Annotated in this window: 50 protein-coding genes and 1 riboswitch (2 of these 51 running past the window's edge); of the genes, 35 read left to right on the top strand and 15 right to left on the bottom strand. The window is 39.9% G+C overall.

The genetic code is table 11. The annotated features are described in order from the left end of the window. The 11 genes from QE450_RS15935 to cyoD form a co-directional block, all read left to right on the top strand. Window positions 1-16, top strand: partial view of a sensor histidine kinase gene (locus tag QE450_RS15935; RefSeq protein WP_273613620.1) — the end only. It extends 1,790 nt beyond the left edge of the window; 16 of the gene's 1,806 nt are visible here — the last part of the coding sequence; its start codon lies off the left edge, out of view; it ends in the stop codon at window positions 14-16. After that, window positions 16-1,551 carry a response regulator transcription factor gene (locus QE450_RS15930; protein ID WP_307300516.1) on the top strand — a complete coding sequence of 512 codons (1,536 nt, stop codon included), beginning with the start codon at window positions 16-18 and terminating at the stop codon, window positions 1,549-1,551. The genes QE450_RS15935 and QE450_RS15930 overlap by 1 nt, the downstream gene beginning before the upstream one ends. Before the next feature lie 255 nt (window positions 1,552-1,806). Next, window positions 1,807-2,787, top strand: coding sequence for an ABC transporter permease (locus QE450_RS15925; RefSeq protein ID WP_273613618.1), 981 nt, complete (start codon window positions 1,807-1,809; stop codon window positions 2,785-2,787). Window positions 2,788-2,818: 31 nt separating this feature from the next. Next, window positions 2,819-3,721, top strand: a complete 903-nt coding sequence (locus QE450_RS15920; RefSeq protein WP_273613617.1) for a carbohydrate ABC transporter permease — start codon at window positions 2,819-2,821, stop codon at window positions 3,719-3,721. Between the two features lie 99 nt (window positions 3,722-3,820). Continuing rightward, window positions 3,821-5,512: an ABC transporter substrate-binding protein gene (locus tag QE450_RS15915; protein WP_273613616.1), complete on the top strand. Its 1,692-nt coding sequence runs from the start codon at window positions 3,821-3,823 to the stop codon at window positions 5,510-5,512. Window positions 5,513-5,613: 101 nt separating this feature from the next. Beyond that, window positions 5,614-8,031, top strand: coding sequence for a glycoside hydrolase family 95 protein (locus QE450_RS15910; protein WP_307300507.1), 2,418 nt, complete (start codon window positions 5,614-5,616; stop codon window positions 8,029-8,031). 364 nt (window positions 8,032-8,395) lie between these two features. Further along, window positions 8,396-8,665, top strand: a complete 270-nt coding sequence (locus QE450_RS15905) for a hypothetical protein (protein WP_273613614.1) — start codon at window positions 8,396-8,398, stop codon at window positions 8,663-8,665. 286 nt (window positions 8,666-8,951) lie between these two features. After that, window positions 8,952-9,983: a cytochrome aa3 quinol oxidase subunit II gene (qoxA, locus tag QE450_RS15900; protein ID WP_273613613.1), complete on the top strand. Its 1,032-nt coding sequence runs from the start codon at window positions 8,952-8,954 to the stop codon at window positions 9,981-9,983. Between the two features lie 68 nt (window positions 9,984-10,051). After that, window positions 10,052-12,028 (top strand): cbb3-type cytochrome c oxidase subunit I, encoded by a 1,977-nt coding sequence (locus QE450_RS15895; RefSeq protein WP_273613612.1) that lies wholly within the window; start codon window positions 10,052-10,054, stop codon window positions 12,026-12,028. Then, complete coding sequence (gene cyoC / locus QE450_RS15890; RefSeq protein ID WP_273613611.1) at window positions 12,028-12,648, top strand: cytochrome o ubiquinol oxidase subunit III; 621 nt, start codon at window positions 12,028-12,030, stop codon at window positions 12,646-12,648. The genes QE450_RS15895 and cyoC overlap by 1 nt, the downstream gene beginning before the upstream one ends. 1 nt (window position 12,649) lies before the next feature. After that, complete coding sequence (gene cyoD, locus QE450_RS15885; protein WP_069325649.1) at window positions 12,650-12,991, top strand: cytochrome o ubiquinol oxidase subunit IV; 342 nt, start codon at window positions 12,650-12,652, stop codon at window positions 12,989-12,991. A 369-nt stretch (window positions 12,992-13,360) separates the two neighbouring features. Here cyoD and galU read toward each other — a convergent pair whose 3' ends face one another. From galU to QE450_RS15855, 6 genes are all read right to left on the bottom strand, one after another. Further along, on the bottom strand, window positions 13,361-14,254 hold the full coding sequence (galU, locus tag QE450_RS15880) for a UTP--glucose-1-phosphate uridylyltransferase GalU (RefSeq protein ID WP_307300495.1): 894 nt from the start codon (window positions 14,252-14,254) through the stop codon (window positions 13,361-13,363). 66 nt (window positions 14,255-14,320) lie between these two features. Continuing rightward, entirely contained in the window at window positions 14,321-14,698 is a 378-nt protein-coding gene (locus tag QE450_RS15875) for a GtrA family protein (RefSeq protein WP_307300493.1), read from the bottom strand. Further along, on the bottom strand, window positions 14,685-15,689 hold the full coding sequence (locus QE450_RS15870) for a glycosyltransferase family 2 protein (RefSeq protein WP_307300491.1): 1,005 nt from the start codon (window positions 15,687-15,689) through the stop codon (window positions 14,685-14,687). Before QE450_RS15870 ends, QE450_RS15875 begins: the two co-directional genes overlap by 14 nt. A 48-nt stretch (window positions 15,690-15,737) precedes the next feature. Then, entirely contained in the window at window positions 15,738-17,819 is a 2,082-nt protein-coding gene (locus QE450_RS15865; RefSeq protein ID WP_307300488.1) for an ArnT family glycosyltransferase, read from the bottom strand. A gap of 244 nt (window positions 17,820-18,063) precedes the next feature. After that, window positions 18,064-19,587: a sensor histidine kinase gene (locus QE450_RS15860; protein ID WP_273613606.1), complete on the bottom strand. Its 1,524-nt coding sequence runs from the start codon at window positions 19,585-19,587 to the stop codon at window positions 18,064-18,066. A gap of 2 nt (window positions 19,588-19,589) precedes the next feature. Continuing rightward, window positions 19,590-20,261, bottom strand: coding sequence for a response regulator transcription factor (locus QE450_RS15855; protein WP_273613605.1), 672 nt, complete (start codon window positions 20,259-20,261; stop codon window positions 19,590-19,592). 263 nt (window positions 20,262-20,524) lie between these two features. Between QE450_RS15855 and kduI the strand changes: the two genes are divergently transcribed. The 7 genes from kduI (at window position 20,525) to QE450_RS15820 (ending at window position 26,435) form a co-directional block, all read left to right on the top strand. Then, window positions 20,525-21,355: a 5-dehydro-4-deoxy-D-glucuronate isomerase gene (kduI, locus tag QE450_RS15850; protein WP_307300484.1), complete on the top strand. Its 831-nt coding sequence runs from the start codon at window positions 20,525-20,527 to the stop codon at window positions 21,353-21,355. Window positions 21,356-21,399: 44 nt separating this feature from the next. Continuing rightward, a complete protein-coding gene (locus QE450_RS15845) occupies window positions 21,400-22,161 on the top strand; it encodes a DeoR/GlpR family DNA-binding transcription regulator (RefSeq protein WP_301263692.1) in 762 nt (253 codons plus the stop codon). Between the two features lie 17 nt (window positions 22,162-22,178). Beyond that, on the top strand, window positions 22,179-22,931 hold the full coding sequence (gene kduD / locus QE450_RS15840) for a 2-dehydro-3-deoxy-D-gluconate 5-dehydrogenase KduD (protein WP_274171871.1): 753 nt from the start codon (window positions 22,179-22,181) through the stop codon (window positions 22,929-22,931). A 70-nt stretch (window positions 22,932-23,001) separates the two neighbouring features. Next, window positions 23,002-23,850 carry a sugar phosphate isomerase/epimerase family protein gene (locus tag QE450_RS15835; protein ID WP_307300481.1) on the top strand — a complete coding sequence of 283 codons (849 nt, stop codon included), beginning with the start codon at window positions 23,002-23,004 and terminating at the stop codon, window positions 23,848-23,850. Window positions 23,851-24,050: 200 nt separating this feature from the next. Then, window positions 24,051-24,881 carry an SDR family NAD(P)-dependent oxidoreductase gene (locus tag QE450_RS15830; protein WP_273613601.1) on the top strand — a complete coding sequence of 277 codons (831 nt, stop codon included), beginning with the start codon at window positions 24,051-24,053 and terminating at the stop codon, window positions 24,879-24,881. Between the two features lie 269 nt (window positions 24,882-25,150). Next, window positions 25,151-26,095 carry a thioredoxin-disulfide reductase gene (trxB, locus tag QE450_RS15825; protein ID WP_307300478.1) on the top strand — a complete coding sequence of 315 codons (945 nt, stop codon included), beginning with the start codon at window positions 25,151-25,153 and terminating at the stop codon, window positions 26,093-26,095. A gap of 106 nt (window positions 26,096-26,201) precedes the next feature. Continuing rightward, a complete protein-coding gene (locus QE450_RS15820; RefSeq protein ID WP_069325635.1) occupies window positions 26,202-26,435 on the top strand; it encodes a glutaredoxin family protein in 234 nt (77 codons plus the stop codon). A gap of 522 nt (window positions 26,436-26,957) precedes the next feature. On the opposite strand, the gene QE450_RS15815 is transcribed toward QE450_RS15820, so the two are convergent. After that, a complete protein-coding gene (locus QE450_RS15815; RefSeq protein ID WP_274171873.1) occupies window positions 26,958-28,121 on the bottom strand; it encodes an ROK family protein in 1,164 nt (387 codons plus the stop codon). 234 nt (window positions 28,122-28,355) lie between these two features. On the opposite strand from QE450_RS15815, the gene xylA reads away from it, so the two are divergent. Continuing rightward, on the top strand, window positions 28,356-29,672 hold the full coding sequence (gene xylA, locus QE450_RS15810; RefSeq protein WP_069325632.1) for a xylose isomerase: 1,317 nt from the start codon (window positions 28,356-28,358) through the stop codon (window positions 29,670-29,672). Window positions 29,673-30,293: 621 nt separating this feature from the next. After that, window positions 30,294-31,790 carry a xylulokinase gene (gene xylB, locus QE450_RS15805; protein WP_307300471.1) on the top strand — a complete coding sequence of 499 codons (1,497 nt, stop codon included), beginning with the start codon at window positions 30,294-30,296 and terminating at the stop codon, window positions 31,788-31,790. Window positions 31,791-31,913: 123 nt separating this feature from the next. Here xylB and QE450_RS15800 read toward each other — a convergent pair whose 3' ends face one another. Next, the gene (locus tag QE450_RS15800; protein ID WP_307300468.1) at window positions 31,914-32,453 is read right to left on the bottom strand and encodes a GrpB family protein; all 540 of its coding nucleotides are present in this window, start codon (window positions 32,451-32,453) and stop codon (window positions 31,914-31,916) included. 74 nt (window positions 32,454-32,527) lie between these two features. Between QE450_RS15800 and QE450_RS15795 the strand changes: the two genes are divergently transcribed. From QE450_RS15795 to abnA, 5 genes are all read left to right on the top strand, one after another. Beyond that, entirely contained in the window at window positions 32,528-32,794 is a 267-nt protein-coding gene (locus QE450_RS15795) for a hypothetical protein (protein ID WP_273613596.1), read from the top strand. A gap of 16 nt (window positions 32,795-32,810) precedes the next feature. Next, window positions 32,811-33,140: a DUF3139 domain-containing protein gene (locus tag QE450_RS15790; protein ID WP_273613595.1), complete on the top strand. Its 330-nt coding sequence runs from the start codon at window positions 32,811-32,813 to the stop codon at window positions 33,138-33,140. A gap of 254 nt (window positions 33,141-33,394) precedes the next feature. Next, entirely contained in the window at window positions 33,395-34,492 is a 1,098-nt protein-coding gene (locus tag QE450_RS15785) for an alpha/beta hydrolase (protein ID WP_307300463.1), read from the top strand. A 241-nt stretch (window positions 34,493-34,733) separates the two neighbouring features. Further along, a complete protein-coding gene (locus QE450_RS15780; RefSeq protein ID WP_273613593.1) occupies window positions 34,734-35,855 on the top strand; it encodes a transglutaminase domain-containing protein in 1,122 nt (373 codons plus the stop codon). Between the two features lie 525 nt (window positions 35,856-36,380). Next, the gene (gene abnA, locus QE450_RS15775) at window positions 36,381-37,313 is read left to right on the top strand and encodes an arabinan endo-1,5-alpha-L-arabinosidase AbnA (RefSeq protein ID WP_307302735.1); all 933 of its coding nucleotides are present in this window, start codon (window positions 36,381-36,383) and stop codon (window positions 37,311-37,313) included. 190 nt (window positions 37,314-37,503) lie between these two features. Here the strand turns inward: abnA and QE450_RS15770 are convergent, their stop codons facing one another. The 7 genes from QE450_RS15770 to QE450_RS15740 all read right to left on the bottom strand — a co-directional run bounded on the left by QE450_RS15770 (window position 37,504) and on the right by QE450_RS15740 (window position 44,783). Beyond that, window positions 37,504-38,982 carry an amino acid permease gene (locus QE450_RS15770; RefSeq protein WP_307300459.1) on the bottom strand — a complete coding sequence of 493 codons (1,479 nt, stop codon included), beginning with the start codon at window positions 38,980-38,982 and terminating at the stop codon, window positions 37,504-37,506. 147 nt (window positions 38,983-39,129) lie between these two features. Next, a riboswitch (Lysine riboswitch) is annotated at window positions 39,130-39,327 on the bottom strand. A 136-nt stretch (window positions 39,328-39,463) separates the two neighbouring features. Then, complete coding sequence (locus QE450_RS15765; protein WP_307300456.1) at window positions 39,464-40,609, bottom strand: virulence factor; 1,146 nt, start codon at window positions 40,607-40,609, stop codon at window positions 39,464-39,466. 123 nt (window positions 40,610-40,732) lie between these two features. Next, entirely contained in the window at window positions 40,733-41,494 is a 762-nt protein-coding gene (locus QE450_RS15760) for a DUF4253 domain-containing protein (protein ID WP_307300452.1), read from the bottom strand. A gap of 158 nt (window positions 41,495-41,652) precedes the next feature. Further along, window positions 41,653-41,988: a heme oxygenase gene (isdG, locus tag QE450_RS15755; protein ID WP_273613589.1), complete on the bottom strand. Its 336-nt coding sequence runs from the start codon at window positions 41,986-41,988 to the stop codon at window positions 41,653-41,655. After that, window positions 41,985-42,815: an ABC transporter ATP-binding protein gene (locus QE450_RS15750; RefSeq protein WP_301263685.1), complete on the bottom strand. Its 831-nt coding sequence runs from the start codon at window positions 42,813-42,815 to the stop codon at window positions 41,985-41,987. Before QE450_RS15750 ends, isdG begins: the two co-directional genes overlap by 4 nt. Then, window positions 42,812-43,816: a FecCD family ABC transporter permease gene (locus QE450_RS15745; protein WP_307300447.1), complete on the bottom strand. Its 1,005-nt coding sequence runs from the start codon at window positions 43,814-43,816 to the stop codon at window positions 42,812-42,814. Before QE450_RS15745 ends, QE450_RS15750 begins: the two co-directional genes overlap by 4 nt. Window position 43,817: 1 nt before the next feature. Next, entirely contained in the window at window positions 43,818-44,783 is a 966-nt protein-coding gene (locus QE450_RS15740) for an ABC transporter substrate-binding protein (protein WP_307300444.1), read from the bottom strand. Between the two features lie 393 nt (window positions 44,784-45,176). On the opposite strand from QE450_RS15740, the gene isdC reads away from it, so the two are divergent. From isdC to QE450_RS15690, 10 genes are all read left to right on the top strand, one after another. After that, a complete protein-coding gene (gene isdC, locus QE450_RS15735; protein ID WP_273613585.1) occupies window positions 45,177-45,653 on the top strand; it encodes a heme uptake protein IsdC in 477 nt (158 codons plus the stop codon). 28 nt (window positions 45,654-45,681) lie between these two features. Beyond that, window positions 45,682-46,164 carry an NEAT domain-containing protein gene (locus QE450_RS15730; protein ID WP_273613584.1) on the top strand — a complete coding sequence of 161 codons (483 nt, stop codon included), beginning with the start codon at window positions 45,682-45,684 and terminating at the stop codon, window positions 46,162-46,164. A gap of 122 nt (window positions 46,165-46,286) precedes the next feature. After that, a complete protein-coding gene (locus QE450_RS15725) occupies window positions 46,287-46,778 on the top strand; it encodes an NEAT domain-containing protein (protein ID WP_307300440.1) in 492 nt (163 codons plus the stop codon). A 102-nt stretch (window positions 46,779-46,880) separates the two neighbouring features. After that, window positions 46,881-50,891, top strand: coding sequence for an NEAT domain-containing protein (locus tag QE450_RS15720; RefSeq protein WP_307300438.1), 4,011 nt, complete (start codon window positions 46,881-46,883; stop codon window positions 50,889-50,891). A gap of 96 nt (window positions 50,892-50,987) precedes the next feature. Further along, entirely contained in the window at window positions 50,988-51,884 is an 897-nt protein-coding gene (gene isdE / locus QE450_RS15715) for a heme ABC transporter substrate-binding protein IsdE (RefSeq protein WP_307300436.1), read from the top strand. Window positions 51,885-51,908: 24 nt separating this feature from the next. Next, window positions 51,909-52,973 carry a FecCD family ABC transporter permease gene (locus tag QE450_RS15710; protein WP_307300433.1) on the top strand — a complete coding sequence of 355 codons (1,065 nt, stop codon included), beginning with the start codon at window positions 51,909-51,911 and terminating at the stop codon, window positions 52,971-52,973. Next, the gene (locus tag QE450_RS15705) at window positions 52,963-53,739 is read left to right on the top strand and encodes an ABC transporter ATP-binding protein (protein ID WP_307300430.1); all 777 of its coding nucleotides are present in this window, start codon (window positions 52,963-52,965) and stop codon (window positions 53,737-53,739) included. The genes QE450_RS15710 and QE450_RS15705 overlap by 11 nt, the downstream gene beginning before the upstream one ends. Window positions 53,740-53,866: 127 nt before the next feature. After that, a complete protein-coding gene (locus QE450_RS15700; protein WP_273613578.1) occupies window positions 53,867-54,871 on the top strand; it encodes an MBL fold metallo-hydrolase in 1,005 nt (334 codons plus the stop codon). Between the two features lie 323 nt (window positions 54,872-55,194). Continuing rightward, window positions 55,195-56,820, top strand: a complete 1,626-nt coding sequence (locus tag QE450_RS15695; protein ID WP_204827114.1) for an ABC-F family ATP-binding cassette domain-containing protein — start codon at window positions 55,195-55,197, stop codon at window positions 56,818-56,820. A 348-nt stretch (window positions 56,821-57,168) separates the two neighbouring features. Beyond that, a protein-coding gene (locus QE450_RS15690) for a cation diffusion facilitator family transporter (RefSeq protein ID WP_273613577.1) crosses the window boundary here: on the top strand, window positions 57,169-57,671 show its 5' portion. Its footprint extends 373 nt past the window's final position; only the first 503 of its 876 coding nucleotides appear in the window; its start codon is at window positions 57,169-57,171; its stop codon lies off the right edge, out of view.

The following is a 57,671-nucleotide window of genomic DNA, read 5'->3' as shown; positions in this document are numbered from 1 at the left end:
AGGGGGCAATAAATAATGTTTAAAGTGATGATCGTAGATGATGAACCCGCGATTCGTGAAGGACTAAAAACGATTATTAATTGGAATGAGATTGGATTTGAAGTTGTTGATGCTGCGGTAAATGGAAGAGATGCAATTCAAAAGTTTGAGCGCTGGAAACCGGATCTAACGATTATGGATATTCGTATGCCGGGAATGAGTGGACTGGAAGTGATTGAACACATTCGTGAGCAACACCAGCAAGCGCATTTTTTAATTTTAAGCGGACATGCTGATTTTGAATATGCACGCAAAGCATTAGGATTTGGAGTTGATGGATATTTACTCAAACCTGTAGATGAAGATGAAATGCAAGATGAACTTCGTCGTGTACATGGATCTCTTCATCGAGAGCAACAAGATATGATTATCCATATTCCAGAGACTCCATTATCTGAAAAAGTCGAACAATTATTAGTATCTTCATCATCACAACATCAAAGTGCAACTTCGCTTCAGTTATATTGGGAACGTTACCAATTGATTTTGATCGAATGTAGTCATGTGCAAGGCGATGAAAAAGTAAACTTTTTTGCTCAAATGCAAAAGTTGGCTGAATACTCGAATGACGCTTATCATCGTATTGTATTTCGTGCAGGTCCATATATCGGTTTGCTGACAGAGCAAGCGTATATGCAACATCATGAATTAATACAATTGAAAGAACATATCTGGTCATGGTTACATGATGAACCTGAAATGTATCTGGCTGCAAGTCATGTAGTAACAGACCTTGAAGATCTTCGCTTGATCTATGAAGAAGCATCCACATTGATTGCACAACGCTTCTGGTGTGATGATCATGGTGTGATGTCGACAGAACTTGCTGTAGATCGAGCTACCACTGAGCCACTTGCTGACGTTCCTTTGGCAGGAGAATGGTCAGACCGTCTGTATTATGCTGTCGATATTCGTAATGTGGCTGCCGCTGAGCGAGTGCTGGAAGAATTATGTGATATTTCATGGAAAGCTGGATTATCTGAACGTGAAGTGAAAAGTCTTTGTTCGCATGTGTTATCACTGGCTCTTAGCCGCTTGCCAGCAAGTGTACCGGGTTCTGGGGCTGCTGTGCAACAATGCCTGTCTCTAATCCCTGAATTGTACGCTGTATCGACTACCAGACAGATGATTACATTAGTAGTAAGCCGATTAGTACAATTGTTACAGTCGATCAATCATGGCACGCATGAATCGGTAATGAAGCAGATGACCGATTTTATTCAGCGCAATTATAGCGATAACCTCAAGCTTGAATTATTAGCGGAAATATTTAATTACAATAGTGCGTATCTTGGCAAAATGTTCAAAACACACACAGGCGAATCCTTTAACCATTTTCTAGATCAGGTACGGTTAGAGCAAGCCAAATCGTTGTTGGCACAAGGAATGAAAGTACACAAAGTTGCTTCTCAAGTTGGGTATGCGAATGTAGATTATTTTCATAGCAAATTCAAAAAATATACAGGAATTTCGCCGTCTGCCTACCGGGATCAACAAAATGATGATGTATAAATCAGTAGAAAAAGTACAATGAGTTGCGTGGACTATTACCGCTTATAATCCCACAATCAGGTAAAAATTTGACTTTGAAGAACCAAATGTAAGCGATATCTAATTTTTATATGATTTTATGTATAATTTAGAAGGTATAAATAGAAAGCGCTTTCTTTTATAATCGGTATATACCCCTAAGTCGTATGACAATAGGGATGAAGAAGCGGAACCCGAAAGGGATGAGTGATCGATTATAGGAGGGTGGACTGTATTATGGACACAACAACCAAGCGTGCTTCTTCTAATAAAGGAGAGCGAGTATCCAAAACAACGATCAAAAGAGGCGGTGGCTTCTGGAAAGTATTTAAACAGCAGCGCTATCTTTATCTAATGTCACTACCGTTTGTAATCTGGGCTTTCATTTTTAGTTATGTTCCTTTGTGGGGCTGGACAATGGCATTCCAGAATTTTAAACCAGCCAAATCTTTTTTTGATCAGAAGTGGGTTGGATTCGATCAATTTACAGCCTTATTCGCAGATCAACAATTTTACTTAGCTCTGCGTAATACGCTGGCAATGAGTTTTATGGGTCTGATTTTTGGATTTGTTGTTCCTGTTATTTTTGCTATTTTGCTGAATGAAGTCAAAGGCATGTTTTTCAAAAGAACGGTACAGACCGTTTCGTATCTTCCTCACTTTGTATCATGGGTTGTTGTAGCAGGTATTGTAACGAAATCGTTATCGACTGATGGTGGTATAGTCAACGAACTATTAGTATCGATGCATATTATCGATCAGCCGATTCAATTTATGGCTCAAGGGAAATGGTTCTGGGGAATTGTAACCGCTTCAGATATTTGGAAAGAGATGGGTTGGAACACCATTATCTATCTGGCAGCGATCACAGGTATTGACCAGGAACAGTATGAAGCTTCTCGTGTAGACGGTGCTGGACGTTTTCGCCAAATGTGGCATATTACACTTCCAGGTATGCGTACCACGATTACCGTGCTGTTGATTATGTCGATCGGACATTTGGTGAGTATCGGTTTTGAGAAGCAATTCTTGCTCGGTAACAATTTGGTGCAAGATTATTCACAAGTGCTTGATTTGTACGCGTTGAAATATGGATTGGAAATGAACCGTTATTCGTACGGTACGGCTATTAGTATTTTCAACTCGGTGATTAGTATTATCTTGTTGTTTACAGCTAATGGAATTTTCAAGAAAACAACTAAAGAAAGCATTATGTAAATAATCTGTATTCAAAAGGAGGCGGGCGACCATGGCAGCAAACAAAGCTTTTAATGCGACCAGAGGCGATAAAATATTTGATATTTGTAATACGATCGTGATGTTAATGGTACTTGTAGTAACGTTATATCCTTTCTTGAATGTACTTGCGATTTCACTTAACCAATCGACAGATACAGTTCGAGGCGGTATTCATATTTTTCCAAGAGCATTTACATTAGAGAACTATGCCACTATTTTTCAATATCAAGGACTGTTAACTGGAGCATGGATTTCAGTATTAAGAACAGTAATTGGGACAGTACTTGGACTGCTTAGTGCTTCAATGCTAGCCTTCACATTGAGTAGAGTCGATTTTCAAGCTCGTAAATTTATTTCAACATTCTTAGCATTAACCATGTATGTTACTGCTGGATTGGTTCCAACGTTCTTGCTAATGAGAGATTTACACTTGATCGGAACATTCTGGGTCTACGTTTTACCAGGAATCGTGAGTGCATTTAACGTCTTTATTATCCGTTCCTTTATCGATGGATTGCCGTATGCTTTGCAAGAATCAGCGAAGCTCGATGGAGCGAATGATTTCACGATTTATTGGAAAGTTATTTTGCCACTCTGTAAGCCGGTACTTGCAACGATTGCTTTGTTCTTAGCAGTTGGACAATGGAACTCTTGGTTTGATACGTATCTGTATAACGCCAGCAGTCCTGAATGGACAACACTACAGTATGAGTTGATGAAAGTATTGCAACAAAGTACACAGCAAAGTGGTGCTGTGAATGCGAACGATATGGCGAAGCAGATGGCAAGTATTTCTCCTGAATCGATTCGAATGGCGATTACGATTGTCGTTACATTACCAATTCTTATCGTATATCCGTTTTTGCAAAAGTATTTTGTCAGCGGTATGACGCTAGGTGCAGTGAAAGCTTAATATAGCTATCGGGTGGTGTGTCACCACCTTAGCATATACTTATTTCGACCCTGTTCTATGATTGAAGGACTATCTATATTCAAAAGGGAGGCAATTTTAATGCCGAGAAAATTATTCAGATATGCTTTGGCACCGATGTTAGTGGTAGCACTAGCAAGTGTAACTGCATGTGGAAGTTCAGATCCAGTAGAAACAGAAACTTCTGATGTGTCCACACCGATCACGATTTCCTTTTTTGGTTCTGATGCGAATCCAACGTGGAATAATATGCAGGATGATGTTGGTAAAGCAATCACCAAAGCAACGAATGTAACGCTCAATGCTGAATATGATGTAAGTGGTGGGGGTACACAGAAGATTGCTTTGATGACAGCTTCTGGTGACTATCCTGATATGATTACTCCTAAAGGTTCCATTAGTAAATTAGTAGAAGCTGGCGCATTGATCGATTTGACTGATCTTATTAATAAATATGGTCCTAATATCAAAAAAGTATATGGAGACGATTTGGCTCGCCTACAATACAGTAAAGAAGATCCTTCTATCTATGTATTGCCAACCAATGCAGGCGTAGGGCAAACAAGCTTTGACGCAGGTGGCGGCTTTGAAGTGCAAAATGCTGTAATGAAAGAACTAGGCTATCCTAAAATCGAAACAGTTAAAGATTTCGAAAAAGTATTAAAAGAGTACAAAGAAAAAAATCCGACAATCAATGGACAACCAACAATTCCATTATCTCTTAATGCAGATGATTGGAAAATTCAGATTACAGTTACCAACCCAGCATTCTTATCAACAGGTGCACCGGATGATGGCGAATTCTACATCGACCCTGAGACCTATGAAGCACAACTTCATTACAAACGTCCTGAAGAAAAAGAATATTTCCGCTGGTTAAATCATATGTATAACGAAGGTTTGTTAGATCCTGAGACATTCACACAAAAAACAGACCAATATAACTCTAAAATTGCAAGTGGACGTGTTCTTGGTCTAATCGATCAAGATTGGGATTACCAACAAGCTGAAAATGCTCTAAAATCTTCAGGTATGAATGAACGTGCATACGGACATTATCCTGTTCAATTAACAACAGAAACAAAAGATCGTTCATTCCAGGATATCGGTGCACCAGTAGGTTATGGTATAGGGATTACTACTTCTGCGAAAGATCCGATCCGTATTATTAAATTCTTAGATTGGATGTCTTCAGATGAAGCTCAAGTCTTGAATCAATGGGGTATCGAAGGTAAGCAGTACAATATGAAAGATGGCAAACGTGTTATTCCTGCGGATGTCCAAGACATGAAAACAAATGATAATACGAACTTTGTTAAAACAACAGGTGTAAGTGGATATACTATATTTGGTGTTCATTATGGTGATGGAGTAAAAGATCCATCAGGTAACTATTACACTACGAATTTCCCTGAACAAATTATTGCAGGTTACACAGCTTCCGAAAAAGAAACATTAAAAGCTTATGGTGCTACAACATGGAAAGACTTATTCCCGCAAAAAGATGAGTTCCCGGTTAAACCTTGGGGTGCAGCATATAATTTACCAGCACCGGATGATCAAGAATACACAGTAAACTTCCAAAAAGGACAAGATATTGTTCGTAAACGTATTCCAGAAGCGATTTTAGCTTCTCCAGAAGAATTTGATGGCATTTACGATGAAATGGTTGCTGAGTTAAGTACAGAACCAATGAAAAAAATGGAAGCATCGTATACACAAATGATCAAAGATACCGTTGAATTGTGGAGCAAACCTGTCACTGCAAAATAAACATCTTAGATAATTGCAAAAGCTGTGATACAGCGCAAAGAGGGGCTTCGGATTAACGAAGCCCCTTTATGTATGAATTTCAATCAGGAGGTCATATACCGATGGATCAAAATAAGCAGTCGTTATGGAAACTATGGTACAACCAACCTGCACAACTCTGGGAAGAAGCGTTACCGATAGGGAATGGTCGTCTAGGAGGCATGGTATTTGGTGGTATACAGCAGGATCGTATTCAATTGAATGAAGATACATTATGGTCAGGGAAACCACGTGAGACAGTCAATCCTAGCAGTCTAGCTGAGTTATCTCATGTTCGAGAACTTATTTTTGATAACCAATTAGAAGAAGCACAATCGATTATTAACACCAGCATGTTAGGGCACGATACCGAAGGTTATCAACCTGTAGGCGACCTGTGGGTCGATATACAATACCCTGCGACTGAACCTGTAATTACAGATTATCATCGTGAGTTACTGGTAGATCAAGCGCTCACCCGTACATCATGGCAAGCAGATGGACATCGTATTGAAAAAGAAGTATTTGTAAGTCATCCGCATCAAGTGATGGTCTATCGGTTACGTAGTGATGGTCAGCAACCTCTGAATATTCGTGTACGGCTAGATAGTGTACAACCGCATCAACAGTATGCTCAAGATCATGAATTATCGTTAGCTGGCTATTGCTTGCCAAGTATCGAAGACTATCGCCAGATAGAACCACCTTACGCGTATGATGCACAATCAGAGCAAGGTATTCAATTTCATGTAGGCGTCAAAGTGTATGTAGATCAAGGATATATTCAAGCAGAAGATCAGCACTTATCTATTCAAGAAGCACATGAAATTATGATTGTATTATCAGTCGTTACTAATTTTGAAGGATACGATCAAGTCCCGGGAAGTAGCGGACGTGTATTAGCAGAAGAATGTGTAGCTATTCTCAATCAAGCGGGAAGTATCAGATACCAGTCATTGTTAGAACAACATCTAGCAGATTATAGTAGTCTGTTTAATCGGGTAGAGCTTCAATTAGAAGATGAACAACAGCTGTTAGCATCCGATAAAAGTATAAATGACCAAGAATTACCAACCGATCAGCGACTGCAACAATATCAACAGCATCGTCATGATCCAGATTTAGAAGCGTTATATTTTCATTATGGAAGATATTTGTTAATCTCCTCGTCCAGACCTGGAAGTGAGCCAGCTAATCTACAAGGGATATGGAATGAACATGTACAAGCTCCGTGGAATAGTGATTACACCACGAATATCAATACACAGATGAATTACTGGCCTGCTGAAGTGTGTCAGCTTTCTGAATGTCATCAACCGTTATTTCGTATGATAGAAGATCTGAGTGTAAGTGGTCAGGAAGCGGCGAAAGTTCATTATGGAGCCAAAGGGTGGACGACCCATCATAATAGTGATCTCTGGCGCTTGGCTGTTCCGACTCAAGGTGATGCAAGCTGGGCATTCTGGCCTCTCGGTGGAATCTGGTTATGTGCGCATCTGTGGGAGCATTATGAATATCATCGTGATCTAGACTTTTTACGGGAAACGGCTTATCCGATTTTGAAAGAAGCTGCTAGGTTTGCACTGGATTGGTTGGTTGAAGATCGTGAAGGCTATTTGGTTACTGTTCCTTCGACTTCACCTGAAAATAAATTTCTAACCGCTTCTGGAGAAGTATGTAGTACATCAGCAGCATCTACGATGGATATGACATTGATCCGCGAATTATTAGATCACTGTATCACCAGCACAACATTGCTTGAAGTCGATCAAGATTGGGCAACTGAGCTACAAGACACTTATAAGCGCTTATATCCTTTTCATATTGGTCGTCATGGTCAATTACAAGAATGGTACCGGGATTATGAAGAGCATGAACCAGGGCATCGTCATGTGTCTCATTTGTATGGTCTGTATCCCGGGCATGAGATTAATCGTTATCAGACACCTGAGCTAGTAGAAGCTGCTCGTATCTCACTAGAACGACGTATTCAGCATGGCGGAGGACATACCGGATGGAGCTGTGCTTGGCTTATTAATCTGTATGCTCGTTTGTTGGATGGAGAGACTGCACATGAATTTGTAACTACGTTATTATCGCGTTCTACATATCCGAATCTGTTTGATGCTCATCCTCCATTTCAGATTGATGGTAATTTTGGTGGAACCGCAGGTATTGCTGAAATGTTGCTTCAAAGCCATTTACAAGAACTACATCTACTGCCTGCGTTGCCAGAAGTATGGAATAAAGGATTTGTGAAAGGGCTACGGGCACGTGGTGGATATACAGTAGATATGCACTGGCAACAAGCACAACTGGTAGAAGTGACAGTAGAATCGCAGTTTCATGGAACCTGTCGCTTAGTGAGTTCTATTGCTCTGCAATTGGAAGATCCATTAACAGCTTCTACATTGACTGAACCTGATGAGCAACAAACTGATTTTGTGCTGGAGTTTACTGCGGAAGCGGGAAGAAGTTATACATTACATGCAAAGGTCTAAAATTCGGATCTAATCATACAGTTAATCTACGAATATTTTGACGAGAAGTAATGAAAAAATATTTTTTCTTCTATATATAAATATATTCTTATCAAATATGTAACTATGAATATATTAATAGGGAGATGAACAAAGGCGATATTTTCTGTATTATACAGAGAATGTCGCCTTTTTGACCATGAAATACATACCATTTGACAATAATTTGTAATAAATAATATAGAAATAAGAAGAATATAATTAAATAACGAATCAAAAGGGGCAAATTGTGGTAATAGAGACTATAACAATAGAAACGTAATTTTTAAAGTGCTCCTAGTTTGGAGTAGCAATGGATACTAACATAAGAGGGGAGTGCTTAATTATGGCGACAAATACAAAAGGCCGTTCAAATTCACCCGGAAAAAATGCACGCGGATTAACTCGTTTGCTAACAATTATAGGTTGGATTGCTTTTGTTGTTGGTGTAGTAACGATTATTTTGAATATCCAACCATTTAATGATAACAACGCTGGATTGATGATGGGTATCGGATGTGTAGTAGGAAGTGTATTTATTTACTTTATTGGTAAATCGATCGGTTCTATGCAAGTTCGTAATGAAGAAGGAAAAGAAAGTATCAATGATGATTAAAAAATGAGATTTACGATAAAATAAATCCTTTTTAATTAAATACATGCTCCTTTAAGAATTAATTCTTAAAGGGGCTTTTTTACGGAATCACAATATGATAATATATAAATAATGTGAAAAGATTCACGATAACCTGTTAATAAATTGACAGATTTGTTAACAAGTCAAAAAAATGTGGAATTTACACCTTCTATGGATACGCAAATAGCACACTTAGTGTTAACATAGAAATGTGTGGTTTCAATATTATGAACGTCTTAAACGTTATGTGAGAAAGGGGATTAAGATGAACAAAAAACCGGGTTCTCGTCTTATGATGTGGGTTATGATTATTGTGTCGGTTCTGTCACTCGCTTTGACGGTATGGGCACTTTATGCAGGTAGCCACAATTACTTTGTTCTCGATCCGAAAGGACCTATTGCCGCAGGACAAAGAGATCTAATCGTGATTTCCACGATTCTAACTGCCATTGTTATTGTTCCGGTAACAATACTCACTTTTGTTATAGTGTGGAGATACCGTGACAAACCAGGTAGAAAAGCAAAATATGATCCGGATTTCAACCACAGCACCAAGCTTGAAACCATCTGGTGGGGGATTCCAATCATCGTTATTGCTGTACTTGGTATTGTAACTGTGCGTTACACTTATGCATTAGAGCCTTCTGTAGCGATTCAATCACAGAAGGAACCTATTACAATCCAAGTTGCTTCTATGGACTGGAAATGGTTATTTATGTACCCGGGCGAAGGTATTGCTTCTGTGAACTCTATTACGATTCCAGAAGATACACCTGTACGATTTGAACTGACTTCTGATGCTCCGATGAACTCTTTCTGGGTGCCAGAACTTGGTGGACAAATTTATACGATGTCGGGTATGGCTATGACATTGTATCTACAAGCTGATCATCAGGGAACATTCTTTGGATCAGGTGCTAACTTCAGTGGTGAGCATTTTTCCCAAATGAGATTCGATGTGAATGCTGTATCTGACGAGCAATATCAGACTTGGGTCAACAAAGTTAAAACCGAGTCTAAACCTATGAGTATGGAAACATACCAGTCGCTAACGGTTCCTGGAACTGCTGACAAACAAACGTTTTCTGCATTCCCGGAAGGTCTATTCCAACAACTTGTTACCAAATACTTGCCAGGCGGTTTAGCAGGCGGTAAAGATCGTGCTACTCACACCACTCCTTCTACTCAGATTGATGAGAAACAAAGTGAAGAAGGACAAAGTGATATGGGAACAGGCGATCACGATGGCATGGAAATGAATGATCAAGAAAGCACAGACACGAATACTAGCAATTAAGTTCAGATTTATTTGAAGTTAGTTGTACCGTAGCGTGTGACATAAAAGACAGGGAAAGGAGCTCCCCGATGCTCGAGAAAATTAAAGATTTTGCATCTGACTTTTTCGTCACCGGCGACCCACTAATTTACGGTGCAGATGTATCTATCGGACTTGCGATGATTGCTATCGTTGTGGGACTCACCTATTTCAAAAAATGGGGCTGGTTGTGGCGTAATTATTTAACAACAGTTGACCACAAAAAAATCGGTATCATGTATATTCTTGCTTCGATTTTGATGTTGTTCCGTGGCGGCGTGGATGCCATTATGATGCGTACTCAACTCGCATTCCCAAATCTCGAATTTTTACATCCTGAACATTATAATCAGGTATTTACGACGCATGGCGTAGTTATGATCCTGTTTATGGCGATGCCATTTATGTTCGGACTCTTTAATATCGTTGTTCCTCTTCAATTGGGAGCACGCGATGTAGCTTATCCATTCTTGAACGCATTAAGTTTCTGGTTGTTCTTCTTGGGTGCGATGCTATTTAACTTATCTTTCGTTATCGGTGGTTCACCGGATGCAGGATGGTTGAGTTATCCACCACTATCAGAACTCCAATTTAATCCAGGACCTGGACAGAACTTCTACATCTGGGGTATTCAGATCTCAGGTATTGGTTCACTTGCAACGGGTATTAACTTCTTGGTAACGATTATCAAAATGCGTGCACCAGGCATGACATTTATGAAAATGCCTATGTTTACATGGTCTGTATTCGCAACATGTATCATTATCATTTTCGCTTTCCCAATTTTGACAGTTACACTAGCACTATTGTTTATCGATAGGTTTGCGGGAGCTCACTTCTTTACACTCGATGGTGGCGGTAACCCGATGATGTATATCAACTTGATCTGGATGTGGGGTCACCCTGAGGTATACATTGTTATATTACCGGCGTTCGGTATTTTCTCCGAAATCGTCAGCGTATTCTCACGTAAAAAGCTATTTGGTTACACATCCATGGTATTCGCCATGTTGATTATTGCATTCGTATCGTTCTTTACCTGGGCGCATCACTTCTTCACGATGGGTTCTGGCGCAGATGTTAATGCGTTCTTCGCATTATCAACGATGCTGATTGCAATTCCTACAGGGGTTAAAATCTTTAACTGGTTGTTTACGATGTATCGTGGTCGAATTCGCTTCGATCTGCCGATGCTCTGGACGATCGGATTTATCCCATGTTTTATTATCGGTGGTATGACAGGGGTTCTATTGTCTGTTGCTCCTGCTGACTTCCAGTATCATAACAGTTACTTCCTAATTGCTCACTTCCACCAAGTTCTTATCGGTGGTGTAGTATTCGGTTATTTCGCTGGTATGTACTACTGGTGGCCAAAAATGTTCGGTTTCAAACTGAACGAAACATTAGGTAGATGGGCATTCTGGTTCTGGAACATTGGTTTCTATGTATGTTTCATGCCTCAATACCTGCTTGGTCTAATGGGTATGACTCGTCGTATCAGTACATTTGATTGGGACACTGGCTGGGGTCCATTAAACGTTGTATCCACAATGGGTGCATACTTGATGGGTGTAGCGTTCTTGTTCCAAGTTCTTCAAATTGCTTATAGTATCAAAAATCGTGAAGTCGATACGACTGGCGATATCTGGGACGCTCATACTTTGGAATGGAGTATTCCTTCTCCTGCACCAGAGTATAACTTTGCAGTGGTTCCAGTTGTGGATAGTAGAGATCCGCTATGGGTTGAGAAACAGCGTCGTGCGGCTGGTAAGCTTCCGAAAAATCCGCCAAAACCTGTATATGCTCCAATTCATATGCCGAAAAACTCTGCAATTCCAATTATAATGTCAACATTCTTCTTTATTGCCGGATTCGGCTTTGTCTTCTTATGGACATGGATGGCGGTTCTTGGTCTGATTGGTGTAGCAGGTTGTATGATTGCTCGCTCTTTCCAATACGATACCGACTATTACATTCCAGTTGAAGAAATTGAGAAGACGGAAGCATCGATAAGGGGGACGGTCTAATGGCACAAGCTGTATCACAGCATGGTCACGACCATGATCATAGTCATGACCACGGGCATCACGATCCGCAAGAAATGAAACTTCTTGGTTTCTGGATCTTCCTAATTACCGACGTTATCTTGTTCGGTACTTTATTTGCAACATATGTGGTTCTTCATAAAAACACTGCCGGTGGTCCCGGTGGTGCAGAAATATTCGAAATGCCTGGCGTTATCGCTGAGACATTTATCTTGTTAACAAGTAGTTTTACAAGCGGACTTGCTGTACTTGCTATGAACAAAGGAAATGTAAAACAACTTATTTCTTGGTTGATCGTTACTTTTATTCTAGGTGCAGCATTTATCGGGCTTGAAGTAACGGAGTTTGTGAAATTGATTGGAGAAGGACACGGAATCTCTGCAAGTGCATTCCTAAGTGCATTCTTCACACTTGTCGGAACTCACGGACTTCACGTCTCGGTTGGTCTAGTCTGGATGTTGTTATTGATTATCCAATTGTCTCGTCGTGGTATCACTGACGTAACACGCGGTAAAATTAACGTCATCAGCTTGTACTGGCACTTTTTGGACGCGGTATGGATCTTCTTGCTATCCGTCGTCTACTTGTTGGGGGTGATGTAATATGGCGCAGCATTCAACAGATTCACATGCACATGGTGAAGATCATGCTCATGGCTCGCTTAAATCTTATATCATTGGTTTTATCCTTTCGATTATCTTAACGATTATTCCGTTAGTTGTTGTTATGAACCATATGTTCCAAGCAACAGCAACGATTCTAATCATTATGATCACTGCGGTATTGCAGTTCGTTGTACAGCTATTCTTCTTTATGCATGTACGCGATCGTACAGGTAACCAACCGCGTTGGAACGTAATGGCTTTGATTTTTGGTCTAGCGATTGTATTGGTTGTTGTATCTGGTTCTGTATGGATCATGGCTTACAACGGCGTAGGATACTAATCCACTAGATAAGAACTCATAAGTGCAAGATACGAGATAGACTTTAAAAGCTCTTTTGCTGGATCTACTACAGATTGTTATGCTGTAGTGGTGAAAGTAAAAGAGCTTTTTTTGCTATAGCGTTTGATAGGGATGATTAGATTATGTAATCCAGGTAAGCCTAATTAATATCTAATTTAAAGGACAACAGCAAATACAGTGCATTATCATAGTCGATGATGTAATACTGTAATAGATAACAACAGCAGTATAGCAAAAAGAGTCTTGTTCCGCTGTGACAAACAGCAAAGCAAGACTCTTTTATAGATGTGATACATAATGTATAGCCGATACAAAGTGATCATCATAATGTATAGCTACTTGAGAACATTACCCTAATTGAGGGATAAAAGAAGTAACACGATATTGTAACTGATCCAAATACGTTTGAACTTCATCACGAAGTTCAGGACGCTGAAGAGCAAAATCAATTGTTGCTTTGACATAACCAAGCGGATCACCGATATCATAACGATTACCTTGAATCTCTAACGCTGCGATATGAGGTAAGCGTGAGATCGCATCGGTTAATTGAATTTCGCCACCTTTGCCAGGTAATGTATCTTCCAAATAATCAAAGATTTCAGGAGGCAATACGTACCGTCCTATCACTGCTAGATCAGATGGAGCATCTTCGATAGCCGGCTTTTCTACAATATCGCTAACAGGAATAATCGAATAAGGAGTGTTGGGTATAACCGATGGAGCGACAATCCCGTATTTATTCGTATGTTCATAAGGCACATGTTGTACACCTACAATCGCTGTAGAAGGATATACATTTTGATTCAATAATTGCTGTAATCCGGGTACTTCATTAACGATAAGATCATCACCCAGTAGTACCGCAAAAGGTTCATTTCCAACAAACTGCTTGGCGCAAAAAATGGCATGTCCTAGACCTAAAGGTTTCTTTTGACGAATATAATGAATATCTGCCAGTTCCGAAATACGATTCACCTGTTCTAATAAAGCATGTTTCCCTTTGGAAGCTAAATCAAGTTCAAGCTCAATCGAATGGTCAAAATGATCTTCAATCGAGCGTTTGCCACGTCCGGTAACAATAAGGATAGATTCGATCCCACTAGCAACGGCTTCTTCAATAATATATTGAATCGCTGGTTTATCAACGATAGGTAACATTTCTTTTGGTTGTGCTTTGGTAGCAGGCAACAGACGTGTGCCAAGCCCAGCAGCAGGTATAATCGCTTTACGAACTTTCATCGGAATTCCTCCTGAATCTGTATTGTTATCATACAGGTACGTTATATCTGTTATGCAGACGTTTGATTAACGGAATACCCATAATTTACTGACCGTATAGTTGATTCCTAATCCCAAAATAGTTACTGCTATTTTGGCAATCCAGACCGGAATACTCGCAGGAACCAAGCTGATTGCAATAGCTGTAATAATAGCAACTGTTATATTTACCAGTAAAAAACGGAGTATTTCTGAAAAGTCAAAGCCTTTACCACGTGCAAACGTCCAACGACGATTCCAGAGATAACTGTTCAATGTTCCAGCGCCATAGCCGATAAACTGAGCGGCTACAACGCCTGTAAAGCTCTGTAGTAGCATAAAAACAACAAAGTCGATAACAGTATTGGAGACACCAACTGTAGCAAATCGAATCGCTTGATTCGCAAATAATTTAGAAACCAGCATGACGTTGTTCGCTCATCATACGACGTTGTTCTTGCAATTGTTCATGCACAGGAAGTGGTTGTTCTTGAGCAAAATTTCTAGTTTGCTGTATCAGATAAAGAGGACGTTGCTTCACTTCATCATAGATCCGGCCAATATATTCACCGATAAGACCAAGAATGACTAACGTAATCCCATTTAAAAATAAGATCGTCGCTACGATAGAAGCCCACCCTGGTGTGGTTGAAAAATGCAGTAACTTCTGAGCCAGTACAAAGATCAGATAAAAGAAACTGAATAACGATACCACACTCCCTAGAATACTGGCTAATTTTAAAGGCTTGAGCGAAAAAGCGACCAGTGCATCTGATGCAAAGCGGATCATTTTTTTAAGAGGATATTTGGTCTCACCTGCAAAGCGTTCTTCACGTACATAACTGATAGATGTCTGACGGAAGCCTACCCAGCTCACCAGACCACGAACAAATCGATTATTTTCTTTTAATGTTTTCATCGCTTCACATACTTTGCGATCGATTAAGCGAAAATCACCTGTATCCATCGGGATATCAATATCACTTAATTTGTTCAGTGTGCGATAGAACATCGAAGCAGACCATTTTTTAAAGCCTGTTTCACCTTTACGTTCTGCCCGGGTAGCATAGACGACATCGTAGCCTTCTTTCCATTTTCCGATCATTTGCAAAATCAATTCTGGTGGATCTTGAAGATCAGCATCAATAACAACGATCGCTTCACCTTGAGCATGATCCATACCCGCAGTAATCGCAATCTGATGACCAAAGTTACGGGAAAAGTCGATCCATTTCACAGATGTATCTTGAGCACAAAGCTGATTCACAATAGAAGCCGTTTGATCACGACTTCCATCGTTTACAAAAATTAATTCATAAGGTTCATTTGTTTGTTGCATCACTTCAGTCAGGCGACGGTAACATTCCATTACAACAGCTTCCTCATTATATACAGGTACAACGATTGAATATCGCATAGGTTTTCCTCCTTATAAATACATCTTTATGTCATCACAACAGTGGGGTTACGATTGATTTAATTCATATAAAGTCAGTTGAGAACTTCTGCCACCGCCACCGCGTTGAGAACGTTGAGAAGTCGTATCGGTTGATGTAGTAGAGTTAGCACTCCATTCACTTTGTGCAATTTCAGTGCCATGTGCTTGTACCCATGACGTCAAATCTGAGCTCCCACTACCCATACCGCCACCAAGAATCACATATTTAAGTTCGCCATTGGTGACTAGCGCTTCGAGTTGAGTCGTTGTCAGGGCAGTATCAGAGCCTTTGAATCCGCCCCATGCTATTACAGGAGAGCCGGTAGCTAAAATGATCGGTGTAGCTGTCTGTGAAGAAGTAGTGGCTACCAGATATTTCTCACCAGTATTATGTTGTTGCAAATAAGTGATCAAACCAGAATCAATAGTAGAGCTGTTACTGCGTCCGCTAGAGGTTGCTAATTCCGGTCCGGCAGAAGGTTGTGTAGAATTGCCTCCATAGATTGCTGGTGTCATCGACCAGTAGGCAGGTGCAACAAGTAAAGCGACAAGAGCCAGAGTGAGTGAGATTCTGTTCATCGATTGACGTGAACGAAGGGCAATCCCTATAGACACCAGTCCGATCAGAGCTGCTACAATACCAAGAATCATTTGATCTAATGAAATTGTAATATATAACCCAGTTGCGATCCCTATGAGCATAAATACCGTCAACCAACGCTTGTGTATATTTTGCCATAAATAAGCGAGCGCTGCACCTGTGAGAGCGGCAATCGCAGGAGCCATCATAATAAAGTAATAACGATGAATATGCCCTGCAATACTGAAAAAGATAATCATCGGTGCAAGCCATGCTACCCAGAACAGCACGATATGTCGTTGTTCCCGGCGTTGCAACCATAATATCAGAGCACTCAATAAGGCTAAAGGAAGGAACCATGCGATTTGCCCTGCATTGGCTGTACTAAATAATCGAAGCCATCCAGCATCACCAGCGTCATTACTACCACCGCCAGAACCACCCATTCCACCACTGCCAGATCGTCCACCATCATTACCCCCACCAAATCCGCCTTGTGGTGGAGCATTTCCGTTAGTATTCTGAACAGAAGCGGTAGAATGATCTGCACTAACTGTAGTAGTTGTAGGCTGATCCGATATTGCCGATATTTTTGCATTGGATGTATCTGTTGAAGTGTTAGCTGTTGTTGGTGTGCTACTTGAACTGATAGAGCTTGATGTTGCACTATTATTGCTACGACCATCAGGTGTACCAGATGGCATGGTACCCATTCCACCACTGCCGCCACCACTAGAATCACCTGTAAGACGACTGATTCCGTTGTAGCCAAGCGCAAGTTCCAGTACAGAGTTGGATGTTCCACTACTTCCTACAAAGGGACGTTGATCCGCAGGTGTAAGGTCAACAATGACTGCCCATGATAGAGAAATCATTCCCATCAATACACTAGCAGTTAACAAATGAAGTATTTTTTGTTTCCATTGTCCTTTACGAGCTAACCAGTAGAGAAGGTAGAACGCAGGGAGTACCATAAATGCTTGTAGCATTTTGGTATTAAATCCTACTCCAACTAGTCCGAATGCGATACAAAGGGTAAGTAGTTTGCCACTGCGTACACTTTTGAACAATAGATAAGTCGCTAGCATTAAAAAGAAAACTAGTGTGCTATCTGCATTATTCGTGCGACTAACAGCTACAGCGATTGGCGTTAACGCCATAATCAGCCCGGCGATACGTGCGGCGGTGATTCCAAAGTGAGGCTTAATTATGAGATACAGTAAAATAACAGAGCCAGCTAATCCAAGTGCAGATGGTAATGCTAGACTCCAACTATGAATTCCAAATAGTTTGGCGCTGATCGCTTGAAGCCAGAAAGCAACCGGTGGCTTATCAATCGTAATAAAACCACCAGGATCATAAGCATTGAAAAAGAAATTATGCCAGCTCTGTACCATGCTTGTAATAGCAGCAGTATAGTAACTGTTCAGATCACCTGATTGATTAATGTTATATAGCGAAAGACCCGCGGTGATAAGCGCCAGTATAGCTAAAATCGGATCTATCCTTCGAATGCGGGATTCTTTCACTTGTATATATCCTCCTTTGTTGATCACGTCGTATAACTTTATGTAAAAAATATAACAAGGGTTTATGAACAAAAAATGAACGTTGCCTTAAAGGCGGTTAAAGATTGCTATAAATACATATAAAAAAACGAGAAACCCTTAACATACAAGGAATTTCTCGCTTATTGATACAAGATGAATAGAACCTGAAAAGAATATATTGATATTGTAAAATGGGTCAACACCTAGCTCTGATTTAAAAAAGTTAAGATCCTTTGGGTTGTTCAACAGTTAACGGTAAAAAAACAGTCATTTTGGTTCCTTGTCCATCCCCACTAGATCCTTCTATTCGTCCACCATGCAATCCAATAATCTTCTGCACAATCGACAACCCTAATCCATTACCACCGGTGACTGATGTACGTGACGTATCGACTTTATAAAAGCGATCAAAAATATGTTCTAAATGATCAGGTGCTATTCCGCAACCGGTATCTTGCACCGATGCTATAATCCATTGCTGATCATGTGTAAGCGTAATATAAATATTCCCTTGTTCCGGAGTGAACTTGATCGCATTGGATAATAAGTTAATCCATACCTGACTGAGTAAATCTTCATCTCCGTCAAATGTAATTTTGTCGAGATCAGCAGATAGATCGATATTTTTTTCCATCCAAAGAGGGACACAAGAAGCGACAGACATTCGGATCTGTTCATCCAGACGGAAAGGAACAGTATGAAGTTTAACAACATCGAGTGAAGCTAGTTTTAACAGATTGCTACTAAGCTTGGATAATCGTTCACTTTCCTGTTCAATAATCGTCAAATGTCTGACCTGCTCAGGAGAAGCACTATCTCGCAAAGCTCCTGCAAATCCACGAATAGAAGTCAGAGGAGTCTGAATCTCATGCGATACATTGGATACAAATTCTTGACGCATCGCTTCGATCTTAGATAATTCGCCAATCATTCGATTAAAGTTACGGCTTAATTCACCAATCTCATCGTTACGTCGTAGATTCACACGAACTTGATAATCGCCTTTGGCTACACGTCGGGTCGCTTCTGATAATTTGGCAATCGGCTTGGCAATTAAGCGAGCCGCAAATAAAAACAGCACAACCCCAATCACTAACATAACCGACAAGACTAAAAACATCCAACTATTAAATTGATTCACAAAATGACCGGGTGCAGGACGAGCAAAAAGAGCATATTTTTGACCATTACGTTCAAACGGTACACCGACATAACGAGGTTCTTTTTTATCTTTTGAATTAAAAAATGAAAAATCAAAACTAGGGACAGTGTTATTGGTAGTCGGTATAGCTGTAGGGTGATAGACCTGTCCATTTAATACTTCTTCTTTCACAGTCTCTGGGATATTCCATTGATTCAAAGGATCAGGAGGTGTTGGTTTTGCTTTATTTTTTGTATCTGTTGAGGTGCTTGTTGTAGAAGCAGGCGGTGTCGGAGGTACAGGTGGAGGGGAAAGTCCCGGAGGCCCTCCCGGTCCCTCACCAATAGAACGATACGTCGTACCATCTGCGCCGATCACTACAATCTGCATCTGTCCGCCCTGACTATCTAGATATTTCTGAATCATATTTTTGGGAATAGAAGATTGAATCTCAGCCATAGACTTGGCATCTGCCAAAATACGATCTTCTACAAAGTTAACCTGTTGTCGTTGAAATACCCAATCAGACATCAGTAAAGTAATGACAAAGCTGGCTACTACAACTGCAATAAACGTAAGTACCAGCTGACTATAAATATTTTTCAACCTTATTTCACCTCAATCCGGTAACCGATGCCCCGAATTGTCTGAATCGTAAATCCATTTTCTTCTGTAAAACGATCGCGTAGACGCTTAATATGCACATCGACTGTACGCTCATCACCATCATAATCATGCCCCCAGATTTTTTCGATCAATTGATCGCGTGTAAAAATCTGTCCCGGGAATCCAGCAAGAGTATATAACAGATCAAATTCTTTGGCAGGCAAAGCTTGTAGGCTACCATTTGTATCTGCTTCTTTGGTCGAAGCATCCAGTCTGACATTACCAATCGAAAGAGATTCGCCTGAAAAAATGCGATAACGTCGCAATAAAGCTTTGACGCGCATAACCATTTCTTCAGCTACAAAAGGCTTCGCTAAATAATCATCTGTACCCAAGCGGAATCCTTTGATTTTGTCTTCAGATTCACCTTTGGCAGTCACTAGAAGAATCGGTACATCTCCATAATAACGGCGAATATCTTGCGTTAGTTGCCATCCGTCCATATGAGGCATCATCACATCCAGAATAATCAGATCCCATTTGCCATTTCCAAGCATATCGAATGCTTCTTTACCATCTCGTGCCGTATGCACACTATATCCTTCACGACTCAAATACATATGAATTAATTCCAAAATGGAAGGATCATCATCAGCTATCAAAATACGTACCATATCGTAACGCTCCTTTACAAGTAATCAGATTAATCGTACCCAGTGCTTGCATTATCATATCAGATCAATATGAAGAATACATGAACGAGATAGTCTGACATTATGTAGATCATAACATCAACCTTGCAACACGCCTATCAACGAATTTGCAAAAAAATCCAAAAAGTGTGATTAATCACTTCCCAAAACGAACAATATGAACTAAAATGAACTTATATGAACATTAGTAATCCAAATTACACTTATTGAGAGGATGAATAATAATGGAAAACCGTTATGTGTCTCACCCGAATGATGTGAAATCTTTTGATACTGATCGTCTACGTGAGGAATTTTTGATCGAATCTTTATTTCAAACTGATGAACTTGTAACCGTATACAGTCATGTAGATCGCTATATTGTAGGCTCGGCTGTTCCTGCTTCAAAAGAGATCAAATTAGAAGTAAATCTTAAAGATATCGGAACAGACTTTTTCCTTGAGCGTCGTGAGATTGGAATTATTAATATTGGAGCTCCCGGTAAAGTCACCGCAGATGGTCAGGAATATGAAGTAGCTGCCAAAGAATGTCTGTATATCGGATTGGGCACCAAAGAAGTGATGTTTTCAGGTAGTGGCAGTGAGCCTGCTAAGTTCTACTTTGTATCCACACCAGCACACCATCAATATCCAACCGTAAAAGCAACCCAAGAAGATGCAACACCAAGTCATCTAGGTAATATCAAAACATCAAATGAGCGTACAATTTACAAATATATTCATCAAGGCGGTATTAAAAGCTGTCAGTTAGTGATGGGAATAACAGAACTGGCTCCAGGTAACATGTGGAATACAATGCCTTGTCATACGCATAACCGTCGTTCTGAAGTCTATCTGTATTTCAATCTGGATGAAAATGCGACAGTATTCCACTTTATGGGCGAACCGCAAAATACCAAACACCTTGTTGTACGTGATGGACAGGTAGCGATTTCTCCAAGCTGGTCGATCCATAGTGGCGTAGGTACAAGCAATTATACATTCTGTTGGGCAATGGCTGGCGAAAATCAAACGTTCGATGATATGGACGCAGTAGCTATGAAAGATTTAAAATAAACCCAAAACCATTCCGGCATCATACTGGAAGGGACGGGGGAATTATGAGTGCATTGAAGCGTCATGAACGCATTATGGAAATATTAATATCTCATCAAGAAGTAACAGTCAGTCAATTGAGTGAGATGATGAATGTTACAGGCAAAACGATTCGTGAAGATCTAGCCAAGTTAGAAGACATGGGATTGTTAACTCGTGTACATGGCGGAGCTGTACTGGCACAAAATGATCAATATGGCATTTTATCTGGTCAAGGAACCAATACCAAGCATATGTCTGAAAAAGTAGAAATCGCCGAGCGGGCGCTTCATTATATACAGCCTAACGATATTATTGCACTCGATGGAGGCAGTACTACGCTTGAGATCGCCAAGCGACTGCCTAATGTGCCATTAACTGTAGTTACCAATGACCTGTTTATTTTGAGTGAACTTGCCAAGCGTGAACAAGTACGTCTGGTCGTTCCTGGCGGGGAACGAACACGTAATATGTTGATTAGTTCGCAAGCGGTAGAGTATGTACGCAGTCTCAATATTCACAAAGCATTTGTATCTTCGACAGCGCTTCATCCTGAATTTGGATTATCGATCTATACGGGTGATCTGGTTCCTTTCAAAAAGGCACTGGTTGAAACAGCGCAACAAGTCTATGGAGTAGTCGATCATCAAAAGTTCGGACAATTTGCATTATGGACATTTGCTGCCTGCCAACAGCTCGATATGATTATTACCGATAGTGGATTGTCTGCTGAACAGATAGAACATTTTAAACAATCCAATCTTCCATTGGATATCGCTACACAGTAGAAAGGATGAATATATTGATGAACAGTTTTGATTTGACAGGCAAAGTAGCTTTGGTTACAGGATCAAGCGGTGGTCTGGGACAGGGGATGGCATTAGGGCTTGCTCAAGCAGGAGCAGATATTATCTCGGTCTCTTATTCAAGCAGTCAAGATACAGTCGATAAAGTAAAAGCATTAGGACGTGAAGCGATCGATATCGAAGCTGATCTGAGCAAGCATGACCGATTGGAAGATGTAGTACATCAAGCATTAGCATTTAAAGGTAAAATTGATATTCTGGTCAACAATGCAGGTATTATTCGTCGTGCTCCAGCAGTCGATCATCCGTGGAAAGACTTTGCCGATGTGATTGATATTAATCTAGAAACAGTGTTTTATCTGTCACAATTGGTCGGTCGTCATATGATCGAACAAGGAAGCGGTAAAATTATTAGTGTGGCTTCGATGTTGTCTTATCAAGGTGGTATCAATGTACCGGGTTATACAGCCAGTAAGCATGGGGTTGCAGGAATTACCAAAGCACTTGCGAATGAATGGGCAAGCAAAGGAATTCAGATCAATGCGATTGCTCCAGGTTATATGCTGACAGACAATACAGCACCGATTGTAGCTGATCCTGCTCGCTTTGATGCGATTACCGATCGTATTCCAGCAGGGCGCTGGGGAACAGCCGAAGATATGCAAGGACCTGTCGTCTTTTTAGCTTCCAAAGCTTCTGATTATTTGAATGGACATGTCATCTGTGTAGATGGCGGATGGATGGCGCGCTAATTCGATTTGGATAAATCGTATCGATTAGCATGAATGTGTACCACAGAATCTATAACAGAAAGGCAGTGTGATGATGAAACAAGGCGTACTTGCACATATCTATGGACAATTGCCACTTGCAGAACTTGCTGCTAAAGTGTCTGCTGGTGGATTCACTTCTGTTCAGTTAGCGCTTGCCAAAGCGATCTCGGATATAGATACATCAAATGGTCGATTAAGTCCCGGACTAGCTAATCATATTGCAGAACAATTTGATCGTCAGAATGTACGCATTGCTGTACTGGGTTGTTATATTGATCCTATTCATCCTGATCTCAGTGAACGTCGTCATGGCATCGAACGGTTCAAAGAACATTTGCGATATGCGCGTGACTTCGGATGTAGTATGGTCGCTACCGAAACAGGTGGATATACGACCTATCAAGCTTCAGAACCGGAACGGTATGCAGAAGTGGGTTGGCGTATTTTGGAAGAAACAATATCTGAATTAGCCGAAGAAGCTGATAAATGGGGCGTACATATGGCCATCGAACCGGTTGCTGATCATACGCTTCATTCTACCGAGCGGATGTTACAGTTAATCGAAGATATTCCTACGACAGCGCTAGGTATGCTGTTTGATCCTTGTAATATGATGAAAACGGAACATGTAGATCATCAAGAAGCTTTTTTACGGGATACATTTGAAAAGTTAGCTCATCGGATGTTGTTGATCCATGCGAAAGATTTTACATTTGCACCGGATGGCACTAAGCCTTATCGTACAGCAGGTACAGGTATACTGGATTATCCGTTATTTTTCCGTTTGCTTCAGGAGTACAAACCTCATATCGATATTTCGCTAGAAGGTGTACCTTTAGATGACCTTCCGCAAGCATCATTATATATGCGCCAAATCTGGCAAGACGTACAGGCTTAATGGTGTAGCTATTATTATTTTTCGATATCCTCCTTTTGAAGAATAGCCTTGATCGTAAGGCTGTTCTTTTTTTTGTAGAATGTGGCAAAATATTAAATCATTGCTATCGTTATCAATAAGCTTCATACTTTAAGTTCATGTTTAATTCTTCTTAACAGATGTATGAAGAAGCAGATAGGGATAAGAAGAAGGAGGGTACGATGAATAATTTACTACATCATCGAAATCGTAAAGTAGCTTTGATTACTGGAGCTGGCATAGGGCTTGGACGAGGAATCGCCAAAGTACTTGCTCATAAAGGATATCGTATTGCGCTTACATATCATTCAGAATCGGATGATATTGACAATGTGACTCAAGAATTATCACATATTTATGGAGCACAGCCGTTTGCTATTCAGACAGACCTTACGCAACCTGATCAGCCAGAATCGGTAATCAAGCAGACGTTAGAACATTTCGGAAGGATCGACTTGCTTGTTAATAATGCAGGTGGAGGCAATGGTACAGCCTTATTGGATCTGGAAATGGGAGATTTAGATCATTCGATCCATCTTAATTATCGCGCACCTATTCTAGCTTCCAAATATGCAGCCCAAGCAATGATTGATCAAGAAATTGCTGGAAATATTATTTTTATCACATCTTCCCGTGCAGAACGTGCTTATCCTACCGACAGCATCTATGGTGGCATGAAAGCGGCATTGATACGCTCAGCGGCTTCATTTGCACTTGAATTTGCTCCTTACGGTATACGGGTGAATTGTGTAGGTCCGGGTGCGACTGTAAATCGACTAGAGTACGATGCTATCAAGCAACCACTAGGACGTAAGATTCCTTTAGGTCGTATGGGTACACCTGCGGATATCGGCAAAGCAGTCGCATGGTTATCTTCTGACGATGCTTCTTATATTACAGGCATCAATTTACGTGTAGATGGCGGATTGATTTTGCCTGGTATGCCAGAAGATACTTCTCCAGAAGCAGGTTATGGCTGGGGCGTTATTTACGATCATTTAGACAAAGATTAAGTGATCATCCTATATGATATAGACTTCAAACCTGCGGACTTCTGTTATAGAAGAAAGCAGGTTTTATTTGTATGCCAAGTGATCCCTTCATGAAAACTTCATTTGACTATAGGCCCTCCTTTTCCTCATAATTGGTAATAGTTTAGAATGATTATAAATTGTATGCAATTAATTTTAACTATTATCTATTAGCTTATAACATTTATATTACTATACACATTCAATTGGGTGTGATTATCATGCTCATCTTAAATATGGAGGAATGCAATATGTACAAATCAATTATTGTTGGAACAGGTCCTGCGGGACTGACTGCTGCGATCTACCTTGCTCGTGCAAATCTAAGCCCGTTGATTATTGAAGGCCCACAACCAGGTGGTCAGTTGACTACAACGACAGAAGTTGAAAATTTCCCGGGCTTTCCTGATGGTATCATGGGACCGGAATTGATGGACAATATGCGCAAACAAGCAGAGCGCTTTGGTGCAGAATTCCGTACAGGTTGGGTGAATAGTGTAGATCTTGGAGATCGTCCTTTTAAATTGCAAGTAGAAGGTATGGGCGAATTGGTTACTGAGACATTGATTATTTCTACAGGAGCTACAGCTAAATATCTAGGTATCCCTAACGAACAAGATAATATCGGACGCGGCGTAAGTACTTGCGCAACCTGCGATGGATTCTTTTTCCGCGGTAAAGAAATCGTAGTTGTCGGTGGTGGAGACTCTGCATTGGAAGAAGCTAGCTTTTTAACTCGTTTTGCTTCTAAAGTAACACTGGTTCACCGTCGCGAAGAATTGCGTGCTTCCAAAATCATGCAAGATCGTGCTCGTTCCAATGAAAAAATCGAATGGGCTTTGAACCAAAATCCACTTGAAGTGGTTGCTGGCGATAGCGGTGTAACAGGTCTTAAAGTGATGAACAACAATACAGGGCAAGAAGAAATCATTCCTGCACATGGCGTATTCGTAGCGATTGGTCATCATCCCAATACAGGATTCTTGAACAATCAACTCACAACGGATGCGAATGGTTATATCGTATCTAACCCAGGTACGTCAGAGACTAATATTCCGGGCGTATTCGCTTGTGGCGATGTGCAAGATACTCGTTACCGTCAAGCGATTACAGCAGCAGGTAGTGGCTGTATGGCAGCGATGGATTGTGAGAAATTTATCGAAGCATTGGAACATCAAGAAGTCGTTGTGGGTTAATTGTATTTTATACAGATCTAACATATATAATGTCTACAGGTAGCAGAATAGCTTCACGTTCTGCTATCTACATAATCTAATTTGATAAAAGGAGTGTTACACTATTATGGAAAAAGCTATCGTTTATACAAGTACTAACTGCCCGCATTGCAAACAGGTGAAAAGTTTTTTGAATGACAAAGGTATCGAGTTCGAAGAGCGTAATATCGAATTAGAAGAAAAATATGCAGAAGAAGCTTGGAACATGGGTGTACGTGCTGTTCCAGTTACATTGATCGGTGAGTACAAAATTATGGGTATGAATATGACTCAATTCAACAAAGCGCTAGCAGAAGCGTAAAATAAGCAAAAAAATAAACGGTAGCCCGGATGATGGGTTGCCGTTTTTTTGTTGATTAGATAATCGTATAAGAATGAAGAAAAGCATGTACGTTGTGCAAATAAAGTACATTTGTATCAAAAAGATAATGTGGAGCATACTAACAGATGATATCGTATCTAAAATAATAACTGGGTGACAGCGCGAAAAATCATAAAAAATCCAAAACCTGCGATCAAAAAGGATACGCCCTTTTTGCGCCTCGCTTGTGAGAAGTTAAACACACTCAGGCTTACTAATGGAACGATGATAAAAGAAAATAAAAACAACATTACGTAAAAAGGCAGCGAAATGTCGGCAGTTCCCAACAGGTTCATGGTAGCTCTCTCCGTTTCACATTCGTTCGTATTGCATAACACATAACGAAATTATAGACCGAAAGAGCAATAGATTTTCCACTAAAATAAGGCAATTTTACGTCAAATTTAAGATAAATAATTCACATTTACTATCAAAATAAATAAGAATTGTGTCCAAATGATATTAAAGCGATACTTTTACCCGACCTAGAAATTGTGAGACAGCCATATAGGCTGTACCGATCACAGTCGATTGATCTTGTAATTCGGAGTATTGAATGATTAACTTTTGGCGATGATAAGGAAGAGTTCTTCGGGATACCACCTCTTGTAAATACTGATCGATCCATGGTTCTGCCTGTCTCATATGCCCGCCAATAATCACTAATTCAGGGTTAAATCCATTGACTAGATTGGTAATACCAATCCCTAAATATTCACCGATTTTTTGAAATAAATCTCTAGCTTCCGGTTCATCGAATTCAGCACGTCTTACCCAATCTGCGGTAGTACTACCGGGAATCGGTTCTTTGACAGCATGATCGTAAGCCAGTTCAGAAGCATATAATTCCCAACACCCCTGACTACCACAAGAACAAGGTAGACCGTAAGATTCTACAGACATATGCCCTGTTTCTCCTGCATACCCACGTGAGCCCTTATACAGTTCCCCTTCAATAATGATGCCTGATCCTATCCCTGTTCCTACACTGACATAGACCAGATGTTGAGCTTGTCTCCCTGCACCGAACTGCAATTCTCCGAGTGCCCCTGCATTAGCTTCATTATCGACAATTACAGGAATATGAAATAAATGCTCTAATTGTTCTCGTAAAGCAACACCTTCCCAACCGAGATTGGGTGCAAATAACACATTTCCTTGTTCATCCACCATTCCTGGTACACCAACTCCCATACCGATAATTCCATGGATCGAATCAGGCAGATTGCGCAACAATACAGTCATTTCGGTCTGTAGCTGCTCAATAACATCTGTCACTTGATGGCTAGCAAGAGGAGAGGTCGAGTTGGCAATAATTTCACCTTCTAGATTGGTCAGAATCAAAATAAGTTCGTTGACTGTAATCTCTACACCTGCGGCATAACCTGCATTTTTGTTAAACAACAAAATCAACGGCTTGCGTCCACCACTAGACTGTCCTTGACCGGATTCGATTACCAGTTGATCGTCAATCAACTCTTGTACAAGATTGGAGACTGTGGCTTTATTCAGTCCTGTTGATTGGGAGACTTGAGTACGTGATAGAGGAGCATACTGGCGAATATTATCTAACACCAGAGACTTATTTATCTTTTTGACAAGCGCTTGATCACCTGTGATTTTCATAATTTTCTTCCTTTCAGATGACTATTCACTAACTTTGTTTAACCGATAGACAAAGTATATCATATATGTTAGGATAGCGATGTAAACGATTTCTTTTTGATTATGTTGGATACATTGTTCTGCCAAATGATTGTTAGATGATCGATTTTAGGCGCACCTTCTCTGCTTACTAAGCCGCTCTAAAAGAGATTTTTGTAACAATCTCATACGAATGATAAGAGGAGGATTTTATTTATGGCTTACTTTGCAAATATCGAAAAAATTACTTACGAAGGTGTCCAATCCAAAAATCCATACGCTTTTAAATTTTATAACCCGACTCAAGTGATCGCTGGTAAAACAATGGAAGAACATTTGCGCTTCGGTATGGCTTACTGGCATACGATGGTAGCAGGTGGAGCTGATCCATTTGGTGTGAATACAGCAGTGCGTCCTTGGGATTCGTATACAGGTCTTGATCTTGCCAAAGCTCGTGCTGAAGCACTATTTGAATTAATGGATAAGCTTGATATGCCTTACTTCTGTTTCCATGATGTAGATATCGCTCCTGAAGGAGATAGCTTGCGAGAATTTTACAGCAATATTGATACGATTGTCGACCTTTTAGAAGGATATATGAAACAATCCGGTAAAAAATTGCTCTGGAATACAGCGAATATGTTCAGTAATCCACGCTTTATGCATGGTGCAGCTTCAACGAGTAATGCAGATGTGTACGCTCATGCAGCGGCTCAGATCAAAAAAGGTCTTGAAGTAGGTAAACGTCTAGGTGCTGAAAACTATGTGTTCTGGGGCGGTCGTGAAGGGTATGAGACATTGCTCAATACGGACTATGCACTAGAACAAGATAATATTTCACGTATGTTCCATATGGCGATCGATTATGCCAAAGAAATTCAGTTTGATGCTCAATTCTTGATCGAACCCAAACCAAAAGAGCCGACAAAACATCAATATGACTTTGATGCGGCAACTACAATTGCGTTCTTGCAAAAAAATGGTCTGGATAAACATTTCAAATTGAACTTGGAAGCGAACCATGCGACGCTTGCAGGACACAATTTCCAACATGAATTACGTGTTGCTCGTACTAATGGTATGTTGGGATCACTGGATGCCAATCAGGGGGATCTATTGATCGGATGGGATACGGATGAATTCCCGGTTGATCTTTATGCGGCGACTTTAACGATGTATGAAGTGTTGCAAAATGGCGGTCTAGGCAAAGGTGGCGTTAACTTTGATGCGAAAGTACGTCGTCCTTCTTTTGAGCCAGAAGATTTGTTCTTAGCGCATATCGCTGGAATGGATACTTTTGCTAAAGGTCTAACAACAGCAGCGCGTCTGATCGAAGATCGTGTATTCGAAGACTTTATCGACAAACGGTACAGCAGTTTCCAAGAAGGTATTGGAGCCGATGTGTTGAGCGGCAAAGCGACATTGTCTTCACTGGCAGAGTATGCGCTTAATAATGAGACTCCTCGTGCCAATGAATCTGGTCGTGAAGAATGGTTGAAATCTGTTCTTAATCAGTATTTGGTGACGGAATAAGAGGGATACACTTTAGGGATTAATTTAGACATGGTATGGGACACGAGGACGCTACGAGAATTTATTCTTCTTGTCGTCGCTGGTAAGGTTGGATATCTTGGTTAGACTGCTGGGCAGTCGATATCCAACCTTACCAGCGAGCGCTTCGCTCTTTCAGAAGAATAGATTCTCTTCGCTTGAGCGTGTAGATACTGTGGATGAGGATAGAAGATTAGAGCAAAAGATAATGCTAAAAGATAAGGTCAAAGGCATGTCTCCCTTATTCCCTTGTGGGGAGGGAGGCATTTTTTGATGCGGTAAGCATTTTGGGAAAATACTTTTGGTTTTGATATAGGGCAAAAATATAAATAAATATAAAGTTTTAAAAGATTAAAAGATTAGAAGATTGAATGATTTATTGTGGGTAGATGTCTGCTATGAGTGCAGTTATGGGCGTAGAATACGTGATAATGGTTGACAATAAGTTTAGAGATAATAAATAATGATTAGCATTTTATGTGATGAAAGAAAAATATATATGTATGGAATTAAAGGTGTTATGAAGTGGTAAAAGGGATTTAATTTTTTTGATATATTTAGTAATTATTTGTGTAGCAAAGATAAATTGAAGGAGGGGTAAGGATGAGTTATGTGATTGGAGTTGATTTGGGGACGAGTGCGGTGAAGACGGTGTTGGTGGATAAGCAGGGGAATATTGCTTATGAGATGTCTGAATCGTATCCGTTATCTCAACCGAAAGCAGGATATAGCGAACAGAGTCCTGAAGATTGGGTAAAAGGGACGTTAACATCGCTCCGTCGGTTGGTAGAGATTTCAGGTGTAGCGTCTGAAGAGATTGAAGGATTAAGCTTTTCGGGGCAAATGCATGGATTGGTGCTATTGGATGGAGACAATAAGGTGATTCGTCCAGCGATTTTGTGGAATGATACACGTACCAGTAAGCAGTGTCGCCGGATTGAAGAGACGTTAGGTGATGAATTATTAAAGATTGCTCGTAATCGAGCGTTGGAAGGATTTACATTGCCCAAAATCTTATGGGTGCAGGAAAATGAGCCAGAGCATATGGAAGCGGCACGATTAGTTTTGCTACCGAAAGATTATGTGCGTTACCAGTTAACAGGTGATCTAGCGATGGATTATTCTGATGCGGCAGGCACATTGTTACTCGATGTAACCGGTAAGCAGTGGAGTGAGAAGATCGCTTCAGCTTTTGATTTGCCTATGTCGTTGCTTCCGCGTCTAATCGAATCATTTGATGATGTAGGTGGATTATTGCCGGAAGTCGCTGAACAGACAGGATTGAGTGTAAATACACGCGTCTATGGTGGTGGAGCAGATAATGCTTGTGGTGCGATTGGTGCAGGAATTCTAAGTGAAGGGCAGACGATGTGCAGTATCGGTACATCCGGTGTCGTGCTGTCTTATGAAGAACGCAAAGATTTGGATTTTGCAGGGAAAGTTCATTTCTTTAATCATAGCGAGCAAGATGCTTTTTATATTATGGGTGTTACCCTTGCGGCAGGGTACAGTCTAGAATGGTTCCGCAGTGCATTTGGCAAAGACCTTTCATTTGACCAGTTATTGCATGACGTGAACAACGTAGCGGCAGGTGCAGAAGGGTTGTTATTCACACCTTATATCGTAGGTGAACGTACACCTCATCCGGATGCAGATATTCGTGGAAGCTTTATCGGTATTGATGCCGCGCACAAGTTACCGCATTTTGCGCGTGCTGTATTGGAAGGAATTACATTCTCTTTACGAGAATCGATTGATATTTTACGCGAATCAGGCAAAAGTATCACTTCTGTCGTATCGATCGGTGGCGGAGCGAAGAATGAGACCTGGTTACAAATGCAAGCAGATATTTTTAACGCCGAGATTGTTCGTTTAGAAAATGAACAAGGGCCTGCTATGGGAGCGGCTATGTTAGCGGCTTATGGTAGCGGGTGGTTCCCGTCTTTGCAAGACTGTGCAGCGGCATTTTTACGTCACGCGAAGTCTTATCAACCTGATCCGGAACGTGCTGAAAAGTATGATCAGTTGTTTGCGATTTATCAGGATATTTATGGACAGACTGCTGAATTGAATAAACGTTTGGCGGCTTTTCGCGGATAGATAGACGTATAGATGGAAAAATAATAATCAACAAAACCCTTCTTTTACAACACAAAGGAGGGTTTTTGCTTTAAAGTGGAAATATATTACAAAATCATTTTTGTTAAAGCAGAAATAGCATCGTTACAAAGAGTGCCTCAAGCTAAAAATATAATGAACAAACTGTTCTTTATGTGCGGTATATTCCTGGATTCCTTCACTTTGCAGATCAACAAATGATTGTTTAATTTTCTGATATTCTAGCTTTTGCTCGGGATGAGTATTTAGATAATCTCGAAAGAAAATAAGATTTTTCCAAATATCACTTTCGAACTGTACCATATGAATAAAATGAGTTTTAACATCGAACGTAGTATCTTTGAATGTAGCATATACATATTCATTTTCTCTTTGTACTTTCAGTCGATAAAATCCAATTGTTTTTAAATAATCATCATACATAGTTACTTGCTCTAAATGATCAATCCCGACAAGAATATCGATTACAGGCTTGGCCTGGATATTAGCAATCGCTGTACTTCCAATATGCTGTACTCTATTTGGATGTAATGAGGTGGCAGTACAGATGCTTTTTTTCATATCTGCAAATAATCCAATCCAGTCAGGATCGTAATCAACAAGCTTGATTTGATTTTTAGCAATACCTAATTCATTTTTGGACATACATACACATCCTTTTATAGAATAACGAATTTGTATTATAACTTGTTGAGAACAAATAAAGGAGGGCAATTCATATGAAATTACGTATCCCATTACTACTCTTATCGTTAAGTATGGCTTTGTGCTTGTCTTATAGTATTGGCTTGCTCTGGGGAGAGAGTACTCAACAAATTGCTTATCTTTTATCGGTTGTAGGTTTGATCTTTTTATTTGAAAAAACAAAAATGAGTGAGCGAAAAGTGAATAGATTAGTAGGGATAGTTATAGGAATATCTGCTGTATGTGCAGGTTCATTAGTAGAACTTCAAGATTGGTCATATGTAATAAATATGCTTATTTAAGAAAGGAGCAAAAGAGATGAAAAACCAAAACATTTCGCTCAAAATCTGTATTGTAGTCGTTATTAGCGCTCTTCTTTTTCATTTTGGAGTAGAGTATTACAAAAAACAAGTGACTCAAAAAGTCATCAACTATCTGGTACTGGAAAAAGGATATCAAAGTACAGATATTGCTGAAATCAAAACGTATATTAGTAAAGCACCTGTAGTCAGCACAAGTGTAATATTCAAAGACGAAAGAAATGCAATGTATATGTATAAATCAGACAATGGACAAATGGAGCAGTATCATTGTATCCCTGCTATTAATGATTTGAAGCAAAAATATATTCATGCAGAAAATCCGTAATCTACATAGTAGTAAGCAATAATAAATAATAGGAAGTCGCGATAACCTACAATATAGTAAAATCGGAACTAACCATTTCGACATTAATCATTCTCCACTATAAATATCCTTCATAAATAATAAAATTGTTTAGTATCTCAGACCAAATGTGTAATAATAGACATATGTTTAAATAAGTGTCGGCGGAATGGATTATATTATACATTTCAAATATAAGATACATGATTTTTACATTAAAAAAAGGAGGAACCCTGATGGATAAACGATATTGGCTAATTGGTGGCGTAAGTGGAGCAGTATTAGCACTTGCAGGAACAAGAATGGTGTGGAATACAGCGGTCAAAGCGCAAACACCCAAACGTATTCCGGTAGAGCGTAAGCCTGCGATGCCTTATCAAGATATTGAATTTTTGAGTGACGGTCTACGTATTCAAGGGTGGTTTATTCCTTCTAAAATAAAAGAAGATCAACAACATCCTACAGATCACAACACAATCAAAGATCCAACAGATCATATGAACTCTACACAGTCTGCACCATTGATGATTATTGCTCATGGTTGGGGTTCTAATCGTTCCCGGGTACTGCGCTATATTGAGCCATTATGGGAAGCAGGATATGCCCTTTTGATGTATGATGCGCGTAGTCATGGACATAGTGAACCGATCGAAGCACCTTCTGCATATACATTTCGGGATGATATTTTGGCGGCACTGGATTATGCTGTACATATTCCAGAGATTGATCCTCAGCGGATTGGAGTATTAGGGCATTCTATGGGGGGACTGGGTACTATTTTGTCGCTTCCTTATGGATTGCCTGTACGAGCTGTTATTACCGATTCGATGCCTGCTCAATTTGAGAGTGTGCTTGAAGCTGAATTTAAGCGTCGAGGGCTACCACTATTTCCGATGGCTAATATTATTCCAAGAATCTGGTTTTATCGTTCTCATATTTCGCTCAAAGAATATCAACAGAAAAATACCGTATTCTCGATCAATGAAGCACGTAAAGAAGCCGATTTGCCAATTCTGATGATCCATTCGCGCGGAGACGCTTTTATTCCACCGACTGAATTAGAATTTGTTATGGGGCAAGTCACACCACCGATTGAGACATTATTTGTAGATACGAATGGACATAGTTCTTCACAAAAAGATCCTCATTTCTGGGCGAAAGTGTTGCCGTTTTTGGATGAACATGTAAAGCATGCTCAACCTAGAACCAAAGCGATTACTCAATCGCCTATCGTAAATAAGACGACCGCCAAAAAAATGAATATTCGTGTATGGAAAAGTCCAATAAGTTGGCTCAAATCAGTAAATGAAAAAGCATCTGCAACCGATAATTAAAATATAGTGATAAAGTAATATTATTCGTTAGTAATATCAAAATGGATACATATATCTCATGAAAATATGCGGTTGTGTACAATCCAGTTTATAACGACTATAATTAAGCTTATACTCTATAAATAAGTAAATATAATCGACAGATCGTCCTACAGATTATAACGCTTATCATTGCTAAGTTGCTCACTCACTATAGTTATGTTTACCTATTACCTACACGATGAAGGGCGGTTACGTCTGCATGAATAGATCAAGTCAACTTTGGGTGAAGACCCTTTTAGCCGGAACATTAGTATTTTCTACAGTTCCAGCGATTTCGTTTAGTGGTAATACTGCATACGCGGCTACTTCACAGATCACTGTAAACAGCACATCAGATATCGTTGATCAATTGTACAAAGGATTAATGAACCGTAGTGCACAAGTAACATTTACGTACAAAGGCAGTACAGCCAAATTAAAAGCAATGTTACAAGACTCATTTGAGACAGCATTGGAAAAAGATCCATATACAATGTATATCTTGGATAGCTATGGTCTAACATGGCGCAGTAATGCGTATTCTGCTCTGGTAACGGTAGATATGAAGTACCGCGAGACAGTCGCTCAGACTAAATATGTAAATGATCAAGTCGTTCAGACGGTCGCTCAAATTATTACACCGGGTATGAACGATCACCAGAAAGTAAAAGCGATTCATGATTGGGTAGTCCAACATCTGAAATATGATGAAACGTATACACGTTATACAGCTTATGAAGCATTGCATGATGGTACAGCTGTATGTCAGGGTTATGCATTATTGACGTATGCATTGCTCAAACAAGCTGGAGTAGAGAACAAAATTGTAGAAGGTACAGCAGGCGGAGAGCTTCATGCTTGGAACCTTGTGAATATCGATGGCAATTGGTACCACATGGATACAACATGGGATGATCCATTACCCGATCAAGGCGATGGAGTAGATACGAATTATTATCTACGTACTGATGCTCAGATGAAACAAGATCATAACTGGACCAAAACGTATCCTGCGGCAAATGTAGCTTACAAAGATACATTGAACACATTAATAGCTTCCGGTGGCGATACTTCAGGATTTTACAAACAATTGGAACAAAACTTAAATTATGCTGTAGATAACTCTCCAGCGGCGGTAGACTCAGCAACAGCTTTAAAAGAACAAGTGAAAAACGCTAAAGCAGGCGGACAATCTTCATTGGTATTCCGTTATAGCGGCAATATCACTAGCTTAAAAAGCGATCTAAGTCGTCTATCTTCTGTAGGGATCAAATCAATCTCCTACACTGTACAATCGCTAGGAAGTTCTAACGATCTTAAAGTTAACTTGTCTTGGAAATAAGACCTAAATAAAAGGTTGATAGACTACATTTATTATTTTTAAAAGAAGGGTCGGATATCATATCCGATCCTTTTTGCTATTTTATCATTCTTTGTCGACGCATTATTCATATCATTTTCACATCTTATAAGCATACAGATATACTCATCTTATTTAGCAAATAAACCAATATTCTCAAAAAAATAAAGAGGGATATCGTATATAAAAAGATAAACGTTAATTCGATATTGTTATACATCTAAAAATGGTTATAAATTTTAAACGATGAATATACCTTTTGATAATGTATATTTCTATTTATAAATTAATATAAATGCTATTTAATAAACAAATATATTAATTAAATATACATAAAAATACCAATAAATTGATTGGTATAAAGATGCTTTAATATTATATTGTACATAATTGAAAGCGCTTTATAATTAAATGTAGGCGCTAAACGTTGCAACAGTAACAGATAGCGGACTTCGGAAGCAGGAGGCGAACATCATTCATATGAAGCTGAAAAGCAAATTAGTTTTAATGTTGACCTTAACAGCACTTCTTTTTTCTGTTGTACCTAACGGTAAAATTTTTGCGGCGGCCTGGCCATTATCAGGAGATGTCGGTGTCCATGATCCCTCTTTAATTAAAGAAGGAAATAGCTGGTACACTTTTTCGACCGGACAAGGTATTCAAGTCTTAAAATCCGATAATGGCAACAACTGGTATCGTGTACCGCAAGTATTCTTATCTCCTCCAGCATGGTGGAAAACATATGTACCCAAACAAGCAACAAATGATGTCTGGGCGCCTGATGTAAAAACATATAATGGCCGTACATGGTTGTACTATTCGATTTCTTCTTTTGGTTCCAATACATCGGCTATTGGACTAGCTTCAGCAAGTAGTATTGGTGCAGGTAGCTGGCGTGATGATGGTCTAGTATTACGCACAACTGCAGGCTCTAACGATTACAATGCGATCGATCCTGAATTGGTAATCGATGCTTCTGGTAATCCATGGTTAGCTTTCGGTTCATTCTGGAGCGGTCTTAAATTAACCAAACTGGACAAAAACACAATGAAACCAACAGGTAGTATCACTTCGATCGCGGCTCGTCCTAACAATGGTGGAGCAATTGAAGCACCATCGATCACGTACCGTAACGGATATTACTACTTGTTCGCTTCTATTGATAACTGCTGTAAAGGTGTAAACAGTACGTACAAAATTGTCTATGGACGCTCTACAAGTATTACCGGTCCTTATGTAGATAAAAATGGTGTTAATATGCTTAATGGTGGCGGTACGATTTTAGATAGTGGTAACGCACAATGGAAAGGCCCGGGCGGTGAAGATATCGTTGGCAATAATATTATTGCTCGTCATGCGTATGATGCCAATGATAATGGAGCACCGAAGCTGTTAATTAGTGATCTCAACTGGGATTCCAGTGGCTGGCCTACGTATTAGTAGTCGTCAATACAAGGTAAGCTGATCACGATTACTCTTCCTACCAATCATCAGCTCAAATCATAAATAGACGGATCCCTAACTAAAAAAACACCTTCTACCTCTATAGTGCTTGGATAAGCATAGAGCGTAGAAGGTGTTTTTGGATTGAGTGGTATAGCTGTTTTATTGAATGTTATAGCGGATGATTTTATTTTTTATCTAACGAATGCCCGCTATTGAGATCACATTCTGTCAGTGGAACCACTTTTGTTTTATTGATCAACTTATATCCTAACCATAAGATAAGAAATAACGGCACACTGATATATGAAGCGAAAATCGATTTCCAGTCAATAGCTTCCGGTGTAATATACGATAGACTTTGACCCAGAATAACAATAGCACATAACACAAAAGCAAATAATGGGCCAAACGGGAACCATTTTGCTTTGAAAGGCAACTCATCCATACTTTTACCCTGTGCGTAAAAAGCACGACGGAAGCGGTAATGACTAATTGCAATTCCAAGCCAGGTGATAAAGCCACACATTCCTGAAGCATTAAGTAACCATTGATAGACAATGCCATCCCCGAACAAAGAAGCTAGAAAAGCTAACATTCCTACAGCAGTCGTTAACAATAACGCATTTTGCGGAATCCCGCGACGATTCAGTTGTCCAAAGATACGAGGCGCTTTGCCTTCTTTCGCCAGTGCATACAATACACGAGTAGAAGCGTACATTCCTGAGTTACCTGCCGATAGAACCGAAGATAGAATAACAGCATTCATGACTGCTGCTGCAAATGCAAGCCCTGCTTTTTCAAATACCAGTGTAAATGGGCTGACACCTATATCGGTTAGCTCACCATTCAAAAGAGAAGGAGTAGTGTAAGGAATAATTAATCCAATCACCAAAATCGCTAAAATATAAAAAATGAGAATACGCCAGAATACCTGACGAATCGCTTTCGGTACATGTTCACGTGGATTCTCACTTTCACCGGCTGCAACCCCGATTAACTCTGTTCCTTGAAATGAAAATCCTGCCGCCATAAATACACCGATAAAGGCTAACAGCCCTCCATTAAAAGGAGCATCCCCTACAGTAAAGTTGCTGAATCCTACTGCTTTGCCACCGAGAATCCCGAAGATCATTAACACTCCAACAACAAGGAAAAGAATAACAACTACAATTTTGATCATGGCGAACCAGTACTCTGATTCCCCGTAACCTTTAACAGACAGAACATTAAGTAAAAAGATAACCGCTAGAAACAATAGACTCCAGATAAACGAAGAACTTTCCGGGAACCAGTACTTAATAATAATCGTTGCCGCAGACAATTCCGCTGCAATCGTAATCGCCCAGTTGTACCAGAAATTCCAACCCATTGCGAATCCAAAAGCAGGATCAACATAACGAGCGGCATACGTATTGAACGAACCAGATTCAGGTCGATACGTTGCCATTTCCCCTAGACTGGTCATTAGAAAATACACCATAATACCTACACAAGCATACGCGAGTAATGCACCGCCAGGGCCTGCCTGAGCGACTGCCCCACCACTGGCGAGAAATAGACCAGTACCGATCGAACCGCCGAGAGCGATCATTGTCATATGTCTTGCTCGTAGACCTGCTTTGAGTTCACGCGGTGGTGAAGATGGAGAAGATGAAGATGCCATAATAGTTATATACACTCCTTACTGAATTAAGCATATGAATTTATGCTGTGAATAGATAAAGGAAGTACATACACGCAAGAACACAACAAAAAAGACCACGTATATATACGTGATCCTTTAATTATGATCCGCACCATACTTTTCCTTTGTAAAGATAGCTCAACACAGGAATCATCTTCAGATGGTTCACTGTGACAGTTCTGTTCCTTTCGGAGACAGCCCCAGCATAACTAACAACAGAGCATTAGTTATACTTCGGCAACGATACCTTTTTATTTGGGATCAACAGCGGCTCTTACGCTTTCTCCAAATAGACTCATTATAGTTGCGACCTCTACCTCATCGGATATTGTGTGATGAGGCAATTATTATGAAATTAGTGTCATGGATAAGATGACTGTTTTCCAGTATACGTGTAGTCGTTTGATTTGACAACTACTTATATCATGAATCTCTCATGAAGAACAAATGATTGTAATTATTAGACGTTATCTTTGGCACGGCTTTTCGCCATTTGTTGCCAGATTGTACCTGCGGCTTGTTCCCCGGATTCGATTCGTTCTAGAGCCATTTTGGCTTGCAAACTCACTTCGAATTCAGGATCATCCACAGCTAATTCTAATTCGTCACGTGCTTCTTCAGTTCCGACTTCATACAAGAAACGAGCTGCACGCCAGCGCACCAATTTACTGCTGTCTTTGAGTGTAGCTAGCATTGCTGGTGTTGCCGCAGGATCACCAATATCTGATAAAGTATCACCTGCTGTACGACGAACCGCTGCCGATTTATCTTGTAGTGCTTGATATAATAGTTCCATCGCCGCAGGTGTTTTGAGATCACCGAGATAGACAACTGCAAGACGACGCAATTGCATTTTTTCATCAAATAAAGCTTTTTCGATTAAAGGTAAGCTATCCGCGTCTGGTTGCAACAGATCAAAAGCCGCATAACGTACACGCCAATCTGGATTTTCAAGTGCTACAGTAATTTCATCTGCGTTCATTTCACGACGCTGTTCTACAAATTCTTCCTGACTTGCGCCATGAGAAATCGCTTGTTCGATAATCTTTTTCAATCGATCTTCTGGAAAAGCCGCTTCAAGCTCTTGTTCGACTTCACGTGCAATATCAGCAAGTTCACCATAACGAACACCATAATCAGTCAATTTGCGTTCTTTGATCATCGTAGCGACTGCTACTTCTGTCACTGCTTGGACAAATCGATCTGCTAGCCCAATACGTTCTTCTTTTGTTCCAGATTTCACCCGAATCTGCATCGGAATCCCGCGGAAAAATTGCACAAACACTTCAGCTTCACCAAAGTGCTCACCTGAAAGATCTGTCGGTACTTCAAATTTATTTTCTACACCTTCTTGACCCATCTGTGCTTGTACTTCATTTAAGATATCCGACCAGTCGGCACTTGCTTTACGATCCAACGCTACAAAGTCTGCGGTATGGAATACACTTTTGACTCCTGCAATATGAAGCATTTGCTGAATAAAAAGAGGAGCAGAGCGTTCATTCGCTAATGTATATGTTTTACGGATACCATGAGGTAATTGCTCATCAAGATGCAACATCATCGTATTCGGACTTGGCGTAGGTTCAATAGATGTGATTTTCATAATGTTGTAGATACCCTCCTTAGGAATCAAATGACTGATACAGCTATAGCCATTTGTTTTAAATTTAATATACTACCATCTTCATATTGTACCCCAAAAGAGGTATAGATGATTGCTCGTTTGTTAATCCCACCAGAAATACCAGAACTCTTGCTTTTGAAGATAAGTAGCATATTGTCCAATCGACTCAAATGATTCCAAAACATACGAGCAGAACATAAAGTGTTCTTGAGCTAGTAGTAAAGCTTCTTCATCAGTGACAGGTCTGGTAGAGGCTTGTAAAATCCAAATACTTTCATTCACAATAATAGGAATAGCCTTATATTGTTGATGCCAGTACTGGAAAAGAGAAGCTTGAAGTATAGGAGCAGGGCATTCATTGAACCCACCCATAGGAACCATCAATGGAGCGATATATTCTCTGCTATCAGGTAAAGGAAGTGTAATCCATTGATCTGTTGGTTCACTTGCTGCATGAAAATCAGGCCATAACGAATCCATTTGTTGATATGGAATTAATCGTTCATCTAACCACGCATGTCCTTCCCATAATCTGCTATACATCTCATACAATGATACCCAATTCATATGTTGTATCGACTTAGCGTGTTCAGCTAGATCGGTATCGAGTAATTGATGACTGACCAATGTTCTGAATGTATCCAATACATCCATCTGTTGTAGTAATGCTAACTGTTGATCGACATAATCGGTTAAGGAGTCGTAATCATCTAGCGTATCTTCCATCACTTCCTCAATATTATCATCAGGAATAACAAGTAATGAATAGGGTGTTCCTTTAAGTTGGATAGGAAATGTGATTTCTTTTGCTTCTATAGATAACGGGTTATACGGTTGCAAATAATTCAGTATTTCTGAACTCATCAATATCCTGCTCCTTTATCGTCTCAAGTATGTATCTGAGTACTATCTGCTTTTAAATATAACGTAATCACTCCTATCAAAACAAATCAAAAACAACCCGTTCTATGAAAGAAGGGGTTGTTTGAAAGCTCAATCTTATTTCTAAAATAAGTCTGGTATCAGACGACAGCTTGATCGTTGGAAGATTGAAGAGGATCACGAACAATCTTTACATCATAAAAGGAAATTTTATTTTCGATAATATAATCCGGTGTAGAGCCATGAGCATGGGATTCGCGGAAAGCGTCACTTTTAGTCCATCCTTGAAAAGCTTCTTTTGATGCCCAACGCGTACTGATCGTAACTTCTTCGAACTCTTTGCTATTTTGATTAACTAACACTTCAAGTCCTAAAAAGCCTTCCATATATTCCACTTTGCCCACCTTGTCAAAACGCTCTACCAGTAAATGTGCACTACCTTTAGTTAATTTAGAAGTATTGGTTACAATAATCATATCAAATGACCTCCTGATTGATGATGGGGGATAACCGGCAAAATAAGCGGATAACCACCCTCAAATAGTATTCGAGCTTTCATATGGTAAATGTCCTGAATAAATTCAGTCGTAAGAATCTGTTGTGGAATACCCGACGTAGCGACTTTGCCTTGCTTGAGTGCAATCATATAATCACAATAAGCGACTGCTTGTTGCAGATCATGTAGCACCATAACAATAGTTAATCCAGATTGCGCATTAATCCGTTTTAGCATATCCATGACTTCAAATTGATGCGCAATATCGAGAAAAGTGGTCGGTTCATCCAGTAGCAAAATATCGGTCTGTTGAGCCAGTGCCATCGCTATTCGTGTACGCTGTTGTTCACCTCCAGATAAAGTATGGAACATACGATCTCGATACTGTTCTATCCCTGTCCATTGCATCACCTGATCGACAATTGCTGTATCTGTTGTATTGTGAGCGGTGTGCCAGCTTCGTCTATACGGTGATCGACCATAAGCGACCAGTTCATGCACAGTCAATTGAGGAAGCATCTCTTTCATTTGTGGTAGCATCGTAATCGTTGTCGATAATTCACGTAGAGAATAGCTAGTAATCTCACGATCTCCAATATGTACTTGCCCTTGATCTGGCTTGAGCAGTTTTGTAAGCAATCGCAATAAGGTGGATTTGCCAGACCCATTAGGTCCCACAATCGCGGTTATTTGACCTTTTGGTAGAGAAATATCAATCTGATCCAGACGAAAATGACCATTATCCAGACTGAGTTGCTTGCTTTCAATCGCTGCTGTTATTGTAGAAGGGTGAATCGACTGTATCATGATAGACCGAACCTTCCTTTCCGTTTCAATAGGAATAAAAAGAATGGTGCTCCAATTACAGCAAGCAAAATACCAACAGGCAATTCAATCGACCCGAACCACGAACGTGCGACAGTATCTGCAAAAACAACCAGTGTGCCACCGCCAATCATCGAGAAGGGGAGTAAAAAGCGATAATCTTCTCCAATCATCAACCGAATCATATGAGGAACGACCAGCCCGACAAATCCTACCAATCCTGCTACACTTACAGCAGCCCCTGCTAGAAAAGCCGACAATAAAATAATAAGCAAGCGATTCATTTCTACTCGTTGCCCTAACAATTGAGCAGCATCATCGCCAAGCAATAATAGATTGGCTGGCTTGATAGCTAATAGTGACAGGATCAACCCGCATACCGCATAAGGCGCCATAAATTCAAGATGATACCAGCTTCGTCCATTTAATCCGCCGGATAACCAGGGAAGAACAGCTTGTACCCGATCACTATAAATGACCATAATCCCGTTAGTTAAGGCACCTAGTAGCGCATTAACAGCGACCCCGGCTAGAATAATTTTTACAGGCGAAGCTCCGCGATCCCATGCTAGTAAATAGATCAATACCGCTGTAACAAAAGCGCCTAAAAAAGCAGTTATCGGAAGTAGATAGCTTAACTGTGGTAACATCACCATCGTGATCATCGCTGTGATCCCGCCACCGGCAGAGACACCGATAATGCCTGGATCCGCTAACGGATTTTTCATTACACCTTGTAACAGTGCTCCAGCAGTAGCCAGACAAGCTCCGACCAACCAGCCAATCATCACACGCGGTAAGCGCAAATCTATCAAAATCGTACGATATGCAGATGGCTCCTGACTCCATAATATCGGTATCACTTCACTCAGTGGAATAGAGATAGAGCCATATAAGACACCATACAGACAAGCGATAATCGATAACAAAGGCAGAATAATAGCGACAAGCCATCGTCTGCGGTTACGTTGCTGTTTGTTCATCTTATGAACGTTCCGGATACAATGTTTGATGAATCAAGTCCAAAGCATCGGTGACTTTAGTGCCAGGATTAGTACCGAATAGCGTAGATGGAAGGACTTCCACTTGATTGTTCTGTACCGCTTTGATACTGTTCCATGCCGGATTGTTTTGCATTTCTTTCAAAAAGCCAGCTTTGACTTCATCGGTATTACCATGAGTCATGATCATAATGTAATCAGGATTCGCTTGTACAACCTGCTCTGTATTGAGCTGTGCATATTGCGGAAAGTTTTGCAGACCGGGTAGATTAGCAGCGATATTATGACCACCTGCTACTTCGAGAATATTACCGCTTAATGAATTAGGCAAAGCCGCCATATACGTTCCGGGTGCTCCATACACAAGCAATACATTAGGTTTGGCAGTAGAGGTTTTGGAGTTCAATGTATGGATATGATCTTGTATCTGTTTGTTAAGTTGTTTGGCTTTTGTTTCTTGTTGCAATAGTTGTCCAAACAATGTAATTTGAGTCTGAATATCTTGAATAGAGTTAGCTCCTGTTAAGATTAGCTTAGAACCAATACCTTCAATCGCAGGGATATCTTTTTCATTCATAGGATAATTCCCGAGCACTACATCAGGTTGTAAAAAAGTAATCTTTTCCAGATCGACTTCATGGGTGGAACCGATTTGTTCTACTTGTTCAGCAGCGCTTACAACAGCAGGGCCATTAGAATTCGGTCGACCGACTACAGTTCCGCCCAGTGCATAGATAATATCCATATCGCCATTGCTGAGTGCAATAATACGCTGTGGGATCTGAGTGAGAGCGATCTGTCTTTGGGCAAAATCAGTAATTGTGATAGAAGCCTGTTGTGCTGTAGCAGCATTAGCAGAAGGAGTAGTAACATTCGTTGATGCCGCTGAACTACATCCGGTCATTACAAATAAGAGCAGAGCAGATGACCAGAGCAATGATGATTTCATGAGTATCCTCCTATAATTACTTTCGTTGCAAATGATAATCATTTTCAATTAAATTGTAACTAAATGATAATGAATATCAATTGAGTTGTCAATTGAAAATAAAATATTTTAGTTAAATTTTAGGATGAATTGGATATTAAATTTGAAGGCATATATAGGAAAAGGAATTTGAAAAAAGATAATTAAAATTCATATATCACAGATTTTATGATGATATTAACGTATTGACAACCACTGGAAGGTTGCTCTAATATCGGAGTTGTATCCACTTTGATTTGCGATCTTTTATCGTGAAAGGAGAGAATGAATCGCTCGGTAAGAGCTTATTTTTTTAATCTTAATTGAGAATGATAATCATTTAAAATTAAAGATTTTAGGAGGAATGCTGTCCATATGTATAAACGATATTCCGTAATCATACTTTCGCTCTTGATGGTTAGTCTTTTCGTCATAGGGATAACGCCTATCAATACGATACAAGCGGCTTCTTCCAAATTGGCTAACGGTACATATACCCTCAAGTACGACGTATTAAAAGCGGAAAATAATTCAGTCTCCATGGCAAATGATTACTTTGAGAAACCTGCCAAGTTATACGTGAAAAATGGAAAAATGACGATGCAGGTACAACTCAATCATAGTGAGTGGACCACGCAATTCAAAGTGAAATACAAAGGCAAGATTGTGGATACGAAAGTGATTCAAAGCAATAGTAAAAAGGATACACGGATTGTGCAATTTCCGATTGCCGATCTCAAAAATCCTATTGTATCTAAAATTCATGTAACAGTGAGTTCATACAATTATGATCATGACTATACGATTCGCTTAGCTTTAGATTCAAAAAGTCTGAAAGCGATCAAAAAATAAAATAAAACTAATAGGAGTGTGTTGAATAATGAACGCAGTAATGAACCGTATGGAAAAATGGGATTTGAAAAAAGTATTAATCGTTTTGATGATGGCAGCTTTGGCATTTGCAGTACTGGCTCCATTGTCAGCCAAATCAGCACATGCAGCTCTAGCAAACGGAACATATAGCGTAGATTATAAAGTATTAGCAGATGGTACAGAAAATACGTCTCGTCTAGATAGTTATGTTGTGAAGCCAGCTACAGTAACAGTAGTCAATGGCGTGAACACTGTTCGTCTAACGATCAAAAGCAGTAATTTGATTACAGCATTCAAAGTAGAACAAAATGGACAATTGGTAGATGCGACTGTAGTAAGTACAGATACGTCTGCTAACACAAGAGTAGTTGAGTTCCCTGTAGCTAACTTGGATAGCAAAGTAAACGCGTATGCAGAAATCAAAATCCCTGTGATTAATTACACAGGTAAATATAACGTACAACTGCAATTTGACACAGACAGTATCTAATTTAGAACGCTATACTATTCTATTGGCATTGGGGTGCGATAGATGAGTACGGATTGGCTTGAATGGTTAGATGTATGGCTTCAAATATGTAGACCACTACCTGTAGAAAAGAGGATATATCGATGAATATGATGATAAATACAGTAGAAAAATTTTCGTTCAAAAAAGTAGTCATGATGTTGATGATGGCGGTTCTAGTATTTGCAGGACTATCTCCATTTTCTGCAAAATCTGCACATGCTGCTATTCCTAATGGCACGTATTCTATTGATTACGTTGTGTATGCAGATGGCACTACTAATGCTTCGTATATGGATAGCTCCGAGTATTCAGTCAAACCAGCGACTCTTGTCGTTACAAATGGTGTAGCTAAAGTCAAAGTAACATTGAAGCACAAAGACTGGATCAAATCATTTAAAACACAACAAAATGGTACGTATGTAGAAGCGACCACGACAACAAGTGGCGATACTAAAACATTCGAATTTCCGGTAAGCAACTTATCTGCTAAAGTGAACGCGCAAATTCATGTCGTAGTTCCTGCCGAAATCGCTGGCGTTCCTTACGACCATACGTACACAGTGCAATATTTGTTTGACGAAGATAGCATCTAACATATCTTCATCTATGTAAAAAAGTATTCCAAAATACAACGTACTTCTCTGGAGCTTTATGTTCTAGAGAAGTCTATTTTATTAACAGGGGGATTATGAACTTTGAAAAGGCAATTTAGAACTTATTTGATCGTATGTACTGTATTTTTGATGATGTTATCGTTGGTATCTCCGACGTTATCGGCTGTTTTTGCAGAAGAGACAAGCCTTTCATCAAGCAGTGCTTCAGGATCAAGTGTAACTGACGATACGTATTCTTCTTCGGGCACAACGTCTGAAGCAACAAGTCCGGCAACAACCCCTGCTACAGAAAAGCCATTATTTACAGTACAATCGAGTCAAAATTCAGTCACTACCGCTACATATGACACTTATGCAGACGGTGAATACACTATTGCTTACCAGGTGACGCGCACGAATGCTTCTGGAAAAGTAGTTGCTTCTAATATATTTAAATATCCTTCCAATGCGAAGACTCCAGGACAAATGATTATCAAAGATGGTCAATATCATTTCTTATTTGCAAGCGAAAATGCCTATTTATTTACCCAATTCAAAGCTACTGAGAACGATCAGACTCAAGATGCCAAAGTAACTTTAGATGATGGAAGTACGACTAAAGGGACAGTTGCTTTTGATGTATATGATATGTCCAAAGAAATCAATATTGCTTATACATTTAACGGATCTTCTTATAATGAACGGTTAACACTTGATCCTTCCACTTTGAAAGTTATAGACAAAACACCGCCTGTTATTCCAGTTGAACCTGCGACAGGAACGGAAACTTCTATTGCATATACAGTATTAAAAGATGGAACAAATGAAACATCGATGATGGATAGCTATTTGCAAAAGCCAGCTAAATTAATCACCAATGGAACCAAAAAGTATATTCAACTGACATTAAATCAGAGCAGTTGGATCAAAGCATTACAGACAGATATCGATAAAGATGGAACCTATACGGATGTAGGATTGATCTCTGCAAATGAAACAGCCAATACACGTTTGGTACAGTTTGAAGCAGATTCATTATCCCAAACGAATCCGGTTATCAATGCCAAAGTGCATGTTGTAATGCCAGCAGGTACGATTCCAAATATGGGAGCTTATGATCAATGGTATACGGTTCAATTTAATTTTGACAAAGCTTCGATTCCATTATCGTTACCCGATGGGCAGTATAGCCTCAAGGTTGCGACATTAAAAGAGAAAACAGATGATCCTTCGTCAATGGCTGCCTATTTTGGTAATCCCGCAACACTAGTAGCTAAAGATGGTAAGTACCAAGTCATTATGAATATTGTCAAAGATAGTTCAGTGATTACTTCTTTCCAAACAGAATACAATGGAAAATTAACTGAAACGAGTATTGTCGGTACAGACTCTACAGCGAACACACGAGTCGTTACATTCCCAATCGCTAATTTAGAATCGATAGTCAAAGCCCAAGTGCATATCAAAACAGCATATGCAGGTTCGGTGTATGAAGCCGATTATCCAATTCGTTTTAAATGGGATACAAACAGTATTGGCCCGGTAGTCCTGCCTGTTCCAGATCAAACGACTCCAATTAATTATCAAGTATTCAAAAACAATAGTAGCGAAATATCAGTCATGGATGACTATGTAGAAAAACCAGCTACATTCATTATTAAAGATGAGAAAAAGTATATCCAACTTACACTTAAAAATAGTGCTTGGATCAAGTCATTACAAGTCGACGGCAACGGTGGGAAAAATTATACCGATGTGACTATTATTTCGACGGATGTAGCAAAAAATACGAGAGTCATTCAATTTGAAGCAGACCATTTATCCAAAACGAATCCTGTTTTAAATGCTTATACACATGTAGTGGTTCCACCTGAAGTTACACCTGATTATGATCATTACTATACGGTTCAATTCAAATTCGACAGTACTCAATTGCCAGAACCGACAACACCAACAGTGCCCACACCTGTAGCACTGGACAATGGAACGTATAGTATTCCAATGTCTACGTTAAAATCAACATCAGATGCGGTATCGACAATGGGTAGTTATTTCGATTCCAAAGTGACATTGACCGCAGTCGATGGTAACTATCAAGCTACGCTAAAAGTGATTAAAGATAGTTCAGTAATTACGGCTTTTAAAACAGAGCAAAAAGGCACACTTACAGATACTCAAATCGTTAGCGAAGATAAGGTCAACAACACAAGAATCGTTACATTCCCTGTGACTGATCCGAGCCGTCCACTAAATGCTCAAGTGCATATCAAAACATCATATGCAGGCTCTGTATATGAAGCTGATTATGCTATTCGTCTTCAATTCGATCTAGATAATATGACAGTGATTCCTACTACGCCAGAAGAGCCAACTACACCAACAGTACCTACGAATCCGGGTGAAGTGGCAGACGGGAAATATAGTGCTAACTTTGTAGCTTATAAATTTAAAGAAAAAGAAGAATCGGTGATGAATGGATATGTATTACATCCAGCAACAGTCATCAAACGTTCAGGTAAGCTATATGTGCAAATCACTTTAAAAGAAAGCGATTGGATCAAAACATTTAAAGTAGGCGGAAGTGATGCGCAAGTTATTTCGGCAAGTGGTAATCAACGTGTAGTTCAATTTGCAGTGAAAGACTTGTCAGAGACGATCGTTGTTAATACACATATTTTTATTCCAGAAGGTGAAGTTGCAGGTTTAGGTGTCTATGATCATACGTACAATGTTGATTTCAAATTTGGCCCGCTGGGACCTTATGAAGAACCAAAAGCATCCACCACATCTACGCCAGTTATTCCATTGGATTACGATAAATTGAGCAATGGTAAGTACAAAATGCCTTTCCAGGTTCTTGTACCTAATTCATCTTCAGATGCAGTGTCTCCTGTGCAACGTTTTCTATCTAAAGATGAACCTGCTCAATTCATGGTTGAAGGAGATCAACGGTATGTGATCCTAACTCTTCAAGATGCCAAAGAAGTAAAAGCATTACGTGTTAGCAATAATGGAGTTTATACAGACGCAGAAGTAACAGCAACCGATGAGCAAGCCAACACCAAAACAGTACGTTTCAGTGTAGCTGATTTTAAAAAGAATATTGCGGCGCAATTAGTCACAAGCAGTGGAGTGAGTATAGCGAGTACTCCGACAGATAGTGACAATAAGAACGAGACAGTTTATGATTTTGAATTTAAATTTGATACTGCCAAAGTCACCAAAGATACAACCGAGACGACCACAACACTAGAAAAAGGAACCAATACCATCGAAGATGGTGAGTACACCGCTCAATATCGCATTTTACAAAATGGTAGTGAACAAGATTCTGTACTGGCTGATTATGTAGATCAGACGGCTCAACTGACAGCGAAAAATGGCAAAGTCTATGCCACGATTACGATCAAAAATAGTCAGGCTGTACCTACATTCCAGACTGATTTCGCAGGGAAATATACCGATCCAACGATTGTGGCAAATACAGCAACAGACAACGCTCGTACGATTACATTTGAAGTGCCTAATCTGGATCAAAAGCTAAGTATTTTCAGTCAAGTGTCTATTCCAGATCGTTATATGAACAATGAGAAAATGGGCGGACAAATTATATTTGATCGCAATACACTCAAAGCAAATGGAATCGAAGAAACAGTAACAGCGCCTGCTCAAGACACACAACCAACAGTATCAACACCAAGCCATCCGACAACAGAAGTAACAGAACCACAAGCTACAACAGAACAAAAATACACGATTGCTTATAAAGTATACAAAGATCAAAGTAAAGAACTATCAGTGATGAATGAATATGTAAACAAAAAAGCAACCTTAATCGAAAAAGACGGTAAAACATTTGCTCAAATTACACTGGATAAAAGTAGCTGGATGCCGGTATTGCAAGTGAAGCAAAACGGTACTTTGCAAGATGTTGAAGTGATCTCAACATCAGGTGATCAGCGTGTAGTGCAATTTGAAGTAGGTGATTTATCTCAAAAAATCAGTGCATACACCCATGTGATTGTGCCTGGATTAGTTATCGGCGGTGTCGCTTATGATCACTGGTACACCGTACAATTCCAGTTTGATCTAGCAAGCAAAAAAGAGCAGTAACTCGATCAATCTAATGATCATGTCTTTGAGTCTTGGTGCGATTGTGCCAGGACTTGTAGGCATGTAAGGGACAATCGATAGAAAGAGGGGAAATCAGTGAATGTAAAATATACAGCATGGTTGTTGGTCATTGTTCTTGTATTAGCCGGGTGTTCAACAGGTGCTAGAGCAGAACAATCTACATCCGCTAATCCATCTGCAACCGATTCAGCTTCATCTGCACGAATTGTCGCTACCACTGTAGCCATTACCGAAATTATGTCTGCGTTAGATCTTCCTTTAGTCGGTAAACCAACCAGTACCAAAACATTACCTGAACAATATAAAGATATTCCAGATGTCGGTAACCCGATGAGCCCTGATATGGAAAAAGTATTATCTTTACAACCGACAGATGTATTGTCTGTAACTACGCTTCAATATGATCTTGAACCCAAATTTAAAGATTTAAATATGAATGCTGAATTTTTAAATTTTGAAAGTCTGCAAAAAATGGAAAATGAAATTTTGAAAATGGGAACCAAATTTGATCGCGTAGCTAAAGCTAAAGAAATTACAGGTCAGCTAGATGCCAAAGTAGCCGCAGTAAAAAAGGCAACCGCAGGCAAAAAATCACCTAAAGTATTAATCCTTCTCGGCGTACCGGGCAGTTATTTAGTAGCTACGGAACATTCATATATTGGCGATCTAGTCAAAATTGCAGGCGGAACCAATATTGTACAAGGAGAAAGTGTAGAATATTTAGCTTCAAATACTGAATATTTGCAAAAGTCTAATCCAGACATTATTTTGCGTGCTGCTCATGGTATGCCAGAAGAAGTCGTGAAGATGTTTGACGAAGATTTCAAAAGTAATGATATCTGGAAGCATTTTAATGCAGTCAAAACAGGGCAAGTGTATGATCTGCCTGAACCGTTGTTTGGCACGACTGCAAGTCTTTCTGCTCCGCAAGCTTTTGATGAATTATTGAAAATGATGTACCCTTCCTCCTAATCGATCATATGAAGGATGTTATTAATGATAACTAAACCATCTACTGAATATGCGCAACAAGAAACTGAATATAATGTATCTCACCAACCTGTGTATTCTCGTCAAAACCGCAAACGACTATGGAGCTTTATTGTCGTGTGTTTACTACTGATCGGGGTTGTTTTATTTTCAGCAATGACCGGTAGTCTTAAAGTAGGGGCATGGCAATTAGTACAAGGTCTATGGACAGGTACTGATAATCAGGTCAATGTAGTCCGAGATTTGCGTCTGCCTCGCATTATTGTAGCGATGATGGCAGGAGCGGCATTGGCAGTAGCAGGGGTGTTGCTACAAGCTGTGATGAAGAATCCGTTAGCCGATTCTGGTGTGATCGGAATATCTTCTGGAGCGGCTTTGGTGTCTTTGATTGCTGTGACTGTATTTCCAACGTTATATTTCTGGATGCCTTTGTTTTCGTTTTTTGGCGGTGCGCTGGCATGTCTAATGGTGTATGGATTTTCATGGAAATCTGGACTGCATCCGATTCGCTTAATATTGATCGGTGTAGCGGTTAATGCGATCTTTTCAGGGCTCGGGCAATCATTTAATTATCGGGGAAGTTATGCAGTCACCAGTATTAATCAGGTGACGACCTCTACATTAGCGATGAAAAAGTGGGTCGATGTTGAGATTATTTTGCTGTATGGTGGACTCGGGCTGATTCTAGCAATGCTTGTTTACTCATGGTGTAACTTTCTAGCGTTACAAGAAAAAACAGCCAAAAACTTAGGTCTGCATGTGACTCGTGCACGGCTTATCATTTCAGTGATTGCTGTTATTTTGGCGGCAACAGCAACAGCTATTGCCGGAGTGATTGTGTTTATTGGATTATTGATTCCTCATATTGCAAGGCAACTGGTAGGATCAGATCATAAATGGTTGATTCCTTTTTCAGCAGTAGCAGGAGCCTTATTATTACTACTAGCAGATACACTAGGTCGAACCGTACTGGCTCCTAATGAAATTCCGGCTTCGATTATTATGGCGGTCATTGGCGGCCCTTTTCTGATTTTCCTCATTACAAGGAGTGACCGTATCTATGGACGTTAACGATATTACTTTTTCGTATGATCGACGTATTGATCGACTACATCAAGTGAATGCTCAGATTCAACAGGGTAAAATCACTACTATTATTGGGCCTAATGGATGTGGCAAGTCTACATTACTGCATGTGATGTCGAACAATGCTGTACCCCGTCTCGGGCAAGTGATACTGGATGGCAAGCAAATAGCTCAGTACAAACCGAAAGAATTAGCACGCAAATTAGCTGTAGTGCATCAGCAAAATGAAGCACCGGCAGATCTTACAATCGAAAAGCTAGTTAGCTTCGGTCGATTACCACACCGTACATTATTTAGCAGTTCTCAAGAAGAAGATGAACAAGCGATCGAGTGGGCGCTAGACTGTACGAATTTACAAAGTAAAAGGTTCAGTACACTTGATCAATTATCTGGTGGCGAACAGCAACGGGTCTGGATTGCTATGGCACTTGCACAGCGAACACCGATTCTTTTTCTCGATGAACCAACCACCTATTTAGATATGTATTATCAATTAGAAATTATGGAATTGATTCATGATCTCAATGAACAACATCAACTGACGATTGTGATGGTATTACATGATATTAATCAAGCGATTCGATACAGCCATCATCTGATTGCAATGAAAGCAGGTTCGATTGTCGCCAGTGGATTGCCGACAGATATGATCACTACCGATCTTATTCGTGATATTTATGGAGTTGAAGTGCTTGTTAGACGCGATCTTGAAGCAGGTCTGCATCTAATTCCAATAGGGATAGGGCAGTAATAGGATCGCTTGTAAGTAGTGCTTTTTTGTCTATTGGATCTAGGCTTGACGAAGTGTAGCTTGATACGCTTTTTTGAAAATAGGGTAATAGTGGAAAAAGAAAAGCACTGAGGAGAGTGAGTAGCACATGCCGAAGATTCGCTATAACAATATGGATAATGTCAGTACCGATAAGACCCTCAAACAACTACGGCAATGGCGTGAAGAACGACGACTCAAAAATAAAGACTATTCCTATGTAGTGCCTAATCATCCACCTGAGATGGATTATTTACATCATAATCGTGAAGATGCTTCGATTACATGGGTAGGGCATTCTACCTTTTTTATACAATACGAAGGATTGAATATCGTTACTGATCCTGTATGGGCAAGTCGAATGGGCTTTCAAAAAAGAATAGGACAGCCCGGAATTCCGATTGTAGATGTTCCTCCAATCGATATTATTTTACTTTCTCATGCTCATTACGATCATATGCATATTAGTTCGATTCGTCAGCTTTACCGTAGTTCTACACTGATTATCGTTCCACAAGGGCTCAAAGCCAAAATGAAACGTAAAGGATTTGCACGTTGTCATGAAATGCAGTGGTGGGAAACGTTTAAAGTAGGCGAGATCAATATTACGTTTGTACCCACTCAGCACTGGAGTCGGCGTACATTGTTAGATACCAATACATCACACTGGGGCGGGTATATTATAGAACCTGTGCACCATCCTGTGAGTTCAGAGCAGGCGGAACATCCTACTCATCATTCTATTGAAGAGAAAGTGCCGCCAACGATCTATTTTGCTGGAGATAGCGGTTATTTCCCGGGGTTCACTGAAATTGGTAAACGCTACAAGATTCATATTACATTGATGCCGATAGGAGCCTATGAACCTGAATGGTTTATGAGTTCTCAACATACGACACCAGAAGAAGCAATTCGTGCTTTTTGCGATGTACAAGCTGAGACGATGATACCGATGCATTACGGTACATTCCGTCTCGCTGACGATACTGCCCGCGAAGCATTAGATCGATTAGAAGCCGAACGACAACGTCTGGAGATCGCTGAAGAACGTATTCGTGTATTAGCTCATGGTGAGACTTTAATTGTGCATGGTAATGCTCAGTCTAAGCTATAAACAGATAAGATGTAGAAAGAATACATGTATTGATAAGATAGCAATAAATATTGCATATTTCGCCGTTTAACTGAGTTGAAGTTAAACGGTTTTTTGCTTTGCTGGATGATCGTGATATATCAAGTGATATTTTAACTGAGCAACTCACTTCAAATATTCCAGCACATTTTTTCCAGTTTCCTCAATACTGCTGTTCGATTAGATGGTGTTGTGTGGTATACTATTGCCATCGGCAATTTTATGAAAACAGCGATGCTTATTTTCATAGAGGTCAACACGTCTACAACAAATACTTCACTAACGATAAGGATGGTAATGAATACATGATCAATACAACAGGTGTCACGCTTCGCTATGGTAAGCGCGCGCTTTTTGAAGATGTTAATATCAAGTTCACACCGGGTAACTGCTATGGTCTAATCGGTGCGAATGGTGCAGGTAAATCTACATTTTTAAAAATTCTTTCTGGTGAAATCGAGCCTAACCAAGGTGAAGTCCATATTACACCGGGCGAACGTTTAGCTATTTTGAAACAGAACCAATCTGAATATGATGAATTTCCGGTGCTAGAGACTGTTATGATGGGTCACAAGCGTCTGTACGATATTATGAAAGAAAAAGATGCATTGTATGCCAAAGCTGATTTTACAGATGAAGATGGTATGCGTGCAGGCGAATTGGAAGCTGAATTCGCTGAAATGAACGGTTGGGAAGCAGAATCCGAAGCAGCAGAAATGCTAAACGGTCTGGATATCAAAACCGATATGCAATCCAAATTAATGAAAGAGCTTGGCGGTAACGAGAAAGTTCGCGTATTGCTGGCGCAAGCATTGTTCGGTCATCCGAATATCCTGTTACTGGATGAGCCTACCAACCATTTGGATATCGATTCGATTCACTGGTTAGAAAATTTCTTAGCCGATTATGATGGTACAGTTATCGTAGTCAGCCATGATCGTCACTTCTTGAATACCGTATGTACGCATATTGCCGATATCGACTTTGGTAAAATCCAAATGTATGTGGGTAACTATGATTTCTGGTACGAATCCAGTCAACTTGCTCTACAATTGGGTCGTGAACAGAATAAGAAAAAAGAAGACAAAGTCAAAGAACTACAAGCCTTTATCTTGCGTTTTAGTGCGAACAAGTCCAAGTCCAAACAAGCGACTTCTCGTAAAAAAATGCTCGACAAAATTACGCTTGATGATATTCGTCCTTCGAACCGTAAATATCCATTTATCAACTTCAAAGGTGAACGCGAAGCAGGTAAACAGTTATTGTTAGTAGATGGTTTGACGAAATCTATCGATGGCGAAAAAGTAATCGACAACTTAACATTCACAGTCAACAAAGGTGATAAAATTGCTTTGGTTGGTCCAAATGGATTACCAAAAACAACGTTATTCCAATTGTTGATGGGTGAGATTGAACCGGATGCAGGTACATTCCAATGGGGAATTACCACGTCTCAAGCTTATTTCCCGAATGATAACTCGGCTTACTTTGATGGCGTAGAAGATACATTAGTAGACTGGTTACGTCAGTATTCCAAAGATCCAGACGAATCATTCCTACGTGGGTTCTTAGGACGTATGTTGTTCTCTGGTGACGAAGCGCTTAAAAAAGCGAACGTTCTATCTGGAGGAGAAAAAGTACGTTGTATGTTGTCCCGTATGATGTTGATGGGCGGTAACGTATTGCTACTAGATGAACCTACCAATCACTTGGACTTGGAATCTATCACAGCACTAAATAACGGTTTGACTGATTTTGATGGTACGATTATTCTAACGTCTCATGACCATCAGTTTATCCAAACGATTGCAAACCGTATTATCGAAATCACACCAACAGGTCTGATCGATCGTATGATGAGCTATGATGAATACTTGGAAAACAAAGAAGTTAAAGAAATGCGTGAACGGATGTACCCTGTACAAGTATAAGGATAGCAAAAGGATAAGATTAGAGTGAAACAGCGGCTCTTTACGGAGAGCCGTTTTTTATTTGCGCTCAGAGAAGGATTTTTTGTGTAGAAGATAGCGATCTACATAGAAAAATTCGGCTCATTTTTCCTATGGGCAAAAATGTTGTATAGTCGTTACAAGATTTCATCTGTCATACAACATTTGCTTGGTCTCACAACGTTTGACCTAACCTAAAACGTTTCTCTAGACCCACTATGTATTCGTTTGATAAGATAAACAAGCTCTACAGACGTATATGTACAGAGGATATTTAAAAAAGATAATCTCAGCATTTTTGAATGCTTAATTTATAGCAGGGGGAACAAAATGGTTGATGTATATCAAAATATTAAGGCAGGGGAACGCGGAGCATGGGTTAGCATTATTAGCTATCTTGTATTGTCTGCTTTCAAATTAGTTATTGGTTATCTTTTTTTATCAAGTGCACTCAAAGCCGATGGGCTTAACAACTTAACAGATATTGTAGCTTCATTAGCTGTGCTGATCGGGTTGAAAATTTCGAGAAAACCGCCTGATTCTGATCATGCGTATGGACATTTCCGCGCAGAGACAGTTGCCGCATTAATTGCTTCTTTTATTATGGCGATGGTAGGCATACAGGTGCTCGTAGATGGTGTACAATCTCTGTTCGCAGGACGGGAAGAATCTCCGGCTTTATGGACAGCAGGTGTAGCTGTACTATGCGCTGTAGTGATGTATTTCGTATATCGCTATAATATTAAGCTTTCAAGACAAACGGGCAGTCAAGCGCTCAAAGCGGCGGCTAAAGACAATCTATCTGATGCGATGGTAAGTATAGGAGCAGCAGT

The organism is Paenibacillus sp. SORGH_AS_0306 (assembly GCF_030819345.1).
GTDB lineage: Bacteria > Bacillota > Bacilli > Paenibacillales > Paenibacillaceae > Saccharibacillus > Saccharibacillus kyungheensis.
Note: the sequence above shows the minus strand (reverse complement) of the source record. Positions and strands in the feature narration are given on the sequence as shown.

Bases quoted from the DNA above. Each gene is read 5' to 3' on its own strand.
- QE450_RS15930 (WP_307300516.1), top strand. From the start codon at position 16: ATGTTTAAAGTGATGATCGTAGATGATGAACCCGCGATTCGTGAAGGA.
- QE450_RS15925 (WP_273613618.1), top strand. From the start codon at position 1,807: ATGGACACAACAACCAAGCGTGCTTCTTCTAATAAAGGAGAGCGAGTA.
- QE450_RS15920 (WP_273613617.1), top strand. From the start codon at position 2,819: ATGGCAGCAAACAAAGCTTTTAATGCGACCAGAGGCGATAAAATATTT.
- QE450_RS15915 (WP_273613616.1), top strand. From the start codon at position 3,821: ATGCCGAGAAAATTATTCAGATATGCTTTGGCACCGATGTTAGTGGTA.
- QE450_RS15910 (WP_307300507.1), top strand. From the start codon at position 5,614: ATGGATCAAAATAAGCAGTCGTTATGGAAACTATGGTACAACCAACCT.
- QE450_RS15905 (WP_273613614.1), top strand. From the start codon at position 8,396: ATGGCGACAAATACAAAAGGCCGTTCAAATTCACCCGGAAAAAATGCA.
- qoxA (WP_273613613.1), top strand. From the start codon at position 8,952: ATGAACAAAAAACCGGGTTCTCGTCTTATGATGTGGGTTATGATTATT.
- QE450_RS15895 (WP_273613612.1), top strand. From the start codon at position 10,052: ATGCTCGAGAAAATTAAAGATTTTGCATCTGACTTTTTCGTCACCGGC.
- cyoC (WP_273613611.1), top strand. From the start codon at position 12,028: ATGGCACAAGCTGTATCACAGCATGGTCACGACCATGATCATAGTCAT.
- cyoD (WP_069325649.1), top strand. From the start codon at position 12,650: ATGGCGCAGCATTCAACAGATTCACATGCACATGGTGAAGATCATGCT.
- galU (WP_307300495.1), bottom strand. From the start codon at position 14,254: ATGAAAGTTCGTAAAGCGATTATACCTGCTGCTGGGCTTGGCACACGT.
- QE450_RS15875 (WP_307300493.1), bottom strand. From the start codon at position 14,698: ATGCTGGTTTCTAAATTATTTGCGAATCAAGCGATTCGATTTGCTACA.
- QE450_RS15870 (WP_307300491.1), bottom strand. From the start codon at position 15,689: ATGCGATATTCAATCGTTGTACCTGTATATAATGAGGAAGCTGTTGTA.
- QE450_RS15855 (WP_273613605.1), bottom strand. From the start codon at position 20,261: ATGGTACGTATTTTGATAGCTGATGATGATCCTTCCATTTTGGAATTA.
- kduI (WP_307300484.1), top strand. From the start codon at position 20,525: ATGGAAAACCGTTATGTGTCTCACCCGAATGATGTGAAATCTTTTGAT.
- QE450_RS15845 (WP_301263692.1), top strand. From the start codon at position 21,400: ATGAGTGCATTGAAGCGTCATGAACGCATTATGGAAATATTAATATCT.
- kduD (WP_274171871.1), top strand. From the start codon at position 22,179: ATGAACAGTTTTGATTTGACAGGCAAAGTAGCTTTGGTTACAGGATCA.
- QE450_RS15835 (WP_307300481.1), top strand. From the start codon at position 23,002: ATGATGAAACAAGGCGTACTTGCACATATCTATGGACAATTGCCACTT.
- QE450_RS15830 (WP_273613601.1), top strand. From the start codon at position 24,051: ATGAATAATTTACTACATCATCGAAATCGTAAAGTAGCTTTGATTACT.
- trxB (WP_307300478.1), top strand. From the start codon at position 25,151: ATGTACAAATCAATTATTGTTGGAACAGGTCCTGCGGGACTGACTGCT.
- QE450_RS15820 (WP_069325635.1), top strand. From the start codon at position 26,202: ATGGAAAAAGCTATCGTTTATACAAGTACTAACTGCCCGCATTGCAAA.
- QE450_RS15815 (WP_274171873.1), bottom strand. From the start codon at position 28,121: ATGAAAATCACAGGTGATCAAGCGCTTGTCAAAAAGATAAATAAGTCT.
- xylA (WP_069325632.1), top strand. From the start codon at position 28,356: ATGGCTTACTTTGCAAATATCGAAAAAATTACTTACGAAGGTGTCCAA.
- xylB (WP_307300471.1), top strand. From the start codon at position 30,294: ATGAGTTATGTGATTGGAGTTGATTTGGGGACGAGTGCGGTGAAGACG.
- QE450_RS15800 (WP_307300468.1), bottom strand. From the start codon at position 32,453: ATGTCCAAAAATGAATTAGGTATTGCTAAAAATCAAATCAAGCTTGTT.
- QE450_RS15795 (WP_273613596.1), top strand. From the start codon at position 32,528: ATGAAATTACGTATCCCATTACTACTCTTATCGTTAAGTATGGCTTTG.
- QE450_RS15790 (WP_273613595.1), top strand. From the start codon at position 32,811: ATGAAAAACCAAAACATTTCGCTCAAAATCTGTATTGTAGTCGTTATT.
- QE450_RS15785 (WP_307300463.1), top strand. From the start codon at position 33,395: ATGGATAAACGATATTGGCTAATTGGTGGCGTAAGTGGAGCAGTATTA.
- QE450_RS15780 (WP_273613593.1), top strand. From the start codon at position 34,734: ATGAATAGATCAAGTCAACTTTGGGTGAAGACCCTTTTAGCCGGAACA.
- abnA (WP_307302735.1), top strand. From the start codon at position 36,381: ATGTTGACCTTAACAGCACTTCTTTTTTCTGTTGTACCTAACGGTAAA.
- QE450_RS15770 (WP_307300459.1), bottom strand. From the start codon at position 38,982: ATGGCATCTTCATCTTCTCCATCTTCACCACCGCGTGAACTCAAAGCA.
- QE450_RS15765 (WP_307300456.1), bottom strand. From the start codon at position 40,609: ATGAAAATCACATCTATTGAACCTACGCCAAGTCCGAATACGATGATG.
- QE450_RS15760 (WP_307300452.1), bottom strand. From the start codon at position 41,494: ATGAGTTCAGAAATACTGAATTATTTGCAACCGTATAACCCGTTATCT.
- isdG (WP_273613589.1), bottom strand. From the start codon at position 41,988: ATGATTATTGTAACCAATACTTCTAAATTAACTAAAGGTAGTGCACAT.
- QE450_RS15750 (WP_301263685.1), bottom strand. From the start codon at position 42,815: ATGATACAGTCGATTCACCCTTCTACAATAACAGCAGCGATTGAAAGC.
- QE450_RS15745 (WP_307300447.1), bottom strand. From the start codon at position 43,816: ATGAACAAACAGCAACGTAACCGCAGACGATGGCTTGTCGCTATTATT.
- QE450_RS15740 (WP_307300444.1), bottom strand. From the start codon at position 44,783: ATGAAATCATCATTGCTCTGGTCATCTGCTCTGCTCTTATTTGTAATG.
- isdC (WP_273613585.1), top strand. From the start codon at position 45,177: ATGTATAAACGATATTCCGTAATCATACTTTCGCTCTTGATGGTTAGT.
- QE450_RS15730 (WP_273613584.1), top strand. From the start codon at position 45,682: ATGAACGCAGTAATGAACCGTATGGAAAAATGGGATTTGAAAAAAGTA.
- QE450_RS15725 (WP_307300440.1), top strand. From the start codon at position 46,287: ATGAATATGATGATAAATACAGTAGAAAAATTTTCGTTCAAAAAAGTA.
- QE450_RS15710 (WP_307300433.1), top strand. From the start codon at position 51,909: ATGATAACTAAACCATCTACTGAATATGCGCAACAAGAAACTGAATAT.
- QE450_RS15705 (WP_307300430.1), top strand. From the start codon at position 52,963: ATGGACGTTAACGATATTACTTTTTCGTATGATCGACGTATTGATCGA.
- QE450_RS15700 (WP_273613578.1), top strand. From the start codon at position 53,867: ATGCCGAAGATTCGCTATAACAATATGGATAATGTCAGTACCGATAAG.
- QE450_RS15695 (WP_204827114.1), top strand. From the start codon at position 55,195: ATGATCAATACAACAGGTGTCACGCTTCGCTATGGTAAGCGCGCGCTT.